This window comes from Flavobacterium sp. 1355 (assembly GCF_017833415.1).
GTDB lineage: Bacteria > Bacteroidota > Bacteroidia > Flavobacteriales > Flavobacteriaceae > Flavobacterium.
The window spans coordinates 1-57,671 of sequence record NZ_JAFICC010000005.1 but is presented as its reverse complement, the minus strand read 5'-3'; the positions used below and the strand labels follow the sequence as shown (position 1 = coordinate 57,671).

The window sequence follows — 57,671 nt, the reverse complement described above, 5'->3', positions numbered from 1 at the left end:
TATTCATAAAGAAAAACGGGTCTGACAAAAAATGCGGCACCAAAACGATGTTGATATTGTAAACCAGCTCTGTATGAGCTTAAAGGCTGAGTTAAACTAGTATAGAGATAGAGATATGGGACATTTCCATATTGCAGCTCCAGCCTTAAGATGCTTTCTTTTTCATCATTTGCTTTCTGGAAGCTCAATACATGGGAAAATAATGCGTTCCCAGTATCATAATAAGGCCTGTATGCTACCGTATAAGCACCGTTATGATAGCCCAGCTGGCCGGTTAGCAAAGTCACATCCTCTGTTGCAAAATGCATAAACCGAATCCCCAGGGAGTAATCAAACATTTTATGCTGAACAAAATAATATTCGGCACCGGCCTTCACCACAGGAAATACAGTTTCTCCTGTTGAAACACCTCCATTTACATACAAATAGTTTTTTTTCGAAAAGGTTTGGTAATAATCTGCCTCAAATAACATTTGAGTATCGCCATTTACATGCCCAGCATTGGCACGACCGACCAGTGCTGACTTTGCAAACTTATGAGAGTATTCGACATATCCGTAATGCAATGGAGATTGTCCGGGATCAGATGTTGAGATATTTAGATAGGAAGCAGCTACTGCATTTTTTGCTTTTCTACCAATAAGTATGCGCACTGCTCTAAACGCCTGGGTACTGTTATCTGTAATCGAAAATTTTTCTATAATAGCCAATGCTTCTTCGTCGCGATCCAATTTTTCAAGAACCGTTACCTTAATCCTGATAACATCAACAGAATTGGGTGCTATCGCCAAGTATTTATCGCAATACTTAATACATTTCTCGAATTGTTCTGACCAGAAGCAGGTATTAATAATGGCTAATAAAGCATCCGGATTTGGGTTGATCCGGTCAGCCATAGGGGATAGTATCTTTATCGAGGTATTGTAATCTTTTTTCCAGCTGTAAATACGTCCTGCATAAATTCTTACTTCTTCGTTTTCAGGAAATTTTAAACTCAAAGGTTCAATCAACGACAATGCCGTATCGAAATTGCCTTTCTCAACTTCACCTTTTGCGCGAGCCATAATGGCATCCATGTTAATGTCCTGTGCCAGTATAACAGGCGAAATAAACAACAGGAAAATTATATAATACAGAAACTTCATTAAGCGCGTGTTTTTAGTAATTTATTAATTCTCACTAAAAGCACTGCAGGACTGACAGGTTTGGCAATAAATTCGTTTGCACCGATATCAAATGAGTCCAGTTCGGTTTGTTCTATACCTGAAGAAGTAAATATAATTATCGGAATATCAGATTTCAAACTTTCTCTCACATACTGAGTAATTTCCATTCCGCTTATGCCTGGCATGTTAATATCGGTCAGAATCAAGTCATAATTATTTATTTCAATTGCGTCTAACGCTTCTTTTCCATCAGAAAACTGATCAACTGTAAATCCTTTTGACTCCAGATAAAAGGATAATGATTTACGCAGAATATCATTATCTTCAGATAAAATAATTCTCATATACTATTGATTTTACGGCAAACTATCTTATGAATGCCGGATATAACGTAAAGCTAGCGTATATTTCTCTTTTATCATAACTCATTTATAATTTTAACTACTTCGCTAATTCCACAATTCAGGATATTCATTTGATCTGCAGCTTGGCTTGTAAACGCTCCCAGTATTGCTTCTTCTTCGATAATAGCCAGGCAATTACTAAGATCCGTTAGCATAAACATGTCTAGACTAGACTTCATATTATGCGCCATTTTTCTCACTCTCTCAGCATCGTTATCCTTAAATGCTGCTTCCAGCTGCGTAACTTCAGCAGGAATTTTTTCTATAAAAAGCAAGATCATCTCTTTTTTGAATTCCGGATTACCGCATGCCATTTCATCTACATAAGAAAAGTCTATTCTTCTCTTTTTTACAGTGTTAAGATCCTTGTTCATTACCGTTCTAATAGCTTCCAAGAGCGCGGCCTGCTTAAATGGTTTTGGTACATAAGCATCCATACCTGCATCATAACAACGCTCCTGTTCGCCCACAAGAGAATGCGCGGTCATTGCAATAATAGGAATCGGTAATTGCAATTCATTCCTGATAAATTCAGTAGTCTGATAACCATCCTTAACTGGCATTTGGAGATCCATTAATACAAGATCATATTCATTTTTTGACAAAAGATCTATTCCTTCCTGACCATTTTCTGCAATGTCTAATTGAAAACCAAAATTTTGTATAACGCTTTTTACCAATTTCTGATTTAGAATATTGTCTTCACAGACCAGTATTTTAAGCTTGCCTAGCTTATCTTCTAAAAATGGCTGAGTTATAGTTTCCGTATGCTCTGCCTTTTTATAATTGAGAATAAAGAAAAATTCTGATCCTCTGTTTGGTTTACTTTTTACCTGAATTTCAGCGCCGTGTAATTCAACTAATTGCTTCACAATATTAAGCCCAAGTCCCGTGCCTCCAAATCTTCTGGTGGTACTTTCTTCCGCTTGTTTGAATCGTTCAAAAATAGTCGAAAGTTTATCTTGCGGTATACCGATGCCTGTGTCTTTAACTGAAAATTTAAGCGAATAATCATTTTGAGTTTCAGCAAGTAATTTTACTGAAACCGTTACCTCACCTTCTTCTGTAAATTTAAGCGCATTGCCGGTAAGGTTAACCAATATTTGATTTAGTCTTCCCTGATCACCAACTACAATTTCAGGCATACTCGCATCCAAAAAAAGATTGAATTCAATTCCGTGATGTACCTTTATTTTTAATAAATCATAAATATGTTTGAGTGCCTTTTTTAAATTGAACGGCTGTGCTTCTATGATCAAATTACCGGATTCGATTTTTGAAAGATCTAAAATATCATTAATTATCAAAAGGAGATTTTCTCCCGCAATCTGTACACTGTCAATGTAGTCCTTCTGAACATCATTTAGCTTTGTTTGCGCCAGAAGATCTGTAAAACCTATTATAGCGTTTAACGGTGTTCTTATTTCATGACTCATATTGGCCAAAAAACTGTCTTTTGCTAATACGGCACGTTCGGCGATTTTTTTCTGCGTGGCCAGCTGCGAATTTTTTGTCCCTAATTCCAGTTGATTTATGACGTGTTTTGCTATTATTGAAAGTGCATTACGCTGGTTTTCGTTTAATTCTTTACTAACATGGTCTACGGCACAAATGGTTCCTATATTAAAACCGTCGGGTGTTGTTAGTGGAACTCCGGCGTAGAATCTTACCTTGAAGCCACCAACAACATTGGGATCATTCTTAAAACGTTCGTTTACATGAGTATCGGGTATTTCAACCATTTTCGAATCCATAATGGTATACCTGCAAAAGGTAATTTCCCTGGGCACCTCAGATACTCCTATCCCTATTTCTGATTTAAACCACTGACGGGTTTCATCTATGAAGGAAATATGAGCGATGGGCACACCACATATGTACGAAACAAGTTTTGTTGCGTCATCAAAAGCATGTTCCGGTAAGGTGTCCAAAATATTATAGCGCTTTAACGCTGCCAGGCGTCCCAGTTCGTTGTGTGGTATAGGTTCTTCGGTGTTATTCATTGCATTTATAAGTAAAGTATAAATGTAAATAATTATTTCTGCTTTTTTTTATTGAGTTTGAAAATATGTAGATTTTTACCCGCTGATTATTTTTGCGGGTTTGAGCTATCCAATTGGCAAGCATAAATACCTTCTCCCCTATTGGTATTTACTGAATTTCTTATTGGAGCGGCCGTTTCCATTTCAATAACCACTTATAGCACCCATAAAACTTTGTATAATTTCACCTTGTATCTCCACGATATCCTATTGTTAATTTCCTAATGTATTAAGTAGTCCTCGTCCATGCCTGTACAGAAAAGTATCTTTATTCAAAGTCATTGGGTAGCTTACTTTTCAAATAATCCCTGAATATCAATTCAATAATTTCTGTAAATTAAGAAAAAACTTAAAATAAAACAAAACATTACACTATCATAATGTAAATTTTATCCTATATTTAGCAAATTATTTCATCTTTATACAAACCTTATGCTATGAAAAATTTTCTTTTTTTATTTGCAGTGTTACTCTGTCTGGGTTCCTGTGATAAAGATGATAAAGTACAAACACCCCTGGAGCAATTACCGGCCTTGACAGCAACAGGTGCTAATACTGCAGGATGCCTGGTCAATGGTGAGGCATTTTTACCCAAAGGAACTGTCGTCAACAGATTGTTTTGCCAGTACACTGATCAAAAGCATTTTAGTATTGCAATTAGTCAAAAAATTAATGACCAAATCCGAACCGTTAACGTTGCCAGTTTAGATCAAATACTGGAAGTAAATTCAGTGTATGAGCTCAAGGAGTATGGAGATGCTTCCCAATATGGAGAATACATTGTGATCGATCCGGATTTTAGCCATGTAGATTACAGCACCAATTCAACAGTAACCGGAGAGCTTAAAATCACGAACCATAATGCTCAAAAAGGTACTATAAGCGGCACGTTCTGGTTTGATGCTGTAAATAATTACGGAGATAAAGTCCAGGTTCGTGATGGGCGTTTTGATATGAAATACTAAACAATCAGTCTATGAAAAAAATTCTACCTATTTTAACTGCTCTCTTATTTTATTGTGCTGCCACCGCACAGGATGAAGTTAATACTTCATTTGCCGACCAGATGAATACTGTATTTGGTTCGTTGGATCTTTCTAAGGTGCCACACGGCATTTTGCTTGATTATGGCATGGAATTCACAAATGTTCCTGCCTATAACGGTACCATAACCGATAGTACCTATTCCGACAAAACAACATTACAACAGATTTACAATACTTTAATATCCAGCAGGGTCCAGGCAAGTACCACTGTCTGGCTGACACCTGCTCAGTATGCTGATCAATGGAATACTCAGAAGGCTTCGGGAGTAGTTACCATTAGTGGTCTTTTCTTTAAGTACGCACAGTTTTCGGCCACTGCTGTTACGGCAGGCAAACTGACGGTGACCAATAATAAATTTTATGATAAAACGACCAACGGCGTCTGGCAGAATCCCTATCAGGAATTCAAAACATTTGCTATGGCTCCGGCTTTGAGGCAGTCTGATCAAAAGGTGCTGCAGGTCAGAATTCCGTCTGGCATATTCCTGTCAAACAGTGCGAGTTCCGTTGCAAGTATCCAGATTGATTTCAATAATGGATCGGGGTGGGTAACTATTCCGTTTAATCAGAATGTAAGTGTTTCTTATACCACTGAAGGGACTAAGACATGGAAATATAAATTAAACCTGACTGATGGCACATCGCTGTACAATCAGTCCTTAATAAAAATAGGAAGAGATCAAAGCTTTGGTGAGGTTATCTGGCCTCCACCTAAGCCGGTTTGTGAACTGTGCAGGGTAGTTCCTTCGGAATCGCCTATCAGCATCACCGCCACAATTCCTTATTTAGGAAAGTCCGGATCAGCAAAGATTACAATTGATTATGCCGGTGATCCCTCACAGGGAATAAAAAGACCGCTTATTATTGCCGAAGGTTTTGACCTGGGCGTTATATTAGAGCCTGAAAAACAATACGGAAATTACAGTTACGGCGATTTTATGACCTCTGTTTTAGCATCAAACAGCACAGAATTACGACGATTGATCTACAATGGTAACAAACAATACGATATCATTTACGTGGACTGGGACAACGGGGTGGATTATCTGCAGAGAAATGCCTATGCATTGGAGCAGGTAATCAATTATGTGAATACTGTAAAGACTTCCAATGCTAAGAATGTGGTATTAGGCCAAAGTATGGGAGGTGTAATAGCCCGGTATGCTCTTGCCGATATGGAACAAAGAGGTATAGATCATCAGACAAGCCTGTTCATATCACATGATGCGCCGCAGCAGGGTGCCAACATTCCGGTATCGCTGCAATTTATGTTCCGACATATTACCAAACAGTTTGTACAGGTGGGGAACACAACATGGGGCAATGTAGTGACCATTCCTCTTGCCGATAATAAGTACAATGTTACAAATTCGCTGTCTATACTCGATGCGCCGGCTTCAAAACAATTAATTGCGAATTTCGTAAATTCCGGTTATGGAATTGACAATACAGCCCATATTGATTTTTACAATGAATTAAAAGCGAAAGGTCTGGCCAATAGCGGAGGTTACCCTATGCAATGCCGTAATATTGCCATCAGTAACGGCAGCGAATGCGGCACACCTCAAAATTTTAATCCCGGTGATGATCTGGTGAACGTTAATTATAATAAAAGCCTGAATTTCTTAGAAGATTTGGCGAGCTTGATTGTAAATCCGCTCGGAGGGTCCCTGGCAGGAGAATTTGTAAACCGAAACTTTTACGGTGTGGCGATTTTAGGCCTGCATCCCGGCCACTCGACATACAACGTTAACTTTCAGGCAAAATCGCTGTATGCTTCCGGTGGAAATCAGATTTACAAAGGGCGAATTTCATATACAAAAAAAATTTTCTGGCTTATCAAAATTACAATTGACCTGACGAACGTTGGAAAAAACCAACCTTCCAATATGTTGCCCTTTGATACATTTGGAGGCGGTTATTATAATGCCGAAGATCTCATAGCCCCTTCCACTACGCCGGGCCTTACTGTTATGATAAAGGATCATTTCAACTTTATTCCAACGGTCAGCGCTCTGGATATCGGAAAAAGAAATGTAACATTAGCAGCTGCAGATTATGTCAGCTCTTATATAGGTGCAGTACCGCCTGTCGCACCTAAAAACAGTCCCTTTACAAACTTTACTGCAGATATTAATGAGTCAGACCGCACTGCACATAACAAAGCTCATATTTCATTTGATAAAAGAAATGGAGACTGGCTCTCATCAGAGCTTGATGCACTGATCAATACGTCCCTGATACCACTTCGGTCAAATTGTTCTTTTATATGCGCTGATGCGCAGATTACCGGAGAGAATTCGTTTTGCAGTACGGCGGTTTACAGCGTTCCTCATTCAGCCCAAAGCTACAACTGGTCTGTAACTCAGGGTGCTTCTCTGGTGGCCCTTACCGGAAATGGAACAAACACAGTAACACTTCGGTTATTGGCCCCGAAAGCCAGCCAACAGATTGTACTGAGCCTTACTGTCGCAAGTCCAAACTGCGGTTCCAGGACTTTAACCAAAACAATCACCGTGGGGAATATTCCTCCTACATCCTCTATTGAAGGTCCGTATGAAATCTGCGAAAACCAGACTATCACCTATACCGTACCGGGAACCTGCCCTGATGTGCCTGCCATTGAGTGGTCCGTTACCCCCAACTTAACCATATTGTCAGTCTCAGGATACTCGGTAACCGTGAGGGAAAATACCGGAACAGCGGGAAGCGCAAAACTCACCGCCACTTTTCCCAGCGATGGCTCCACAATGACAAGAAACATTGAGATTGGGGACGATAAGCCTTTTATTGCAAATAAAACTGTTTTCCAGTATCCTACAGATGTGTATAATAATTTTCAACATAATGGTAAACTGATTTTCAATATGGAGGTATTTCCAAAAAACCCAGACAGTGAGTATACTTTTACAAACTTTAAAGTCAATGGTATTCCCGTAACAATCAGTACCCAGAGAAGAACCAGCTCTACCTATACCTTTTGGGTGCCGATGTATTTGGCAGATGAAGTAAACTGCCCCATGCTGGAATATACATTAACCTGTACCTCGCGATGCAATGTAAGCCGCTCCGTTCAGAGCAAAGTTCCAATTAGCTGCGCCGGTTTTTTCGATCCCGGTCCACTTGAGCCATTAGATCCTTTTGAACCCCTGCAGAACAGAACTTCAAATGAAAAGCTTAGTTACAAAATATATCCTAACCCCAGCAGTCAGACACTCAATATCAGTCTTGCGGATGAAAGTTACAGACCAGTTGCCAGCAGCACTATCAGCGCCGAATTGTATACCATCACAGGAGACCTGAAATCCACAGTAACAATTAAAAACCATACTGCTCAGCTTGATATTTCCATTTTACCCCTTGGCGTGTATGTCCTTCGAATAAATATTGACGGCCGTATTGAGAGCCATCAGGTACTTATACAATAAAATCCTAATTACAGTATTCCTAAAATGGTTTTGAGTATCTCAAAACCATTTTTTTTAATGCTGCGTTAGTGAATAACGGAATGGTTTTAAGCAAAGATCGAAACAAACTCTAAACTTTAATTAAAAAAATGAATAAAAATAAAAGCAAATAGCACTATTTGCTTTTAAACCAAAATGGAAGTTGGTGGAATGTCATAAAAAAAGAGCAAATATTACTATTTGCCCTTACTGCTCTATCTTTAAAAACACCAAAATTGTAGCATAAAATTCAGGTTTTTTTAAAAGTTTTTTTTGCATAGTCTGCAGAAGGCATGTAAACGTGCGATGATTGAGAATTATAGTTAATAAATGCAAACAACACATTATCAAAGATATAAAAAAAATAACACCAAAAATTAATTTACATTAGATTTTTTAATTGAACTGCGATCGGTTTGGGAATCTAAATATATTAAATTAAGATCAGCAAGAAATATAAGGGTCTCAAGTACTTTTGACTGACGTACGATTAATTCTGATCTGTTAACAATACCTTCTGTGCCAGCAGGAAATACGATCTGGGTAAGCTCTTCTAAACTGAAACTTTGGGAATCTTTTGCGGCAAGGGTGCTCAGTATTTTTAATTTTAAATCAACTGTTATTTCTGGCATATAAAAATTTTAACTGAAAGATATTACAATTATTATTTTTGACACAGAAAAATTTCATCTATTTTTTAAGTGCATTATTATTATTGAAAGTTCCCTAGAATCTGAAGAAAAATAGAACGATATTGGAAAACCTTTTTATATTACTTTATATGATTTTAATAAAATTTTTACAATAGAAAGAAAATACTTCCCGATGGACTGAAGTGGATAACTTTTTGCCACAAAAAGCCAAGACAGCCAGAAAGCTTTAAATCAAAATACAATTAGATTGAACATATAAAACAATAATTTCAAAGCCACAAAATGCATTAGTTAAAAAAACTAATAATTACTAAAAAGGCAGTTATTTTTATCAAAAATTACAATACCTTTGCTTTAGCTACCAAAATGAATTATAAAACAAAGAAATACAACTTGTAAACACCTAATAAACAGATATTTAAATGATTTGTAAATTCAAAAAATTGACGTTTTTATTTCGTGGCAACATCGTGGCACAATAGGTTTTAAAAAATTAAAAACGCAGGTTATATGCGGGTTCCGGGCTTAAAGTTCGAATCCTGCTCTCCCCACCAAAAAGGTAAAAGAAATAAAGGTCACTTTTTCAATCTTTTCAAAAACGCATAAAATGGTAAAACCTGCAAATCTTAGGATTTGCAGGTTTTTGCTTTTAAGGCATTTTTCAATTTATAAAAAACGCCCAAACTTACATTGGCAGAATCGATGCATAAACGCCCAATTCCAAATTATCTGGTTTTCTGTTTATCATTTCTGTAAAGGCTATAAATAACCAGGCCAGATATAATTTCAATGCAGCCCCCAGCTAATGCAGAGAGAAAACTCCCAGCCTGGATCCTGAAAAGAACATAGGCTGCTATCGCAAGCACAGCTCCAAATATCCAGTAAAGGCGAAGACCATAGATACTTGCAAAAGTTAGGTACCGCCCGCCAATTATCATCAGCATCCCCTGAAAAAACCATTGTGGATTAATTATCGACAGCCCGTAAGCCAGCACCACACACATAATCATCCATATCGTACCTTCCATGGCCAGTTTTCCAAGAGGGTTATCCTTGTGATGGCTTGCTTTAATCCCTATTAGTTTGCCAATTAAGGCGGCTGCCGGAAAGATGAGCATTCCTCCAATAATTAAGGCCCATATGCCTTTTTGTGATGAATCGTAATACACCATGAAGCTGGAAAGCACCCAAACCATACCAGAGACAAAAACACCGACAGAACCGTAGCCGTAGCCCTCTCTCATATCTTTCTGGGCATCGGGCATATTGCCAAAATTTAAATCTTTATCTGTCATAATTACATTGGATGATTCACTTTTTACCTGCGCGCTTATTTGGCCCGGATTTATGAAAGTTAGGTTTTACCAAGCGAATGTAAGGAATATATATACTACAAATCCTTTATTTTTTTTAGTAAAATGAGACCTTATTATGACCTCTGTTATTTTTTAGCACGATTCATACACTGATAATCAATAAATATGAAAAAGTTCATACGGATTTCAGGGATTGAAAAAAAGTAATATTATCCCATTTTTAATAAAGGAACCGCGCATGAGAAGTTTGTTGAACAATATACCTGCAAAGACTTTCTTAAACCTGACTTCTCCATAGTTCCTGATATAGATATCAGTAGGATCAAAATATTAAAAATTAATAAATCCAAAAAAGCATCTAATCGCAGGAGAACTCAAAACTACTTCTTTTTAGATGATCAGGGAGGTCCCGCAGCAGTTCTAGCCCCGATTGCTTCGCCAGTTCGCTGACGCTCGGGTGGTACATATAGCGGGAAGAGGTCATAAAAACAATATTAAACCTAAAAAACTGAGTGATCAGCATCGTCTATTGTATACAATATCATTTATCCGTCTCATTACCTAATAGCTATTTTATAAATGCAAATCATTATTCTGTAAAAAAAAGTATTACTATCCTTTTTACATTTGACAAAGAGCAAAGAACAACGCAAACCAGCACGGTTATACTGGCAAACATGCTCAGGACATTACTTTAAAGAAAAACGAAAGTAAAAATTTAATTTAAAAAAATAAATGATGAATTCAGCTACACCGGAAAATTACACTCAGGATGACAAGAATTTTCAAAATGCAAACACAGACCCACAAAACAGCGATCCAGACAGCAACCCATATGATTCAGAGAATCTTGACAATGAATCGGACAGTGAATCGAAAGATATAACCGAGAAGGATATTGAAGAGGATCTTATACATAATGATCCATCTGAAGGGTTTGAAACTGATATTGATACTCACAAGAGCGATGAGGATCAAAGTGCCCCCTTTGAAACCATTGAACCAGATCAGGACAATCCTGTTAACAGGGAATTCGAAATTGGGGAACTTGGCAATGAGGAGCTTAAAAAAGATGAACTCACCAGGGATGAGACAGGTCATGGTGCATCCCGCAATACTAAACCTTCACAGCGAAAATTTTAATGTGCTTAGATTGAGGTAATGTAATAGGATTAACCAAGCCAAGGTGAGCACATAATGCCAATAAATTTCTTAACCATGCAGAATATTAGGGTTCATGGAAGTATTTTCTTCCTTCTAAAAAAATTTGTCACAAAAGAATTATCTGCTTATTCATGGGATATCCTGAATGAGCAGGCGGGCACAAGTTCGTTATCTTTTTCCATTACTGAGAATTATCCAATAGAAACAATGAATTTGTTATTGGAAAATGCATCAGAGATGACAGGATTATCAAAGCATCTGCTTATGGAGCAATTTGGCAGCTATTTAGTTAATGATCTTTTCGCACTATATAAAGATTATATCAGGCCTGAATGGAGAACTTTTGAAATAATTTTGCACACCGAATCCGTTATGCATGGTGCGGTTCGCAAATTAAACAGCACTGCAAATCCACCCATTTTAAATGTTTTTCAGGTAAATGAAAAGTTGCTTATTATCGATTATTTTTCTAAACGAAAAATGGCCTCCCTTGCCATTGGAATTATCAGGGGCATTTCAGAATATTACGGAGAAGCTGATAAAATTAAAATTACACCTATGACAAATTCGGATGATGAAAGGGTACAAATCCGCCTTGCTTTTTTGTAAATACACATCCAAATCGGCTTATCGGCTCCCATGTATAAGCGCATAAATCTTGTCGAAAGTTTTTCCAGGCTTCGCAATTTCGTCCCGAAACTTCTATTTGGATTATAATCCAAAAGTATATTCAAAGATCATCAATGTAGCATTTGCTGATTTCAGTTATAATTGCTACTTAAAAGAGAGCCAACGAGAGTAATAACAAATAGATTACCACTATCACATTCGTCATAAATCCAAATAACGGTTTTTGGCTAATTAAAAAAAGAATATCCTGTTTTATTGCTACTGAAACCGAAGAAGTTAAATAATAAATTTGTTTTCAGTTTTTTATGCAGTGTTCAAATTCTAACTGCTAAGAGGGATATTGTATTTAAACAATTTAAGTTATAGAGACAAAACGGGTTATCAAAATAACCCGCCTATTATTTAAACTGCCTAATTTAAATAATTAATAAAAAAACGCTAGGTAATCAACACTGTTCTGTATTTGTTGATGTTTTTCAAAACAATACCTGTTCCTCTTACCACAGCCCGTAAAGGATCTTCTGCTATATAAACCGGAAGATCTGTTTTCATTGATATTCTTTTATCAAGGCCACGCAGCATTGCTCCCCCTCCTGCCAGGTACAGACCTGTATTGTAAATATCTGCAGCTAATTCTGGTGGTGTTAAGGAAAGCGTTACCATGATTGCGTCTTCAATTCTTAATATGGATTTATCCAAAGCCCTTGCGATCTCTCTGAAAGTAATTTGGACTTCTTTCGGTTTTCCGGTAAGCAAATCCCTTCCACGTACCAATAAGTCATTAGGTGGAAATTCCAGTTCTTCCATGGCAGCACCTACATCTATTTTAATCTGTTCGGCGGTAGCTTCACCAATATATAAATTATGATGTGTTCGCATATAATACAAGATGTCATTGGTAAAAACATCTCCGGCAATTTTTATAGATTTATCACAAATTATTCCACCCAAAGCAATTACCGCAATTTCTGTCGTTCCACCTCCAATGTCAACAATAATATGTCCTTGCGGCTGCATCACATCTAAACCAATTCCAATTGCTGCTGCCATAGGTTCGTGAACTAAAAACACTTCTTTTCCATTTACTCTTTCACAGGATTCTTTTACCGCTCTCATTTCTACTTCGGTGATACCACTCGGAATACAGACTACCATTCGCAGTGCGGGTGTGAAAAAATTCTTCTTTAACTCAGGTATGTTTTTTATAAACCAGCTAATCATTTTCTCTGATGCATCAAAATCTGCAATTACCCCATCTTTAAGAGGCCGGATAGTCCTAATATTCTCGTGTGTCTTCCCTTGCATTAGACTAGCTTCTTTACCTACGGCAATAATTTTCCCATTTCTAATATCCCTGGCCACAATAGACGGACTGTCTACGACAATTTTTCCATCGTAAATGATCAAAGTATTAGCTGTTCCTAAATCCATAGCTATTTCCACTGTCATAAAATCAAATAACCCCATAATATAGTTTTGTTTCTATAACCAACGCTTTAGTTCCTTCTTTATTCTCTGTCACGAGGACTCCTGTATATATTTAACTTAGATTTTAGATAAAAGTTCGATACTTAAAATAATTTCTTGTTAAAATAAGTTCGCGCTGCTTTTTACTTATAAAAAAAATAAAAGCCTTCACAATTGTGAAGGCTTTCAAAAAAATAAACAAACTGAAACACAAATTCAAAGTGATCCTAAACACAAAATCACTCTAATTATCTTTTTAGCTTTTTTAATACTTTCTCCGGATAGTCTGTAATAATTCCGTCAACCTGCAATGCAAGGATCCGATCAATATCGGCATCTTCATTCACAGTCCATGGAATAATTTTCATTTTCAAAGTGCGAAGCGCATCGACCTGTTTTTTGTCCAAAAGTTTATAGTTTGGGCTATAAATTTGGGGTACGAAGTCAAGCTTTGCGAGGTTTTCTGTCAAATTGCCTTCACCTACAAGAAAAGCTATGGTGGTTTTAGAATATTTTTTATGCAGCACATTTAAAAGCTCAGGATCAAAAGACTGTATATTCATCCTTTTTTCAATTCTCTTATCCTGAATTATTTTCATAACCATTGCAGAAAACACGTCGGGCTGTGGCTGCCGGATACCATAATCTGCCTTTTCTGATTTGATTTCTATATTGTACCTAACAGTTTTTAAATTATTTATTTTGATGTATTGTTCCACACTATCAATTACCTCTGAAAGCAATGGTTTATACGTTTTTATTTTTTGTTGACTTGGAAAACCAGCATTTCCTCGCGAACCGCTGTCAAATTTTTTAATGCTGTCGTACGTCATTTCGTATAGATTATAGCTGTGTTCTTTTTCTTTTGAAATAGGATTTCCATCATAATCTGACATATATTGAGCGGACATAAAAGTCTCATGCGAAACCACAACCTTTTGATCTTTGGAAATCACCACATCAAGCTCGATGACAGCAACTCCTTTTTTTACGGCACTCAAAAAAGCCGGAATGGTATTCTCCGGAAAATTACCACGATCACCGCGATGTCCCTGCACCTCAACAAGATGTTTTTGTGGGGTCGTGCTTTTGGTTGCACATTGACAGGCCATTAGCACTACAGCACCAAGGAACAGGGCTTTTATTGTTTTTATCATTTGATTCTGAATTATTTTACTTTGTCTATTCGGTAATTGCTGTTGGCGGTGTGGGTTTTACCAAACATATCAGTAGCTTTTATTTCAATAGTGTGTTGTCCCAAAGCAAGATCAGACGGAATATTTCCTCTCCATACATGCGTACTTTTTTCAGGATCAGAGGAGCGTTTTCCTGGCATTAGTACTTCTGAAAGTTCCCACTCGTAAACCAATTCTACATACGACGGATCTTCTGCCTGAACATAATCCATTTCTTTCCATTCTCCCTGATCCACCCGGTACACGACTTTATCTTTTTTACTTCCCATGAAAAAATTCACAAACACGCCCGATTTGGTACGTTTGCCTTTGGCCACCACTTTTGGAGTGAACACCTTCATTTGATAATCCTGAGGTTTTCCAGCTGTTTTATAATCTACCGTATATTGGTTTCCTTTAAAATTAATAAACGCATATCCTTTTGGTGTTCCGTCTCTCATTACTGAAATCGGAATTCCTTTCTCATCCAGTTTTCCGGAGTACCAGTCGCCTGAAGTTGTTCCGATATTATAATGATGATGCGGTTTCTCTTGTAACCAGCCATCCTTTTGGTCTAAAAAATCCTGACGCTGCATATGGGTGTGCGCCGAAAGTGATAAGGTGTTTGGAAAATCCTTCAGCAATTCAAATAACTTTTGACGGTCACTATCCCTGAAAGAATCATCTTTAGGATCCGGTTCACTAATCGGAATATGAAAAGCCATTACAATCAGGTTATCTTTAGGTACGGTTTTAAGATCATTTTCGATGAATTGCATTTGTTCCGGAGTAAATCCGCCCCAGTACCCCTCATTATCCCTTGGATCTGGATATAATACATCATCAAGAATTATAAAATGGACTTTGCCATAATTGAAAGCGTAATTTGCAGGGCCAAAATGCGCTTCGTAAGTTTCGTCAGCCAGATTATCAGCTTTGGCATCAAAATTCAGGTCGTGGTTTCCTAAAAGATTGTACCACGGAATCCCGATTTTTTTGACTGCCTGAATATACGGATTGAATAAACTAAGGTCATTCCCAACCAAATCTCCCATACTTAATCCAAACGGAATATTCTTAATCCCTTCAACCTCAGAAACAATTCCTCTGGTAAAATAATCAACCTCTTCCAGATTATAAGGCTGAGGATCTCCAAAAATAAGTGCTGTAAAATCAGCGGTCTCTTTTTGTGTAATCAATCCAAAATCAACCGATTCCGGAAGCTTTCCTGTTGGAGCTACCCCTTCAAACTTACTTTTAGGTGACCCTTCTGGTTTGTAATTGTAAAAAAACTGTGGAAGATTGTCCTTGTTAACCACTATTTTATAGCCCGATGGTTTGATTACAGCGATAATGGCGTCGTTTTTTACAGGAAGTACATAGTTTCCTTTTTTATCCGTTAACACTACTTCCTGTCCATTGGTTACTGCAACATTTGCAATCCCTTTTTCGTTTTTATCCTTTTTTCCGTTTTGATTTAAATCTTCAAATACGATTCCTTTTGCATGTGTTTGTGCGCTTAAAACTCCGCAAAACAAAAGTGCGCCTGTTATAATTATCTTTTTCATTTTTGTTTTTTTTATTTGTCCCACCAAACTTTAGTATTGATATTATCTCCGCCAACCATTTCAATTGCTTCCATATAGTGTTCGGTATTTTTTATCTGTTGATTGTCAGGATAAGTAAATCTTGAAGGCATGATTCCTCCATTAAGCATTGCCGTTGTAGTAGGCAAAACCGGAAGTCCTGTTCTGCGGTATTCAAACCACTGTTGATAATCGGTAAAATATAATGCATAATATTTTTGAAGCATGATTCGCTCTAATGTACCATTGTACTGCGCCTGTACATTATCAAAATAATTTGCCGGTGCAACGGCTTTCACCTGCTCAATGGCCGACTTAACTCCTTTTACATAATGTCCGGCAGCATCGGCAACATAACCTCGCTGTGCCATTTCTGCTTTGATAAATTCTACTTCAGCATAAGTCAAGATAAAAATCTGCATTGGGTTTTGTGCCTGTATACTTAAAAGTGTTGACGCATTGTACTTAAACTGTGAATCTGAGCCCGCATAGGCACTTGTAATTCCTTTATAACCAATCGGCGCATTGGTACCAAGAGCTGTAGCGCCTGTAGCAATTACTGCTCTTCTGGGATCTTCAAGAACATTCAGGTTATCGATAAAAAACGACGCCATTTTTATATTAAGGTTAAAATCCTGAGGTCTTCCCCATGGAGACATGTTCGGAGAAACACCTGTTACTTTTAAAATCGCGCCCTCAGCCGTAGCTGTAAAGACCGGATAAATTTCCGGGTGCTCAATCATATACGTCAGTTTTTCAAAAGCTTTCGTTTCGGTACGGTTTGAAACTCTTAATAACAATCGCATTCTTAATGAATTGGTGAATTTCTTCCAGCTCGCCACTTTATTCTGAAACAAAATATCTTCTGCATAAATCATGGGTTTACTCACATCATACAGCGTGTTGGCTCTTTCCAAATCTGCAAGCAGGGTTTCATAAATGAATTCCTGTTTGTCATATCTCGGGTACAGGATTCCATCTTCGCCACGCGTAGCCTCTGTCATTGGAACAGGACCGAAAAGATCCGTGAGATTAGCGTACACCAAAGCATTTAGTGTAAGCGCTATTGCCTCATAATTACCATCTTTGGCTTTAACCGAAGCCATACGCATCTCCCTGATATTATTAAGCCATTTGTAATAATTATTCCATGCTGAATTTCCAATGTTATTGCTGACATCATAACGATGTAATCCGCCGGTAATACTCGGAAAATTTAGCGATACCTGCATTAAATTGAAGGTAACATCAACGCTTTGCAGAGCATTTTGAGAAGCAATTCCGTAAATTATCGGATTCAGTAATGTCCCCGGACTTACCTCCGTTATCAAATTAGGATTTTCATTAAGCTCTTCAAAACCTTCTGTACACGAAATACTCAGACCTGTAAGCAATAGTAGTATTGCTGTTATTTTTATTTTTTTCATTGTCTTATTATAAAGTCAAACTTAAATTAAAACCATAAGTAGCTGGTGAAGGCATTTGTCCTGTCTCTACACCAGGCAAAATAGTATCTCCGTTTAATGCCGCCGTTTCGGGATCATAGATTGGAAAATCTGAAATCACAGCTAAATCTCTTGCGAAAACAGAAAACTGAACCGATTGCAGGCCTGTATTTTTAAGCCATTTTTTCGGCATGGCATATTGAAGGCTAATTTCACGCAGTTTCGCATAAGAAGCATCAAAAGAATTCGATTCAATATTGGCTCTCCTGTAGTAACGAACATACCAGTCTGCCGTAGCCACTTTCTTTGTGTTTGGCGAATAAGTTCCATCTGCATTCTGAATCACACCGTCTCCAATGATGAAGCCTTCTGCTCTTCCTATTTCAGTAGAATTCAATTTACCCTGCTCCGCAAGTTTGTGGTGCGTCATTGAATACAGCATCCCGCCATATTGCCCGTCAATCGTTACATTCATGGTGAAGTTTCCAATATTAAAAGTATTGGTTAAACCCGCTTTCCAATCCGGACTAGCATCTCCAATATATTGTATTTGCTCCGGATAAGCCGGAAGTCCTGCATTGTCATAAACAATCTGTCCGTCTGGTGATCTTACGAAACCAAAACCATAAATGGCACTTGTAGTCCCTCCTACTTTTGCAATGATCGAAGCTGTTCCTCCTGAACCAATAATCTGCTGTCCGTCGATTCCTTCTGCCAGTTCCATTACTTTATTCCAATTGCGAGACCAGTTTACGCTGGCATTCCATTTGAAATTTTTATGGTCTATAAATTTCCCACCAAGCACAAGCTCGATACCACGATTCCTCACTTCGCCTCCGTTTAATACAGCGCCGCTATAACCCGTTGAAAAATCCATCGGAATATCAATAATTTGATTTTTTGTGCTGCTCTCATAAACCGTTGCGTCAAGGGTCAGGCGATTCTGAAGCATTCTGATTTCGAAACCTGTTTCAAAACTGGTGGTAATTTCCGGTTTAAAATGATCATTATATAAAACGGTTAAAGTCTGGGCCGAACTTGGAAATGCACTTTGCCCATAATACTTTTGCGTTTTATAAGGTTCGGTATCATTACCAACCTGCGCATACGAAAATCTATATTTTAAATAATCAATCGCTTTTGGCATAGCCGCCATTTCTGAAATGATTAAACTGGTATTGACAGACGGATAAAAAAATGAATTGTTTTCTACCGGCAATGTACTGGTCCAGTCATTTCTTCCTGTAACATCTACAAAAAGTATTTCGCCATAAGAAAAGGAAACTAATCCATAAAGACTGTTCATTTTTTTATAAGCATCACCTAAAGTTAAAATCGGTGCGCTTGATCCGTTTGAAAGTTTATAAACTCCAGGAACTACTAAACCTGTTACTTCGGCCTCTGTTCTTCTGTATTTATAACTCATGGCATTTCCTCCGGCTGAAGCTGCCAGAGCGAATTTGCTTCCGAAATTCTTTTTATACGAAAGTAAAAAGTCCGTATTCATTTCCTGTTTGTATACATCCTGTCTTTCATAAAAACCTTTTGCATATCGGTTGATACTATAAGGTCTTTTTTGTTCTCTCGTCTGATTGTAGGTATTCAAAGCTGAACGAACCATTAAATCCAGATTGGATGATAATTTGATATTGGCAAAAATATTCCCCACGATCTGATCACTGTTTAGCGTATTGGTAGCTTCATAAGCGATCAAATAAGGATTGTCAATAAAAGAACTGAAAGGATGCAACTGCTGAATTTGTTCTTTTCCCTTCTCCCAAATCGGACGATACCAATCCAGGTCAATGTTGGGTTGTTGGAAAATCATGAAATAAGCAATAGAACCATTGTTATATCCTGTAGAAGGCAGATTATCACTATTTCTTGTATTATAGTTTACCGTAGTTCCCAATTTGATTTTATCCGACACCTGATAATTGGCATTGATAGCAGCTGTTACCCTGTCAAAACCCGTGTTAGGCATAATCCATTCGTTTTTCTGACGGCCTAATGAAAGACGCATCGATCCTTTATCATCGCCTCCCTGTATAGAAATGTTGTTATTTAAAGTTATTCCGGTATTCCAGAAATCCTTCCGATTGTCCTTATAAGCTACCCACGGAACCCTGTCTGCTGATTGCCCTTCGACTGAAGGATCATATTGATAGAAATTTTGTCCGGTGAAAGCAGGTCCCCAAGCACTGCTGGTTCCACTGGTACTTGTTCCGTCGACAGAATTGCCATAAGAATAATACTGGTTTCCCTGGGCATCACGCGAATTTCCTGTTCCCTGCCCGTACCTGTATTGATAATCCGGCCATCGCTGAACTTTATCAAAAGCAGCACTGGTACTATATGAAATTCCAAGCCCTTTGTTTTTCTTACCTGATTTTGTGGTCAGGATCAATGCACCATTGGCAGCACGGCTTCCGTAAAGCGCCGTTGCACCGGCACCTTTCAGTACTGTTACACTTTCAATATCATCAAGGTTAAGATCAGAGATTCCGTTACCATAATCAATTGGCGAATCTTCTCCCATATAGGCGCTCGATGAACCAGAAGTTGTCATTTCTGCATTTACCGGTACTCCGTCTACCACTATAAGTGCATAATTTCCTTTTGGGCTTAGCGATCTGTTTCCTCTCAAGGTAATCTGCTGTGAGTTAATGGGTCCTGAACCTGCAGAAGTGATGCTCAATCCTGCCACTTTTCCTTTTAAGGCAGACGACCAGTTATTCGATCTGGCCTGAGACAGACTTTCTGATTTGATCGTTTGTTGCGAAAATCCAAGACGTTTTTCTTCTCTTTTTATTCCTAAAGCCGTTACCACAACCTCATTTAACTCACTTGTACTCACTTTCATGGTAATGGTAAGGAAAGAATTACTCACTGTAACATCTTGTGAAAGATATCCCAGATAAGAAACCGTAAGAACGGCTGAGGAACCTGACACTGCAAAGTTGAAATTTCCTTCCATGTCCGTCAAAGTACTGGTGTTTGTGCCTTTTTCAAGAACAGTAGCGCCCGGAATTGGAAAACCGCTTTCATCAAGAACTTTACCGCGTACGTTCATTTGCACGCGCGCGTTTTTGGTTACAATAATAGTATTGTTAATTTTTTTGAAAGAAAATCCGGTTCTTTCTGAGATTTTTAAAAGGATGTTATCAAGGCTTTCCTTTTCAGCAAAAATCGTGATGCGCTGAGAAGTTCCCGATATTTTTTCATCAAAAACAAAAGTGAATGCTGTTTTTTGTTCAATCACTTTAAAAAATTCTGTAATTGTGGCATCCTTCAGATTTAAGCTGATTTGGCTTTCTTTTTTCGAATTTGTAATGGCAAATGCCGGAAGGGTCAAAAAGATTGTTATCAGTATATAAAGATTTTTCATCTTCATATAGTTATTGAAAAAAAATTGTAGTTTCGTGTTCATTACTATTGGGCTATAAATTTCTATTTGTAGTCTTTTTTTTAATGCCCGTTTCCGTTGCACCGGAAGCGGGTTTATTGTTTACTCTTGAGATGTCTTTCTTCTTATAACAATTTGGTTTTGGGTTATGTAAATTATTTTTAGCTGTTTCAAAAAGGCAATACTTTCCAGTACATTTTCTAATTTTTCATCTTTAAACTTTCCGGAAATAGTCAATTTTTTGATTTCCTGATCTTCAAATGTGATGTCGACATTGTACCAGTTCTCAATAATTTTTGCGGTTTCAGAAAGCGTTGTATTTTTAAGAATAATGGTATTGCTGGCCCAGGCTATTCCATCTGAACTATCATCTGCTGAGATATGAAAATTAGCATTGCGCTTTAGATCAGCTTGTTGGTTTTTAACAATAACCACTTTGTTTCCTGAAGCAGAACTGACTTCAACTTTTCCGGTAAGGACACTTACTTTGGTCGATCTGTGTTTATAGGAGTTGATATCAAATGAAGTACCCAGTACTCTGACTTTTACATCATGCGTTTGTACTATAAAAGGTCTTTTAATATCTCGAAAAACCTTAAAATACGCCTCTCCGCTAAGTTTTATATTTCGGGTGTCCCCAAATTTTTCCGGATAGGTAATACTACTGTTGGAGTTCAGGACTACCACACTTCCATCCTGCAGCAAAACTTCTTTCTTTTCTCCTTTATGGGCAATCTGAATGATCTCTTTTGGCGTCAGGGTAAATTTGATAACTGAAAAAGAAACTGCCAATGCAACAATCAAAATCGCGGCGATTCTTAGGGCTTTATTAAATCTGAATTTTGCAGATTGTTTTTTGGTTTGTAATTCATGGACTATTTTTCCAAGAATAATATCTCCTTTTACATCAGGCAATTGCTGCAAACCGATTGTTGAATTATCCTGCATCTTATCAAAAAAGGCTTCAACTGCCGTTTTTTCTTCCGGTGTGCAAGTACCGTCTGTGTATTTTTTTGCCAGTAGCAAAAGGGTTTCTTTTTTCAAAATGAGTGCTTTTATAGATAAGTCACCAATTTTGATTAAGACAAGTAGTCGAAAAAGCAGGCTTAACGTTTTCTTAAAACAGTACTTTTTTAGTTAACATAAAGAAGAGTTGTCCAGTAAAAAAGCAGGGCATAATGATGTCCTTTATCACGTAATTGTTTTAAGGCATTACTGATATGTTTTTCAACGGTATGAATTGAAAGATTTAATTTTTCTGCAATTTCAGCATTCGAAAATTGCTCCATTCGGCTTAGTAAAAAAACTTCCCGGCACTTTGGTGTCAATTGACTGATTTGGTTCATGATACCTTTCTCGAATTCAATGTATTCGATATGATCCACCGTATGGTTCGGCTCCGAAATGGTTTCCAGCACTTCGATATGCTCGCGGTCAAATTTTAAGCTTCTGATGTGATTGGCAATTTTGTATTTTACAGCCCTGAAAAGGTAGGCTTCGAGATTGAGAATGACTGTATTTCCTGAGTTCTTCCACAGACTGATAAAAATTTCCTGAACGATGTCTTCACAGATTTCTTCGTCCTTATAAATCTTAAAAGCATAAGTATACAACTTCTTCCAATATCGATCGAAAATAATTGCAAATGCATCATGGTTTTCCTTAAAAATCAATTTCTGGAGTTCCTCATCAGACATTTGCAAAAAATAATTTTTCATATTGCTTTAAAAACACAAATGAAAACTAACACACAAAGAATACCTAAAAAGTAGATTTATCTTTATGTTAAATTAATGGATTACAAAAATTCAAATTAGATCTCCCTTATCTTTAAACAATAATTCTACTATTAAGTTAGCATTACTTCTACAGGTGACCCTGACGGCGCCATATTATAGATAACCTTGCCTATACATTGCCACAAGTATTTTGAAAAATAGAATCGCGGAAAAAACAAGGCCTGCCGAATTTAGGTTCGAAACTTTATAAAATTTACCTGTATGGAATAATACAAATCCAAAAACGTTAAAAAAATATTTTTCGGTTTTATTCATAAAAAATGATCATTAACTTAGTTAATTATTCAAGTTAACTAAAATTATTTATGGAAAGTATTGTAATAATAAATGCCCGACAAAATAATCTTAAAAACATATCATTAAATATTCCTAAACACAAAATTACCGTTTTTACTGGTGTATCAGGTTCTGGAAAATCCTCTCTTGTTTTTGAAACCATAGGAGCCGAAGCCCAACGACAGATTAATGAAACACAAAATAGTTTTATACGTAATAGATTGCAGCATTTTGGGATTCCTGATGTCGATAAAATAGAAAATCTGAATGTTCCAATTATCATCAACCAAAAAAGATTGGGCGGAAATGCTCGATCTACAATGGGTACAGCAACGGATATATATGCATCATTACGGCTACTTTTTTCGCGCATTGGCGAACCATTTGTTGGATATTCGAATGTGTTTTCATTCAATAATCCACAAGGAATGTGCCCAAATTGTGAAGGATTGGGTTTTATACAAAGTGTAAATATTAATGTGCTGATAGATAAAAATAAATCATTAAATGAAGGTGCTATAAAATTCCCAACCTTTCAGCCAGGTGGCTGGCGCTTAACAAGGTATACCCTATCAGGTTATTTTGATAATGATAAAAAACTGAAAGATTACACTAATCAGGAATGGGAAACATTACTTTATGCAACAGAACACAAACCTAAAAAACCAAGTAAGGAATGGGGGAAAACTGTAAACTACGAAGGCGTGGTTCCCAGAATTGAAAAAGCATTTTTAAAAAAGGATTCAAAAGAAAATCTGACACGGAAAAAAGATCTTCAGGAGATTATCAGAACCAAAGAATGTCCGGTGTGTAATGGTAAAAGATTAAATAATAAAATTCTGTCGTGCAAAATAAATGATAAGAATATTGCTGACTGCACAGCGCTTTCAGTGGATGAACTTCTTGATTTTATTTGCCGGATAAAAACTAAATCTTATGAAGTTATATTAAATGAACTTACAAAAAAATTAGAAAACATCATAAACATTGGGTTGCAGTATTTAACCCTAGACAGGCGAACAGACACACTTTCGGGAGGAGAGTCACAACGAATAAAAATGGTTAGAAACCTGGGCAACAGTTTGGTCGATTTACTTTACGTGTTTGATGAGCCAAGTATTGGACTTCATCCAAAAGATTTACAAAATATTTCTTCGATAATTCAGCAAATCAGGGATAAAGGAAACACTGTTTTAATTGTAGAGCATGATCCTGATTTGATTAAGATTGCAGATTGGATAATTGATATGGGGCCCGGATCGGGAAAAAATGGCGGAGAAATCATTTTTGAAGGCACTTTTGAAGATCTCAAAAAATCAGAAGGGAAAACAGGATTGTATTTTGCCAGAATACCTGTTATGAACAATAACCCAAAAATTGCCCAGGGATATTTGGAAATTAAGAATGCTACTATGCATAATCTTAATGATGTTAGTGTTAAAATTCCAAAACATGTAATGACAGTAGTAACAGGAATTGCAGGTTCGGGGAAAAGTACACTAATCGGTAAAGTGATTCCTGATTTATATAAAAATGTAACCGTAATAGACCAATCTTTATTTACAGCAAGTTTCAGATCAAATTTACTGACTTATCTGGGTCTGTCTGACACAGTAAGAAAATTGTTTGCAAAAGCTAATAACGTTTCAGATAAATTATTTAGCAGTAATAGTGAAGGTGGCTGCAAAAACTGTAAAGGATCCGGAATTGAGAGAATTGATTTAGCTTTTATGGATGATATAGAGCAAATTTGCGAAGTTTGTAATGGCTCTGGATTTGAACCAAAAGTGTTGCAATATTCTTATAATAAAAAAAATATTGTCGATGTAATGAATATGACTATTACAGAAGCTTATCTCTTTTTTAATGATAAATCATTCACCGAACATTTCGATGTTTTAATCGAACTTGGCTTAGACTATTTAACCTTAGGCCAACGATTGAGCAGCTTTTCGGGTGGTGAAAGGCAACGTTTAAAACTAACGAAAGAGTTAAATAATGCAAATAAAGTTCTTATTTTAGACGAACCAACTACCGGATTGCATCCAAGTGATACACAGAAACTACTTTTATTTTGCGATAAATTACTGCAAAAAAACAACACCTTAATTATTGTAGAACATAATCTGGATGTTATTGCTCAGGCAGATTGGATTATTGACATTGGACCTGGTGCAGGAAAATATGGAGGGAATATTATTTTTGAAGGAACAGTTGAAGAACTCCTTAAAAATAAAAAATCCTTTACTGCAAAATACATTAAAAAACATTTGAGATTATAAAAAGGACATTTTACCTGTTTATTTGAGACATTAATAAATCCATTCCCCTTTTCTTGAATAAAAGGTCACTTTTTCAATCTTTTCAAAAACCCATAATGGTAAAAAAAGTTAAGGCGGATTTAAGTATGAAGAGGAAGTGAAAAGGACAAAGATTAACGAAATCTATCATAGTTTCAAAAGCAAAAGGCATACTAAATGCTATGTTTTTTTGTATTTAAAAAGACCAAACAATTAAAGTAAGCACACAATTTTCTGTAATTTGTCTTTTTCTAAAACTCTTTAGCAACTTAAAATCCTTACATTTACCCGCTGGCTAATCAAATTTCGCTGTATAATTAATCAATTTAGCAGTGTCAGGTCAATTAATTTTAAGCAGTCAAGATGGAAAAACATACTGTAACAGTAGCATCGTTACCTTTAGATGGTCATACACTATCGAATATTCAAATTAAGAAAGCCAATTTGTTACCAGATCTGCAATCGCGGCTGGATTCTATGGAAATGAAAGAAAAACCGCTAATGGATTCTGCCATTCCTTACAGGGACCTTACAGATACAGCGAGTAAAAAAGAAAGTATTGCCAGAATAATCGATAAACTGGACGTTGAAACGAGTCTTAGATATCAAAGAACTGTAGAAGACACTTATTGCAATGTATACTCTTATGATTATTGCTATTTCGCTAAAGTATATGTCCCAACCGTTTGGTGGACTCCCGAATCCCTGGAAAAAATTATACAGGGACAAGATGTAGACGCTGTTTTTGGACAAACCGTAGACCGCATCTATTCTAGTGCCATACACGACTGGTTTTTAGAATGGGGACAAAATTTTGGATGGGAAAGAATGTTTACAGCTGAAGAAATCCAGCAGAAGGTTAATGCCCATGGCGGAATTGGAATAATCTGCGCCAAGAGAAGAGAAAAAGGTCTCTCCGGACACATTGTTCCCGTGGTTCCTGAAACAGAACTGCATAAAGCGTACCGCGAAAATGGCGTTGTTGTATATCCGCTGCAGTCACAGGCAGGAAAACTGAATTACAATTACTTTTCGGAGGTGAGAAAAGACTGGTGGAATGATGATTTGTATTCCTCTTATGTATTTTATTATCACGAATAAAAAACGCAATTCGCTATATCGTTAAACATTTAAAAAAATATTGATTATCAACGAGATAACTACTTGTAAATACGATAATAAAAAACTACTTTTGCAACTTAGAAAAAACAAGAGCAGCAAAAGTTGTGATTTAGCCGTTCCCTTGCTTAAATTATTGATACAAAGCGATTAATACACTGGTAATTTTATAATCCTATTACAAAAATTTACTCCTTTATTTGATCTTTCCTTCGATAAAAGTGCGAAATATCTAAAATACAAATTCCTATATTTTAAAAGTAAACAAAAAACTTTTTATAATGGAGGCAATAATGTGCTTAATCCGTTATAGGTTTCCTGTCACTTATATACACGGATTTGTACCTTCAAATGAAATAATGCTTTAAAAATTATAATTAACCTTAAGAAAGAAAGTAAGTATAAATGAAAGACAATCAGACAAAAAAATATTATTGGGGAATAGGACTGGAAAACGAAACCTACATGCAGTTTGAAGAACCTCTAATAGTTTCTGGTGAATTTATACAAGAAAAAATTGGTTTTGAGAAATATAGTATTGATTATAGAAAATGCTATAAACCCGAAAGCCTGGCTCCTATGCTGAAAAAAGCTTTTAATCTGACTGAAAGCTATAAAGTAAGCCGAATGATGAACAGTCATTCGCTGGAAAAGCTCGATATCAATTATCAGCACAAGACATTATCGCCAGTAAAAACATTAATTGATACGCAAGCTGGTGAGACGATCGCAGAACCGATTGAAAATCCGGAATATCTAGGCAAATCGATTATGGAACTTTTCCTTGAAGACCAGCCATACAACATTCAGAGTATGATTACCCAGAGAAACAAAACGATGGGATCTGTGCATTTTGACGGTGATTCCATTGAATTTGTAACCAAATATTTTGAAAACAGAACAATTACTGATTCCTGCAAAGAATTGAAAGCGACCAAAAAACTGTTTTTGGATAAAATCAACGAATCGTCTGTGGTAAACGGGAAATTAAATTTTCCGGATTACAACAACGGCCTTAATATGTTTATGACCAATCAGGAAAACCTGGTTTTGTTCAATAACGGAACTTACCATTTTCATATTACCTTACCGACATTAACAGAAGACAGCAGAATTGTGGATTACAATGATTTTGAAAAAACACATAGCAACGCTATTTACTTATTACAGTGGTTTGAGCCTTTTTTCATATCCACGCTCGGAAGCCCTGATATTATGGGCGTGATCAGTGATAAATACAGTTTAGACAAAAAATTTACTTTGGGCTCCATGCGAAATGCCATGTCCCGTTACATAGGTGTTGGAACTTATAACAAATCAATGCCAAAAGGTAAAATTCTAACCTATAAGGTAGACAATTTTAGAAAACTGCTGAAATTTGCAAAAGAAGAAAACATCTGGTGGCGCGATCAGATTGAAGCCGACATGGAATATGAAATGCTTTCGGAAGTGGGGCTTGATTTTAATCAGGAAAAAATGTACCAGAGCGGTTTCGAATTCAGAAGCTTTGACGAATTTCCGGCGGAGTATTTAAATGATGTTCTTTTTTCTATTATTCTAATTTGCGAACATTCCCTGAACCTGCCTGATGTGCAATGGGGACATGATAGCAAAGTCTGGAATAACCTGGTCTTTAAAACCTTAAAAATGGGTTATGCCACTGAAATCAATGAAGAAGAAAAGACAGAGCTTTTAAATTTACTGCAGCTGTTAAATCCTTCAGATTCTAATTACGGTACTCTAAAATCAGAATTTGAAGCCATCATCATGCTGGATGAATTTTTCTTTAAAATTTTGGCTGTTTTACATGACAAATACAAGGACAACAACATTTGCCTGGATGCAATGTACGGACAAAAAACAAGTACCGCTCCAAAATGGGATAACTTTAATAAATACCAGACTGAAAGGCATTTAAAGCAAATTGGTTCGTTCTGCGATAATTAAAAAAAGTATATTCTAAATACAAATGGTTGCAAATTCTGGTAAAAGTGACCAACTCAAATGTCGTGTATATAAAGAATATCTAATATAAATTTAAGCTGTAAAAATTGTTTTTAAAAAGCCCTCGGTATCTTCTATTTTTACAGGTAAAGTGTTTATTTAAAAAAAATGCTGAACTTTTGAATTTTCAGCATTTTCCGTTAACCAAAACAAACAAAATATGAAGTCTTTATATTGACATCATAGAGCCAGAATAATTTCTTTCAACTGTATATCTGTTGTAAAAAATCATTGACCTGCGAAGGCTTTCTTCCCAGAATTTTTTCCATGTGCGGGCTTTCGCTTTCCAGTTCTCCAATTCGAGCTGCCTGCGCAAAGCCCGCGAGCATTTTTATCAGCATTCTTGGTGCACCTTTCTTTACGGCTGCATTTATGAATGCTTTTGGATCGGGACTCAGATAGGTAATATTGTGTCCTTTTATTTCAGAAATTTTCTGGGCAATTTCTGTGAAGGAAATACTGCTGCCCGATATCTCATAAACCTTATTTTTATGACCCTGCGATGTCAAAATAACCGCTGCGGTTTCTGCCATCTCGCTTCGGAGCGTGAAAGCAATTTTACCCTGCCCTGCCGGCAGGAAAATACCGTCTTCTACAACTTTTTCACCTAGAAATTCAGGAAGCATATCCATATACAAAGCATTTCTTATAATTGTAAAATTCATACCGCTGTTCATAATAGCTATTTCTGTCGCCAAATGTGATTTTATAATAAAATAAATAGGCGAATCCCGATCGTCACTTTTGTGCTGCTGACTGGTATAGTAAATATGCTTTACCCCGGCATTCTTGGCTGCTTTGACAACCAGCTTGTGCTGTGTGGCACGGTTCCTTAAGTCACTTCCGGAAACAAAAAGAAGTTTGTCTATACCTGCAAATGCTGTGAGCAAAGAATCATAATCTTCATAATCTCCAAAAACAACATTAATGCCTAAAGATTGCAATTCTGATGCCTTGGTTTTGTTCCTTACCATTGCATAAATGTTTCTTTTCTCTAATCCATTATGGAGTAAGGCTTTCACCACCCCTTTTCCAAAATGTCCGTTTGCACCGGTTACCAATATCTTGTCCATTTTTAAACTGAATTTGTAAAAGTTAAAATGCGATAAAAACTGCATTTTACCGCATTTGAAATAACTTAAATTACTTAACGATATAGTTTTTTATATCCATTTCTGCCAGCCTGAAATAGCCAAAAGCGTAGTTCTTGCTGTCGGTCTGATTGACAATATTACCACGAACTGCACTTGGTACGGTTGGAAAAGGGCTGCCATCATTACCAGAAGCCACAATTAATTTGAACATGTAATTGTAATAGCTTTTTGAAATCCCATACAGTCTTATGTCTATCTGGTCCCCAGGTTTTAAATCTTCAGAAGAATAGGACTCCTGCATTACGTTACCATTAGTATGCTCATCATCTTCTACTTCAAGCTCGGGAAAAGGTGTGTATGGCTGGGTAATACTGTTTAGATAAGCATTTGCCTGACCTGCATCATCGTGATAGTAAAATGTTATTTCAATTTCATCACCGGTATCACCTCCCTTGTCGTTCTGCTCAATATTATCTTCAAGTTCAGGCACAGCTGTCAATGTTTCCGAAGCAGTATAGGTCTGCCCATTCAAAACAATTTTTAAGTTATAGGTCTGGCCTATAACAGGAAGGAAATTACTGCAGACATATTGTCCTGTTCCGGGAGTTTCTACAAATTCAAAGACCGTATTTGATGCGTTTGTTACAGTAACTACCGCTCCGGAAACGGTCGGGAATTCTGCACTGTAATATCCTGTTGTAGTCGACAAGACAATCTTTTGTTCATTGCCCGGCGTATTTTTTACCCAGTCTATAGACGCATCGATAACCAGTCTTGGTGCTGCTGTATCGAGATCCACATTAATAACGTCTTCACATCCTGTCAAAAGCAGTCCTGCGGATAGTATGAGAATTTTTTGTAATAGTTTCATTTTATATCTTTTTAAAAGTCTGTTATTTATTTTTTAAAATTTGAAGTTGTAGCTTACACTCGGAACAATACCAAAAATGGATATTCTTCTTGTCTCGCTTGCTCCTGTATCTTCATTTTGTCTGAAACTGTAAGATGCTGCATTGCTTCTGCTGTAAAGATTGTAGATACTGAAATTCCATTCACCCTGCCATCCGTTTTTCTTGTCGGGTTTAGGAGTATAGGTTGCAGATACATCTAAATGGTGGTATGCAGATAAGGAATCGTCATTTCTTGTTCCGTAACTCGAAACAGTAATACCCTGATATTGGTATTTTCCATTAGGAAACGTTGCTGCTTTTCCGCTCTGGAAAGTAAAAATACCTCCAAATGTCCATTTGGGATTGAAAGCATAGGCACCGGTAACAGATAAATTATGAAGTTTGTCATAATTTGCCCTGTACCATTTCCCGTCATTTATGCCCGGCTCATCTGCACTCCTGCCTGGTGTTCTTTGTTCTGCTTTAGAAATAGTATAGGAAACCCAGCCCGTCAGCTTTCCTGTATTTTTTTTGAACATCATTTCCAAGCCATACGATCTTGCCTCTCCGTTTAAAAGCACTCTTTCTACAGCATCAATTCCAAGTAAATCTGCGCCGTCAATATAATCTGCCTTGTTTTTTACTTTTTTATAGAAAGTTTCAGCTTCCAGGGAATATTTATCGTCTTTAAAATTGTGAAAGTACCCCAATGCTACCTGGTCTAAAATTTCTGGCTTAAGGTATTGGTCACTAGGCGCCCAGATATCAAGCGGAGTTGCAGAAGCAGTATTTGAAATTAAATGCACATATTGGCTCATTCTATTGTAGCTGGCCTTGATGGATTGGTCATTGTTTAGCGAATAAGCAACGGCTAGTCTTGGCTCCAGATTGTCAAAACTTGCTATCTTTTTGTTTTTCTTATTGTTTATTGTTCCTGTTGGATCAGCCTCTTCGTAGATCTGGAACTGCTGATTGAAAACAACCGGCTGATTATTGGCATAGGTGTACACTTCCTGAGGGCCTAATCTTTGAAAATTACTGTAGCGAAGTCCATAATTCAGTGATAATTTTTCAGAAAGGTTTTGTTCGGCACTGATGTATACCGCATTCTCAAAAGCATATTTTTTGGCCAGCTGGTCCGGATTGATAGCTGAAGTATCTCCATACGGCCTGATTGTTCCAGGATTAAAGCTGTAGTAAATTGAATTTAGGCCATAATTTAAAGTCAGGTTGTTTGAAAAATAATGTTTAAAGTCATATTTAAAATTATAATTTTTCACATCTGATTTCCAGTTAAGCCCCACGGTTTTTACTTTAATCTGATAGTCGTAATCACTGTAAATGGCAGATGCATTAGAGAAAATCTTATCTGAAAATATATGGTTCCACCTTACGTTAAAAAGTTTATTACCGTAGGTGTTTATAAAACTGTTATTAAAATCAATGTTATCGTTACCAAAGTATCCTGATACAAAAACATTATTTCTATCATTGAATTTGTAATTGAACTTGGTGTTCAAATCGTAGAAAAAGGCGGAACTTGGTTCATCTGCCAGTTTCATAAAAAGATGTGCGTAAGATCCTCTCCCCGCAACCACAAAAGAACTTTTTTCTTTAACGATAGGGCCTTCAACAAGCAGTCGGCTTGAGACTAATCCAATACCCCCGTTGACATGAAACTCTTTATTGTTTCCTTCTTTTTGATAAATATCCAGAACTGAGGATATACGTCCTCCAAAATTAGCGGGAATACCGCCTTTGTAAAGCTTTAAATCTTTGATTACATCGGAGTTAAAAACAGAAAAGAATCCGAATAAATGCGAGGTATTGTAAACAACGGCTTCATCAAGCAGCACCAGATTTCCATCGACAGAACCTCCCCTGACATTAAAGCCGGACGCGCCTTCCTGCGCATTCGTAACCCCGGGAAGCTGTAATATAGATTTCAAGACATCCACTTCGCCCAAAACGGCCGGCATCTTTTTTATCGTGGCGATAGAGAGTTTATTGGTACTCATTTCAGGCTTTCGGATGTTTGCTTTTGTTGTATTGCTTTTAATTACAACTTCATCCAGTGTTTTACTAACTTCTGTCATCCCAAAGTTCATTTTTGTGTTTTCGGTCAGCGTAATAGTTTCTTCGATATTATTAAAACCCATGTAACTTATGATAATATTGTAAGTACCTTTTGGCAGCGTCATGGTATAAAATCCGTAAGAATTAGTTGTAATGCCTACTTTAGCTTCCGGAACGTAAATGTTTACACCAATTAATGTTTCGTTACTGGATTCATTGGCTATTGTGCCGCTAAGAGTAATTTTTTCCTGCGAATATGTATTTACTACAAAGGCAAAAAAGAGTAATAGAAAGGGTTGGATTCTGCTTTTCATTTATTAAAATTTAGGATTAAATGTTACATTTCCCAGCTAAAGTATATTTTTGCTGAACCTGCTTATTTTATATATACAAAATGCGTTACTTTATATATTAAAGCAGCTTTTTCATATAGTAAAAAAAATGCACACTAAGATTTCAGCGAAAGAAGCGCGATTTTTTAGGCAAAAATTTCTAATTGAACTATCCTTTTTTTTGACTTTATATTATTATTTAGGCTCATAGAAAAGGTTTACTATCTTTAAATCTTATTTTGGTATATAAAAAATGTGCTTTTGTATAGTAAAATTTTGTATTCTCTGCATATTGCTACATTTGCTTGAAATCTAAAATAGGCTCATGAATAAAACTTTACACAGAAAAACTACGGATACCAATTGGATGCTTCAGTTTTTCATTTCAGAAAAATTTCGGTTTCATCGTCATTTGCTGCTAATAGCATTTAGTATTGTTGTTTTGTACTACAGTCCGCCCGACTATGTACAACCTTTCGAGACCTATAATCGAATAGTTGTTTTTTTTCAGATAATTTTATTGGTCTACAGTAATATGTATTTTTTTGTACCTAAATTTTTATTGAGAAAAAAATACCTTAATTATAGTCTTTCAGTGCTTTCAGGCATAATCCTCGCGTATATCATACATCAGATCGCTTCTTATTATTTCAAACCTGATCTACTGCCCTACCAGGATGACGATATTAACTTTTTTACCTATTCCTTTATGATCATGGTGCTTATTATAGCATCGGCAGCAATTAAATTATTCCAGCAATGGATATCTGACGCCCAGCTGATTCATGATCTGGAACTGGCAAAAGCTGGTGCCGAACTCGAACAGCTCAAAAATCAGATCAATCCGCATTTCCTTTTTAATATGCTCAATAATGCCAATGTCTTAATTGAAGATGATCCTAAAAAAGCTTCGCAGGTTTTGGTAAAGCTGAGCGACCTGCTTCGCTATCAGCTTTATGACAGCTCCAGAGATAAAGTTTTATTAACCTCAGAAATCCATTTTTTAGAAGATTTTTTAAACCTGGAAAAAGTCAGAAGGGATAATTTTAATTTTTTAATATCCAAAGAAGGCGAATTGAGCGGTGTCCAGGTTCCTCCCTTGTTATTTATTTCATTTGTAGAAAATGCCGTAAAGCATAATAATGACTCTGCGAAATCATCCTACGTAAATTTATTCTTCGATGTTCGCCGTACTGAACTTTTTTTCAAATGTATAAACTCAAAACCCGCTGTAAAAGCAATTAGTAAACCAGGTGGATTAGGTATGGCCAATATTCAAAGAAGATTGGAACTCCTGTTCCCTTCGACACATGATTTGAAAATAGAAGACAATTTGGAAAACTACTGTGTTACCTTAACCTTAAAATTATAAAATGAACTGTATAATAGTAGACGATGAGCCTTTGGCAAGAAAAGCAATCCAAAAACTGGTTTATCAGACAGAAAATCTGGAATCTATAGCTTCATTTAACGGAGCAGATGCTACAAGGGAATTTCTTGCAAAAAACACAGTTGATTTAATATTTCTTGACATTCAAATGCCCGGAGTGAACGGAATTGAATTTGCCAGGACTATTCCAAAAAACACTTTAGTGGTATTTACCACCGCTTTTCATGAATTTGCTTCTGAGAGTTATGAAGTAGACGCTATTGACTATTTGATTAAACCTGTAAAATTAGAACGCTTTCAAAAAGCAGTCGAAAAAGCACAGACCTATTGCAAATTATTCCATACTGATCATGTAGACAGTAATATAGAAAATATAACCGACGATTATATTTTCGTAAGGGCAGACCGCAGAATGTTTAAAGTGCATTTTAGTGACATTCTTTTTATCGAAGGTTTAAAAGATTACGTGGTTCTTTATTTGGAAAATCAGAAAGTGATTACCCTGATGAATATCAAGACTATTCATGACCTGCTTCCAAAAAGTTTCTTTGTCAGAGTCAGCAAATCTTATATAATCAATGTAAATAAAATAGATTCTGTAGATAACAATACGGTATATATTATAAAAAATGAAATACCAATCGGAAATATTTACAGGGATTTCTTTTTTAATGAATTTGTAACAAGGAAAATTTTGAACAAATAATATTTTTTCCCTTGTAACTAGCGCATTTATTTTTATAAAAAGAAATGAAGCTATACCTTTTCTAATACAAGATTTTGACTTTTTTTCTTCTGTTCAAAGTGTTTGCGCAATTAACCCACCCAAATCATAGCAATCCTGTAAAAAATCCCGCTTCATCATATAACAGAATTATGATCTTATGGGGTAATTTTAGATGAACCTTTAATTTAAACATCATGGATGATAAAGCAAAAACAGGAAAAGCAGATGATACGCGAATTAACGTCAGCGAATCATATGAGGTACAGTACTGGTCTGAGAAGTTCAATGTGCCACAGGAGACATTAAAAGATGCTGTGAGGGTCGCAGGATCCCAGGTAGAAGAAGTCAGAAAATACCTGGCAGAAAATAATTAATATCATGCCCTGGTATAACGGGGATTATCCCCCATCTTACAAGAACCAGCCCGCCGGGTTAAGGGAAAAGGCAGTAGAAATAGCCAATGCCCTGCTTACGGACGGTGTGGAAGAAGGAATCGCTATAGCTACCGGACTCAAACAGGCCCGTGAGTTACTCGAAAACCATAAAGAGAAAACCGAAAAAACTAAAAATCATCAATCCAATAAAAACAGGTCGTGAGTAAAAAACCACTGGTTCAATGGGGATGATTTTATCGGTATCTTCTTTTTCCTAACTACTTAACAAAAAGCGACTTTCAATGAAATGTCGCTTTTTGTCATTTTTGTGCAAGCTGTTATTTCAATATCAATGTAAAAATATTTAATGATTCTAACTGTTGAAAACGATAAAATTACGGATGATTCCATTAGGATCACCATGCAAATTAGATAAGAATTGTGCCTTATAATATAAAAAATATTGAACCTATATCTTTAATTTTAAAAGGTTTAGCATTTAAAAGAAAAAACAGGCAGAAGCTTACCTACCAGAAAGCTTCCCTTATAAAGGCATGTACTCTTGAATTAAAATTAAAGACCAGATGAAAACAAAGAAAGAAACATCCGGAAAAAATGCATTGAAAATCACTGCATTGTTAAAAAATGGCAGGCGAGCCAAAATGCCTGGCGGTATAAAACCAATGCTGGCTACGCTGGTCAATGAGCCATTTGATGATCCCGACTGGACCTACGAGGTCAAATGGGACGGCTACCGGGCACTGGCTTACATTAATAAAGGATCCGTTTCCATTTCTTCACGCAACAACAAATCCTTTGCAGAGAAATATTATCCGCTTACCGCTGCCCTTTCCCAATGGACATTTGATGCGGTTCTGGATGGTGAAATTGTAGTGATCGGCAAAGACGGCAAAGCCGACTTCAGTGCTCTTCAGAACTGGCGAAGCGAAGCAGACGGCAATCTGGTATATTATGTTTTTGACCTTCTGTGGTACAATGGCAAGGACATTATGGGAATTCCTCTTTGCGACAGGCAGACCATTTTGAAAGAAATACTGCCGGCAGGTGATGACACCATCCGCCTGAGCCAGGTGTTCACCTCTGGCGGGCTTGATTTTTTTGCAGCAGCAAAAAAAATGGGCCTTGAAGGCATTATAGCCAAAAAGACATCCTCTGTCTACAGCCCGGACAGCCGGAACAGGGAATGGCTAAAAATAAAAGTAAATAAGCGCCAGGAAGTAGTCATTGGCGGGTTTACAAAAAATGAAGGCTCTTCCAAGCAGTTCAGCTCCCTGCTTTTGGGAGTGTATGAAAACGGCAGTCTGGAATATGTCGGTAAGGTTGGTACCGGATTTAGCGATAAACTCCAAAAGGAAATGATCGGGCAGTTTTTGCCACTCATTACAGATAAAATTCCGTTTGCCTCAGAGCCCGACATCAACAAACCCTCAAGATTCCGTCCCAATCCGCCCCATGCCAAGGCAACCTGGCTGAAGCCTTCCTTAGTTTGCGAGGTGAGTTTTGCCGAAGTGACCTCCGACGGCGTGTTCCGCCATCCTTCTTTTGAAGGGATGCGCTCGGATAAGAAAGCCTCCGAGGTTGTGCGCGAAACAGCTGCGCCTACAGCAGCAGTGCTTTCCGATGCAGAACATGATTCAGACCATGCTACAAACAATCTGGTATCTGCGCCTTTAAACAGCGGCAGAAAAACATTATTGAATCCCACAGAGGAATCACAGGTGAAAAAAATCAAAGGGCACAGTTTGAAATTCAGCAACCTGAGCAAGATCTACTGGCCGGAAGACGGTTATACCAAACGCGATATGTTCAATTACTATTATCAGGTGGCGGAATATATCCTACCGTATCTCAAAGACCGGCCTTTATCACTCAATCGCTTTCCCGGCGGCATCCACGGCCCAAGCTTTTATCAGAAAGATGTGAAGGGAAAAGCCCCGGACTGGGCCAAAACGTTTCCTTATACCACAAGTGACGGGGAGGACAAGGAATTTCTGGTCGGAGGCGATGAGGCCACGCTTCTTTATATGGCCTCTTTGGGCTGTATTGAGATGAACCCCTGGTTTAGCAGGATACAGCATCCCGACAATCCCGATTATTGCGTGATTGACCTTGATCCCGACCAAAATACCTTTGACCAGGTCATCCAGGCGGCACAGCAAGTCAAAAAAGTACTGGATGGCATGGAAGTACCCGGATTTGTTAAAACATCGGGATCTACCGGTATCCACATATATATTCCCCTTGGTGCTGCCTATTCCTATGACCAGTCCCAGATGTTCGGAAAACTAATTGTTTCCATAGTACACCAGCAACTGCCGGAGTTTACCAGTATGGAGCGCCAGATCAAAAACCGCAATGGCAAAATGTACCTGGACTTCCTGCAGAACCGTCCCGGTGCCACCATAGCCTGTCCTTATTCACTGCGTCCAAAAATTGGTGCTACCGTATCTATGCCCCTTCATTGGGAAGAGGTAAAAAAAGGACTTGCCATGAAGGATTTTACCCTATCGAATGCCATGGCCAGGATTAAAAGCGAGGGAGACCTTTTTAAAGGCGCCCTGCAGAAAGGGATCGATATGGCCAGTGCACTCAGCAAAGCCCAAAGCCTCTTTTTCTAACCAGTATTTTGGAACTTCCCACTCAATTAAACAGTTGATACATTAACTCAAATACAATACCCATGACTGCAACTTACTTTCTAACTGGCTCTTATAAGGATATAGACAACGATTTCGAAATCATTATTACTATCCCGTCGCATAAAGATCCAAACGAGGTTCAGCAACAGGACCTGTTCACTATGGTACTTACCGACATCACTTCCGAAAACAGACTCTTATGGCAGACCACCCGGCCTTCCTTTTTATTGTGCCTGAATGATCTTGGTGACTTTTTGAGCGATAACCATATTACCCTGTACAGCAAGATACTAACCTCTCCCCAGCGTGATCATGTCGTGGATAAGGAACTTGAAGGCTTTATCCTCAACAGGCTTGAGTATTAGAAAAAAAATAAAATTGGCATTTAGAAAGCATAGTTTAAAAAAGAAGTACATCAGAGAAAAAGGATTACTCGATAATGATTCAATTGTGTTCACACTGCAGGCATAATTTAATCACATTGCATAAGGATGTCAAGTATTATAAGCGTAATTAAATGTATATTTACATCACCAATTTGTACCATTTTTTACCTGTTATCCAACCAATACCACTACATGAATTTTATTACTCTAAAGCTTTCCAAAGTACTTTCTGTCTTATTGTTTTTCATTTTCTCATTGCACTGTACGGCACAGCATTCCAAAGAGGAATTACTTACTCTAACTAGTAAAAAGGATCTGCCTTTAGAACAAAAGGTGGAGTATCTGTGCGAACTGAGCTGTCATTTTAAAAAAACTGACACAATCAAAGCATATCAGTATGCCCAGTCAGCACTTGCATCAGCACGAAATGAAGAAGCTCTTGATCAACAGGCTATTGCGTATGAGGCGCTGGCAGATATTGCGAGGTATCAGGACAATGTACCCTTGCAGGTAAAATATGCAGATTCCAGCTATCTGCTGGCCGTTCGTTCGCGGGATCCTAAGGCTATTGCATACGCCGATTATGCCATTGCCTACAGACACGAGGCCGTTGGAATTACAGATAAATATATCTACCATATGCTTAAATCGCTGGCTTATTTTGAAAAGCAAAAAATTAGATACGACAAACTGGTAAACGGATATGAAAATCTCGGAGCCAGTTTCAGCGACAATAATGATTTGAAATTCAGCCGGAAATACAATAAAAAAGCATTGGAATTAAGTTATAAAAGCCGCAATGCGCTTAACATTGCCAATGCTTCGACCAGCTGGGCACTATTTCTTGTAAGGAGCGCAGAGCAAAAATCTCCTGCAGACCCGAAGCTTTTAAAAATTGCTGAGTCTTATTATTTAAAAGCTATTTACTTGTTTGAGAAAGAGCAGAAAAAAGGTACACTCAATGCCTCTTACGGCAGGACCTGCCTGAATTTGTCAAGCCTTTACCTATATCATTTTTTTGAATCGCAACCGGACAAAACCTTATTCTATCTGAACAAAGCAAAACAGGTATGCCTGAAGATCAACGTTCCTGTACAGCTTATGGTGATGTACGGACAGCAGGCACAGTTCTATACCAATCTAAGTGACATACCAAATATTGAAAAAGTATTGCAGAACATTGAGCTGATCATCGCAAAAAACCCGACTGTTAACTCCCGATACCGTGCCCTTCTCTATAAAAACTACATGGATCTTGCCGAGCTTAAAAATGATTTTAGTGCCTATAGAAAATATTTTGAACAGTATGACAAAGCAGTCCGGGTTGTGATTGAAAAGGAAAACCGGGCCAAAGAGTACAATGCGTCGGTGCGATTTGAAACAGAAAAAAAATCACAGCAAATTGCAATGCTGCAGGAAAACCTTTCATCACGCAAAAAAATCAACTACCTTTTTACTGCACTTTTAATTTTTGTATTTTTTACCTTTTTATTTATGCTGCGTTCCTACCACTACCGCCAGAAATCTTATATAAAAAATAACCTGCTGCTTCAAAAAGCAAATGAAGAGGCCATACTTTTATCTAAAATTAAGGAGGAAGAAACGGTTATTGCCGTATTGGAATCGGAGCTCATGGAGAAAGAACTTCGCATCGCTCTTCAGGAGAAAAAATGGAACGAAGAGCAAAATAATAAGCTGCAACAGAAATTAATGACCAATAATCTGCAGCTGGACAAGAAAAATGAAATTTTAAAAGACATTAAAACTAAATTATCTGAGATGAAAGCAGAAAAATCTGCTGATATTAATACGCTTTCCAGAACAATAGATAGAAGCATGGAAGTAGACGAGGAATTTGAATTACTAAAAACAGGCCTCGAGAATACAAATCCGGTCTTTTTTTCAACGTTAAAAGAAAAAGCATCCGGCACTCTTACCAAACTTGATTATAAATATTGCGGTTATATCAAATTAGGATTAAGCACTAAAGAGATTGCCAATCTAATGAATATTGAGCCACAAAGTATGCGAATGGCTCGATATCGCATCAAACAGAAATTAAATCTGGACCGTGAAACAGATTTGGATTCTTATATTACATCTTTAGAATAATGGCAGGCTCTACCCTTTAAATACAAGACATTGCGCGTTCTTGTAGATAGAAAATAGATACCCAAAAAAAGTTATGTAGATAGTTTGTATATGCCCATATTGTTTTTGACAACTCAAATAGATGTAGTTTTGGATTGAATTTAAAACTAAATCAATGAACAAGAAAACATTATCGATCCTCTCGTACATTACAATAATCGGATGGATTATCGCTTATGTAAATTACAACAAATTAACTGTCAAAGATTCTTTAACCCGATTCCATCTTAAACAGGGATTAGGAATTGCAATCTTAGGTATACTATTTTCAGTTGCTTTAACTGTTATTGCTGTTATTGTACCTACTCTTGCCAGTATATTAAGTTTATTAAATCTTGGTATTTTGGTGTTATGGATTATGGGAATCATTAATGCTAACAATGAGCAGGAAGTTCCTGTACCTGTAGTAGGAAAATTATTTACTGATAAATTTGATTTCATTAAATAAAATTATTTAGCCAGTACGAACCGAAACAGTTCATACTGGCTTTCTGTCATTCAACCACAAACCGTTACTTATGAAAACAAGTTGCTTACCTGTAATCTTGCTTCTCATCTCTAATCTGATAAACAGTCAGGTTATAGATAATAAAATACAGGGGTACTATCAAGCCGGCTCTGATTCTAATATGTATTCGTTTTTTGAGTTTGATGGCGATGGTAAAGTAAATATCGCCGGCTTGGGGACCGGTGATTATTTTACCAAAGGAGACTCTCTTATTATCTATCCGGATAAAAGCATTTTTAAATTTAAAATAAAAGGAAAGACGCTGTTAGGAGTTTCGGACTGGGTTGGAAATAAAATCTGGGTCAGAAAAGATACTATAACTACAGACAATAGAAAAGATGCCGCCGTGTCTCAAAATAAAGCCGCTTTATTATATGAATATTATAAGCTGACCGGCACTTCTAAAACACTTGATTTTATGCTGGCTGAGAAAATTCAAAACTCTCATGCTGAGAAAATCAGCGTGCTGTGCAATAAAGGACTTGGAAAAGCCTGCCTGGATTATTTCGGAATACTTTTAATTCAGGATCAGGGATTGGAATCTCTCTTGAAACCTGAAAAAAATAAAAAGGCAAAATCTGCTAATAAACAGCTCATTGCTTTGGGAAATAAAATTATTGCACAAGGCGAACTGGAAGGCTACACTGTATTGGGTTCTTATTATTACATTCTGGGAGACCAAAAGAAGGCAGAAGAGCTGTGGAATACGGGAGCAGATAAGGGCAGCCAGAAATCGGCAATGGCCTTGTTTCAACTGGAAACAGGTCAATAAAAATAAACATGATACAATTTATACTACGCCTCATGCTGTTTATGAGCCAGTTTGTTTATAACCTATTATACTAATAGCTGATTACAGCTATTTAATAATTTACTATACAATTACCATCAAAATGAAAACAAAAACACTCCTTCTCGCCGCTTTGGTGTTTCTTATCTTTCAATCCTGTAAAATGGAAAATACGCCCGAGGAGTATTTCGATATTACCACACTGAACACGAACATTTTCTTTGAGTTTGGCTCCGGTGACTTCAAAAGAATGCAACAGGATAAAAATGGAGGCCAACTCATGGCTTTTGATGATAAAAACACTTTTTTTGCCAAATCATATGAGGATCATATTCTTCGATTTAAAATTCCATATCTGCAACAAGCTATAGATAAAATTAAAGATTTAAAACCCACAGATGAAACGGCTCCTATGATTAACGCCTCGCTGGATCTGTTTAATTTCGTAAAAAAGAAATACCAAACCGACTATATTAAAACAGCTCGCCTGCTGGACCAGAAAGTTTCGCAGGAAGAAATTGACAAAGCTATTTTAAAAATAGATACCGATAACGCACGTGAATTTAACCGCAGGTATAAAAAATTATGGGATCTGGCACTTCCATACGCTGCAAAACATGGAATCAAGGTCAAAAATTTTTAAACCGCCCCACTATTTTTTCTTTTAGAATATCAGAGCTAGTTTACAATAAAAGACAAAAACGGCTTTGAAAAAGGTTAATTACCATTGGCAGAATTTGAAGCACGAATTCTAAAAAATCTTTAAGATTACAATAGTTTATCAAAACGAATTGGTAAATTATTTATGCGTTTCCAGTGGGATTCCCCACGATTCCGATTTTTCCGATGTGTTTTACGCCAAGATCATTGACAAAATAATCTTGTTCCTCTACAAAAATCACATCTAATTCATGAATATCAGCATGAACCGGAATATGAATTCGGCTAAATTGAAAATTAAATACTTCCTGAATAAATCTTGTAGATACAAAATAGTTTTTTTCAAACTTAGCAACATTACTTTTGAACAGAATTTTCTATACCAAAAAAGCTGCAAAGGATTTTGAACAAATCCTTTAAAAACCATCTACCTCTTATCCTACTTTGCTATAAATAAGCACTTTATAGGTAAATTTTGTAAACTCAGATTAAAATTTTGTAAAGCAAATTTTGTTGTCCATACTAAATTTATACTAAAGCAAAACTGGATCCTAAATCTGCAAATTTGCTGCATTCATGATTACAACAATTATTTACAGTCAGAATATCTAAGACAAATTGCATCTTAAATACCGGATGGCAGGATTCGATAAAAGAATTAAACTTTTTAATAAAGAATATCATGTTACAAAATAAAAATTACGCACTAATTACAGGAGCTACTGAGGGAATCGGTTACGAGCTTGCTAAGCTATTTGCAAGGGATGGTTATAACCTTGTTATTGTAGCAAGACATACTGATGAATTGAAAAATAAAGCTGCCGAATTCAGCAAGCAAGGTGTTGAGGTCATTGCCATTGCAAAAGACCTATTCAAAAGAGAGGAAGCCTTTGCTCTATGTGAGGAAGTCCAAGCAAGAAACATACAGATTGATGTACTTGTAAATAATGCCGGACAAGGAGTTTACGGACTTTTTAAGGACACTGAAGTGGAACGAGAACTGGAAATCGTTGACTTGAACATTGCCTCTACTATAATATTAACAAAACATTTTGTAAAGGAAATGATTGCTCGCAATTATGGTAAAATATTGAATCTTGCTTCAATAGCAAGTAAGACGCCAGGGCCATGGCAGTCGGTTTACCATGGTACCAAAGCCTTTGTTTACTCTTTTTCAGAAGCTATTCGATACGAATTAAAAGAAAATAATATCACTGTTACCGCACTTTTACCGGGTGCGACCGATACCGACTTCTTTAATAAGGCTGATATGCAGCAAAGCGCAATAGTGCAGGACAAATCTTCACTGGCTGATCCGGCCGATGTGGCAAAAGATGGGTATGAGGCATTAATGTCCGGCAAAGATAAAATTATTTCCGGCCTTAAGAATAAAGCCATGATCGGTATGAGCAATATTTTGCCCGATACCGCAGTTGCCGCAATGATGGACAAGCAGCAGAGACCCGCTGATGGACAGTCTAATTCTAATGATTGATAAACCTAAGATTAAAGCAGAAATTACCTATTCTAAGTCGTATTATCTAAAAATGCTTTTAATATTATTGTATCAACTATTTTGATGATACGACTAGATATGTCATTCCCTTTTTAGTTTCAAATACTGCAGCATAACCTATAGATGATTTCTGGCTTTTGATATTTAATTTTTCAATTACAAATGGATCTGCAGACCTTACAGAGCATGAACCACCATTGTTGGATATAATTGTTGCCTGGGTCATTTTACCATCATTCCACTTTATCGCTACAGTAAAATTACCTTTTGCCGTAATACCTTTTATTTCGCCGTCTGTCCAGGCATCAGGAAGAGCGGGCAGCAGGTGAATTTCTTTATTTTGACTTTGCATTAACATCTCAATAACGCCTGCAGTTCCGGCAAAATTTCCGTCTATCTGAAAAGGCGGATGAGCATCAAAAAGATTCGGATAACAACCTCCATGTCTGCTGTACTTCGGATCATTATCTTTTGTTAACCTCAATTGGTTTTTGAATAATTTATAAGCATGATTTCCATCTAAAAGTCTTGCCCACATATTTACTTTCCACGCCAAACTCCAGCCAGTACCATCATCACCGCGAAGTTCTAATGTTTTCTTTGCAGCTTCAGCTAATTCCGGAGTTTTTAGCGGCGAAATTAAATTAGCAGGATGTAAAGCATATAAATGAGAAGTATGTCTGTGATGCGGATCTTCATCTTCAAAATCTTTGTACCATTCCTGAAGCTGTCCTTTGCTTCCAATTTGAAAAGGAAGTAATTTGTCTGCGGCCTGGCTTACCGTTTGTCTGAATTCTAAATCAGTATTAAGCACTTTAGAGGCTTCGATGGTATTTTCAAATAAATCTTTTATAATTCCAATATCCATCGTCGAAGCAGTCGTGACAACACCTCCTTTTTTTCCATCATAAAAATATTTGTTCTCCGGTGATGTCGAAGGCATAGTTACCAGATAACCATTTTTGTCTTTTTGCAGCCAGTCTAAACTAAATTCTGCCGCACCTTTTATTATTGGATATACTTTTTTAAGATAGGCCGTATCGCCTGTATATTGGTAATGTTCCCATAAATGTCTGCTTAACCAGTTGGCACCCATGTACCAATTGGCCCACATTGGATCTCCTTTTCCAAAATCACCTACAGGATTTGTTGTTGCCCATATATCCGAGTTATGATGCAGTACCCATCCGTTGGCATGATAATAACTTTTTGCGGTTTCGGCTCCGGTTACAGAAACGTTTTTGATAAATTCGTCAAGCGGAAAAAACAATTCAGATAAACTTCCTGATTCTACCGGCCAGTAATTCATCTGTAAATTAATGTTTGTGGTGTAATTACTGCTCCAGGGCGCACGGAGTTTATTGTTCCAAATGCCTTGTAAGTTGGCTGGCGTATTGTGTGTGCGTGATGACGAAATTAATAAATAACGTCCGTATTGAAAAAATAAAGCTTCAAGCCCCGCATCTTTTTCTCCTTTCGCATATTGTTCTAATCTTGTATCTGTAGGCAGATTAGATTTATTGGTTTCTTTTTGATTAAGTTGTAATGAAACTCTATTAAAGAAATTTTGAAAATCTGCAATATGTTCTTTTAATAAACTATCGTATTTTTTAGCAACAACTTTTTTAATTGGACTTTCTGCCAATTTATGTTCGTCTTTTCCCTGACTGTCCGGGCATTTATCAAATCCGTTAAAACTGGTTGCTGCTGAAACGAAAAGCAGTATTTCAGATGCATTTTTAATAACCAGTTTGTTTCCATCAGAACTTACTTCTCCGTCTTTTATAACTGGCTTAATAATTAATTCAAAACGCATTCCTCTACAGCCGGTTACATCATCGTAAATAACAGGTTCTTTATTGTAATCAATATAATTTGGGTCTGAATGAGATGGTGCTTTTCCTTTTAAAACCAAAGATTGATTGTTTATTGATTTTTGATTTCTTAAAAGACTGGAAGCATCAATTGTTACTGAAAGTTTTTTCAACTGATCTGCCGAAAGTTTAATTACAATACATTGTGCCGGTGCCGAAGCAAATATTTCTCTTTTATAATTTACTCCGCTAACGCTGAAATTTGTAACAGCCAATCCGGTTTGCAAATCAAGACTTCTATTGTAAAGATCAGGCTTTTGTCCGCCAAAATCTTGTGTTAAGATAAGATCTCCCAGCGGCATAAAACTTTCGCTGTAAGCACCCTGCATGTTTTTAGTCAAACCATAGGCTTTTTCAAAATCTTCATTCGTAAGTGCTTCTCTAATTAGAGCCAGATTTTTAAAAGCATCCGGATTCACATTTTTCTGTACTGGTCCACCGCTCCACAAAGTCGCTTCATTCAGCTGAATTAATTCAGCATCTACTCTTCCAAAAACCATTGCGCCAAGTGTACCATTCCCTATAGGTAAAGCTTCTGTCCATTCAACAGCGGGCTGGTTGTATTGCAATTTTAAATCCTGTGAATAGGAAGAAAATCCTGCCATTACTAATAGGAAAAAAAAGCTTTTTTTAAGAGAATTGTAGAGCATCTTTTTTAATTTTAGATTGAAAATTATTTTCTAAGCCAATGAAATTATTAAATAATCTTCAGTTTTAAAACGGTTACCGAATAAGCCGGAAGATTTAATTGCTGATTTCCTTTTGTTATTTTATACTCAGTTTGTTTCGGAGTTATCTTTTTGGGATCTGCAAAAGTATTTTCATCTTGTGTATTTGAGCTTGCAAGTCTAGTAATCGTGCCTTTTGATCCTAATTTTGCTCCTTTTAAATCAATGCTAATATCTTGTGCTGTTGTAGCTGTATTTACCAATTTCACAATTATTTCATTGCTATTCACATCTTTTACTGCAGAAGCATATAAACTATTTTGTCCCGTTAAAGCTTTTCCATCTTTGGTAATACTTAACAAATCTGTTCCTTTATTAGTTGAAAATAACTGCTGAACATAATAATTGGCTGAACCGTAAGATTCAAGATTATTAAACCAAATCATATCAGGAGTCCATTGCCAGGCATCTTCGTGCGCCATTAAAGGTGCGTAAGAAGTCAAATGAACTACTTCTGCATTTCTTTCTAACCCAGTCATAAAAGCGGCTTCAGAAAAAGCACATTCCCAATTATTTCTGTTATTCGGATTGGCGCCCGAAACACTTTGTGCGGCATATTCTCCTGCAAATATTTTTGGGCCTTTTCTGTCGTAGTTATCATAACGTCCTGCGTTTTCTCTAAACCATTTTGGGTTTTCGTAATAATGTTCGTCTACCAATTCTGCATTTAGTTTTTTAAGTTCTTGCATAGCAAAATCAAAATGTTCGCCTGCAGGAGAAGGCCCGCTTCCGGAAACAATTATGATATTTGGATATTTTGCTTTAATTGCTTTTTCAAAAACTTTATATCTGTCAATATAATCTGGTCCCCATTGTTCGTTTCCAACTCCAATATATTTTAGATTAAATGGTTTTGGATGTCCCATATCGGAACGTATTTTCCCCCAAGTGGTCGTAACGGCACCATTGGCAAATTCAATTAAATCTAAAGCATCCTGTACATAAGGATCGAGTTCGTTTATGGGGGCCAATTCGCCTGTATTGTACTGGCAGGCCATTCCGCAGCTTAAAATTGGAAGCGGTTCTGCTCCAATATCTTCTGAGAGCTGGAAATACTCAAAAAATCCCAATCCAAAACTTTGAAAATAATCTGGAGTTTGTTTATGGTTGAATTCTACATTCCAACGGTTCATCTTTGTTTCTCTATCGTCTACATTTCCAACTGATTTTTTCCATTGATAACGATCAGACAATGTTCTTCCTTCAACAATACAACCTCCGGGAAAACGTAAAAATCCAGGTTTCATATCATATAAAAGTTGTACCAAATCTTTACGAAGTCCGTTTTTTCTGTTCTTCCAGGTATCTTCCGGAAACAGTGAAATCATATCTAAATCTATTGTTCCTGTTCCTTCAAAAGTTATTTTGAGCTTTGCTTTTGCTTCCGTTTGAGTCGCTGTAATTTGCGATGTATAATTCGTCCATTGATCTGATTTTGGAACAATGCTCGTTTCTCCAATCACTTTTTGGTCTTTATTAATAAGCTGAATTATAATCTTTTGGATTGCTAAATTGTGATTGGCTGCTTTTAACGAAAGGTTATATTTTGCCTCCTTTTTGACTCCCATTCCCCTGAAGCCTTCATTTATTAAAGCGTAACCCTTAGCATTATTGATTTCTACTCTGCAAAAAACAGTATTATATGTCTCGGTTTTGATAGGCGCTGCACTCCCCGATTCCTTATTCAAAGAAGATCTTTTTGTATTGGGCTGTTCCCATCCCATCAAAGGTTTATCAAATTCAAAAGACCTGTTTTTAATCAATTCGGCATATAATCCTCCATCTGCAGCAAAATTGATATCTTCAAAAAACAAACCGAACATGGTTGGCTGGATTTTAGTAATGGTTTTTGAGGCATCAACTTCTAAAATTGTTTTTTGAGCATTTACATAAAAACTGCTTAAAAGCATACAAATGGTAAATGTTCTAAGGATATTATTTTTCATAGTTTTTGGAATGGAAGGAATTATTTTTTTACTGCCTCTAATTTAGCAGGAAAAGCTGATTGTCCGTCTAAATTTGTTACAATTAAATCATCTACATTTTTACTTTCGATCGCGTATTTAAAATATTCCGGTTTATTTTTTCCCCATTGTACGGTACAATTCTGCACTTTGATACGTTCTGCCGAATCAAAATAGAACCCCGAAGTACTTCCTTTTACAAAACCTTCTACATTAGAGGGGCGTCTGTCATACACTCCTCCAGGAAAAGAAGTTGTTTTATCAATAAAAACACTCACATTATCAAAAACAATATTCTTGATTTTATCTTTTGATTCTCCACTTACAAACACACCGTTCTCTCCTGTACATTGAATATTAGAAAAATAGATATTTTTTATTTCGCCTACTTTTCCTTCTGTTGCTCCTTTTGGAAAACGCCAGTTGGCATCTTTATGATTTCCTTTTGCTCTGCTAAAAGCTGTTACATAAATGGGCTCTGCTTTTCCCCACCAGGTATCCGTAGTCAATTTACCTTCAATAATAATATTAGAGAAAATAACATCGCTTACTGTTCCTTCATCTCGATTTTGAATTCCCAACGCGCGATTGCTGTTTTTAATGATACAATTATTGAAAACCACTTGTCTAATCGCATCCATGTTTTCTGAACCAATTTTGATGGCGCAGCTGCTGCTCGTCATTGTACAATTGGTCACCGTAATGTTTTCACAGGCTCCAAATTCTTCAAATTCTCTTCTGTTTTTCAAACAAATACAATCATCGCCGCTTTCAATATAACAATCGCTGATTCTCACATTTTTCGAATGATCCAAATCGATACCGTCACTATTACGCACTTTTAAGCTGTTCAACAAAGTAATACCGCTAATAACAACATCATTACAGCCAACCAAATGAATAGTCCAATATGCCGAATTTCCGATATGAACATCTTTGATTCTGATATTTTTTCCACCAATAATGGTCAACACATGCGGTCTTGGATCTAAAACATTAAAAGGTTTTAAAACATAAGAATCTTCCAGTTCTTCTCCCATAAAAGAAATTCCGTTTCCATCTATTTTTCCGTTTCCGCTAATGGTAAAATCCTCTACATTTTCTCCTCCAATCCAAATTGTCCCTTCGCCCGGATTGGTTCTGAAAGCGCTTTTTGTGTATAATTTTTCATCCGGACTTGCCAATAATTTCGCTCCGGCTTCGATATGCAGCTCTACTTTTGATTTTACATCAATTGGTCCGGCTAAAAAGGTAAACGGTGCGGGGATTAAAACTCTTCCGCCCGTTTTAGTGCAGGCGTCAATTGCTTTTTGAATGGCTGCGGCATCATTGGTTTTTCCGTCTCCTTTGGCCCCGTATTTTTTAACGTCGTAAATATTCTGTGCCGTAACGGTTAAGGATATGCAAAAAATTAGGATCGCGATTATAGATTTCTTTTTCATTACTTTTTGTTTTTTATGCCACAAAGACACTAAGTCGCTAAGCTTTTTTCTCTACAGTTTCTTTCAATAAACTTTGCGCCTTCAATTCTTTGCAAGCAATTTTCAATTTATTCTTTTTAAATAAACTTTGAGCCTTTGTGTCTTTGTGGCAAAATAAAAATTACCAAAAAACGGTATATAAAGCCACTAATATTCCGCAGATAATAAATGATCCTACAATAAACTCTGAAGAAACTTTAAACATCGAATTATCGACTTCTATTTTATGTATTTCAGCCTCTTCTTCAGAAACTGGTTTTGCCAGACTAAGACCAACCATTATAAACACAATTAAAAAGAAAACAATAGTCATTCGGTCTAAGAAAGGATAATCAGGAAAAGCACCATCTGTCCACATCGGCAGGAATTTCAATATAGCAGCAAGCGGCACTGTTAACAATGCACCTGCAAGTCCGGCTAATGGTGTTGTTTTTTTCCAGAACATTCCCAGTAAGAAAACCGCTAAAACGCCAGGTGAAAAGAAGCCCACATATTCTTGTATAAACTGATAGGCCTGATCTAACGATTTTAATGCCGGCGCTACAATAGCAGCAATTATCATACAAACAACCACGCACCATCTTCCGGTACGTACCAGTTTTTTTTCTGATGCCTGCGAATTGAAATATTTTTTATAAATATCTAAAGAAAAAATAGTCGAAATACTATTGGCTTTTCCTGCTAAGGAAGCTACGATTGCCGCAGTCAAAGCGGCTAAAGCTACACCTTTTAATCCTGCAGGAAGTAAATTCATTAAAGTTGGATAAGCCTGATCTGGTTTTAAAACTCCTGTAGCATCTACCATTTCCTGTTGAAACATTCCGTTTGAATGCATCACGAACATCGCGATTCCTGGTAAAACAGCAATAATTGGAACTAATAATTTTAGAAAAGCAGCAAATAAAATTCCTTTACGGGCTGTTTTTAAATCGGCTCCTAAAGCTCGTTGCACAATATATTGATTGCATCCCCAATACGCCAGATTATTGATTAACATACCTCCGATCAAAACAGACATTCCCGGCAGTTCAGTATAATGCGGATTTGACTTCTCTAATATCATGTGTAAATGCCCGGGCGCTTCATCTGCAATAATTGCGAGTCCTTTTAGAATATCTTTTCCAAAACCAAACTGATCTGAAAGTAAAGTCAATGCCAAATAAGTTGTTACTAATCCGCCTAGAATTAAGACTATAACCTGAAACATATCGGTGTATCCGATTACTTTCATTCCGCCTAAAGTAACAATAACCGAAAATAAACTTAGCGCAATAACGCAAAACTGAAAGCTTACGGGGGCAATTGACGAAATAGCCAAAGCACCTAAATAAATGATAGAAGTAAGATTTACAAACACATAGATTAAAAGCCAGATAATGGCCATAATAGTACTTACTGTTCCGCTGTATCTTTTGGCCAGAAACTGCGGCATGGTAAATATCTTATTTTTAAGATAAATGGGTAAAATAAACATCGCCACGATAATTAATGTGGCGGCAGACATCCATTCGTAAGAAGCAATGGCCAATCCGATGGCGAAACCAGAACCGCTCATACCAATAAAATGTTCTGCTGAAATATTAGAAGCGATCAGCGATGCTCCAATTGCCCACCAGGTAAGTGATCCTTCAGCCAAAAAATATTCATTGGAACTTGTTGCTGCGGTTTTCTTGCTTCTGTAAATATACATTCCATAAGCCGTAACTATGACAAAGTAAATAAAGAAAACAATGTAATCTGCGGTTTGTAATACATTCATAATAGTGTGGTTATTGTTTGGTTAGATAGTAAAATGTATTTTAAAACTTCATTTCTCTTAAATTTTCAGAAACCATTTTCTTTTATATAGAAAGTAAAGTAAAATAAGCTGTACAAAGGTTACAGACAATGCTGCAAAAAAAGGCTGCCATACAAGCGGCGTAAAATTTATAAGTCCGCCAAAAACATAATTTGCTGTGTGTTTAAAATCTACTAAACCTTCGGCAGCGATGTAAATTAAAATAGAATTTGAACCGATTAAGATTAAAGGAAATGCCCATTTATGGAATCCGAAAAAATCAATTATCAAATAAAAAAAGACAAAAAACAAAATACTAAATCCTCCAACAAAACATACAAATGAACTCGTCCATAAATGTTTATTGATTGGGAAATTAATATCCCATATCAAACCTGCAATAATCAGAACAACTGCTGTAAGAGTCATTAAAAGCAATTTTACTTTTATAGAAAAAGAATATTTTGCTTTTAAAAATGTTCCTGTAAAAACACCTAATAATGCTGTAGCAATAGCAGGTATAGTTGAAAATATTCCTTCCGGATCATAAACAGTACTGTGCAGCCTGCCTGGTAAAAACAGACGGTCAATATAGCCTTCGAGTGATCCTTCTTTGGTCAAAACTCCTGCACCAAACTCCGGAACAGGAATCCATTTCATTGCGGCATAATAGCCAATCAAAATACCGAAGAACCAGATTAATTGTTTTTTAATGTTAAAATTTAAATAGATGATTCCGGCAAAAAACCAAGCCAGTCCAATTCTTCCTAAAACACTTGCAAAACGGGTATGATCAAAACCATCGAATCGCAATATTCCATTTACCACAAAACCTAAAACCAGTAAAATACAGGTTCTCCTGAGCATTGATAAGTATATTTTTCGCTTTTCGTTACCTGGTAATTCCTGCGGCGTTTTTACACCGGCAAGCTGCATTTTCTTTTCAAAAGAATAGGGCATTGAAACTCCTGCCACAAACAAAAAAACAGGAAAAATCATATCATAAAATGTAATCCCATTCCATTCTGCATGATGCAATTGCGATGACATCCAGATAAAAACGGGAATTGGCGCTGCTTTTGCCAGAGCGTGAATGATATGTTCTCCGCTCATAATCCAAAACATAACAAATCCGCGAAGCGCATCTAAAGAAATTAATCTTTCTTTTGTAGTGTTACTCATTTTTTAAAGTATTCAGTGGTCAGTTGATAGTGTTCAGTTTTTGGTCTCAGTATTTGGTATTCAGTCTCAGTGGTCAGTTGATAGTATTCAATCTCAGTATTTCAGTGGAAACTGGGACTGAATACTGAGACTGTAAACTGAATATTTTAAAAAATTGGTTTTATAACAAATCCGTAGCTGTATTCACTTTGGGTCAATACATACTGCTCATGCGGAGGTAATCCCCAGCTGTTGTCTCCTCCTAATCCGCGCTGTGCTAGATCAACACAAACTACAACTTCACTGCGTGGCGTAATATCGCTGGAGTGAATATTTTTCTTAGAAATTCCTCCGTCAAAATCACTCGGATAATTATTTAAAGCACTCATACATAAAGGCTGCAGACCTTTTATTTGCAGGCCATTTCCGTTATTGCCTGTCAACTTAAACCAGCGTATATCGGTCTTGTATCCATTTTCCTGTGGGCGTGTATAAGGCACATATTGGTCTGCAACTTTACTGTAATAAATTCCTTTGAATGAACTGGTTTTTCTATCTGAATAATTTTCTAACGGTCCTCTTCCGTAATAATCCAGATTTTCTAATGTGTTTTTTAAGGTGAAAATCATTCCGAAACGCGGCAGTTCCGGCAGCGGATTATTGCCTTTTTTATAAGATGCTTTTATTTCTAAAGCACCGTCATTTCCTAATGAATATTTAATTGTATAATCAGAAGCAACATCATTCAGTTTTAATTTTGCAACAATATATTGCTGCCCGTTTTCCTCCGTCTGCTGAATATTTTCTAAAGTGGTATTTTTACCAGCCGTTCTCCATACATTGGTTCTGATCTGCATTTTATTCCCCATATCATTATCGGTTGGTGCTCTCCAGAAATTTGGTTCAGGAAATTGTTTAAAGTACTCCTCTCCTTTTAAACTATAGAAAGAAATTAATCCCGTTTTTTTGCTGATTTTGACAACAACATTGTCTGAAGTCAAAACAAACTGATCTTTTTCGTCCTGGATTTTGGCTGCATTTGCCTTTTCTGATTTTGTAAAATAGTTGGCGTCTTCGATTACAAACTGCTCTTTGGCAATTTCAAAATGCTGAGGCAGTAATTCAGAACCCGTTTTGGTGTATGCAAAAACATTCAGTAAATATTCTGTTCCTTCTTTTGACTGTAATTTTGGAAGTTCAATCTTAAATTGTTTTTTTGTTTTTGGATTTAAATCAACATCTATTCTACCTTCTTTAATTACTTTTCCGTTTTCTAAAACTTCGTATTTAAAGTTGTATTTATTTAGATTTGTAAACCCAAAATCGTTTATAATTTCGATTACTCCGTTTTTGATGTCTACAGCATTAAATAAAATATCCTGATAGACTTTCTTTACTTCAAATGCTCCGGGATGTGGACTTCTGTCTGCATAAACCAATCCGTTATGGCAGAAATTTTCATCATTTGTATAGTTCTGACTTCCCAAATCGCCGCCGTAAGCCCAATATTTTCTGCCAACTTCATCTGTTGCTTCAAATCCCTGATCTACCCAATCCCAGATAAAACCACCCTGCATATTTTTGCTTCCGCGAATGATATCCCAGTATTCCTGAAAATTACCGCTGCTGTTTCCCATGGCATGCGAGTACTCACACATGATGTACGGACGGGTAACCTCTTTACGCGCCGCATATTCTTTCATGTAAGCAATTGTTGGGTACATTGGGCATACAATATCTGTGTTTTCGTTTTCTTTGGCCTGTTCAAACTGAACCAATCTTGTATTATCTCTTTTTTTGATCCATTTGTAGGCTTCATGAAATACAGGTCCATTGGCACTTTCATTGCCTAACGACCAAATAATTACCGATGGCATATTTTTATCTCTTTCTACCAAGCTGTAAATTCGGTCTAAATGTGCTTCTCTCCATTCCGGAAGAAAACCCGGATTAGTTTTTGGATTCATCCACATAACAGGCTGTCCCTCGACTCCCATTCCGTGACTTTCGATATTGGCTTCATCTACCAGAAACAAACCGTATTTGTTACATAGTTTTACCCATAAAATATTGTTTGGATAATGACTGCAGCGTACTGAATTAATGTTTAGCTGCTTCATCATTTTGATGTCTTTCATCATCGTAACTTCGTCCTGATAATGTCCCGTTTCCGGATTATGTTCGTGAATATTGACACCATGAACCATTAATCGAACTCCGTTTACCAGTAATTGTCCACCTTTTAATTCTACTTTTCTGAATCCGATTTGAGATGAAACGGTTTCTACAATATCTCCTTTTGCATTTTTTAAGGTTAAAAGCAAAGTGTATAAATTTGGCGTTTCACTGCTCCATAATTTAGGATTGGAAACATTCTGAGAAAAATTTAAAATCTGAATTTTCGATGCTTCAAAGTTGACATTCAATTCTTTGGTAAATACATTTTTTCCTGAAGCATCAACCAGTTTCGCAGTCAATTTTTGATTGTTAACAGCAGTTGTATTAAGGTTTTTTAAACTTACTTCTACATTTAAACTTCCGTTTTTATATTTTGCATCTAAATCTGGTTTGGCAAAAAAATCTGAAATACGAACATTATCAGTGCTATACAAATAAACATTTCTGTCGATTCCCGAAAGTCTCCAAAAATCCTGATCTTCCAGATACGAACCATCACTCCATCTGTAAACTTCTACAGCCAAATCATTTTTTCCGGGTTTTAAGTACTTCGAAATATCAAATTCTGCAGGACTTTTGGTGTTTTCGGTATATCCTACTTTTTCACCATTCACCCAAATATACATGGCTGCTGTTCCAGCTTCAAAATGAAGAAAAACATGTCGGTTTTTCCAATTTTCAGGTAAAACAAAATCTTTTTTATAAGACCCGACAGGATTATCCCAATGATTGATAAAAGGAGGATTTTTCTCAAAAGGATATGTTATATTAGTATAAATTGGAATACCATAACCATTCAGTTCCCAATTCGACGGCACTTGCAATTCTTTCCAATGCAGCGTACTGAAATCTGTTTTATAAAAATCCTTCGGCCGCTGATCTGGTGTTGGCGACCACGAAAATTTCCATTGACCGTTTAAAGAAAAATACCACGGAGAATTTTCATATTTATCGCTTATTGCAGAAGTTTCATCTGCATAAGGAAGAAAGGCAGCACGGGCTGGTTCTCTGTTAATTTGAAATACTTGAGGATTTTCCCAATCGTTGCGACCTTGTTCCTGAGCTGAAACAAAAGTTACGCAAAGTACGAACAGGGTTAATAAAAATATTTTGGTTTTGATTTTATGCATTATTTTGGTTTTAGATAGCTTTCAAATGAAATTTTTGATATTTCTAGAACTTCAATTTCTCAGGCAAATATTTAGCAACTAATTCTTTATAATAAGGAAGTAATGCTTTTACATCTGGTTTAACCGGGGCTTTAGTGTATAAATCATACGGATTGAACTTTCTTACCCAATCAAACATTTCTATGTCTTTTTCATTCATTAGATGAGCATAAGCATTCTCTTTATGCTGTGAATAAAAGGAATGATAACGAATCATGTATAAAGCAGGATCAGGAAGATAATCTTTCATAATCTGATACAGATATTCGTCATGACCCCAGCTCATTTTTACTTTCTCCAATCCGCAGTTTTGGGTATAGACACCCAATTTGGTATTGAATCTTTCGTCTGTATAATCGGGATTTTCTTTAAAAAAATCGGAGTAAACAATCTTATCCGAATAAGCACATCCAACCGGAAATGTATCACCTACAACTGCCCACTGCGGTTCTCCGAACAAACATAAAATTTTACCCAAATCATGAATAAAACCTGTAAGTACAAACCAATCCGGGTGACCGTCTGCTCTAATGGCTTCAGAAGTCTGCAAAAGGTGTTGTGTTTGGTCTAAGTCAATATCTGGATCGCTGTCATCTACAAGTGTGTTTAAAAACTCAACAGCTTCCCAGATTGACATTTCTTTTTTATTAAATTGTAGAAATTCTGCTTCTTTATTACAAACAAAATCATAAGTCTGATAGGTATGGTTTATTCTATAAAATTCCTTAACCGTTTCTACTCTTTCCGAATCGACATAATTCCTGAATTCTTCTTTTTGTTTTTCCGGTGTACTTTCAGAAGGATCAGGATATCGCAATAACAAATCATCTTCCCATTCATCTAAATTATTCAACGGATTATCTGTGTCTATATGCTTTTTCATAATGCTAAAAAGTTTAAAAGTTATAAGACAAAAATAGAATTACCTATACCGTTCAAAATGGATTAATACATCAAAAACATGGATTATTCTTATTATTGTAGGATTTTATAGGTTATTAATTAAAAATCATGCATTGCCGTTCTTATTTGTTATTTCGATGTAAGGAGAAATCACACTAGAATTTCCGTATAATAAATTACAAATCTTTATCGATTTTCGTGTGTGATCCTTCCTCCGTCAGGATGACAAAAATGCACATACCACACTTTGACAAAGCTTAAACACAATCTTGTCATCCTGACAGAGGAAGGATCTCCATAAGTAGCTCGACAAAGATTGATTCTTTTCTTTGCGGAGCTTCTAGTGTGATCCTTCCTCCGTCAGGATGACAAAAATGCACATACCACACTTTGACAAAGCTTAAACACAATCTTGTCATCCTGACAGAGGAAGGATCT

Annotated in this window: 39 protein-coding genes (1 of these 39 running past the window's edge); 17 read left to right on the top strand and 22 right to left on the bottom strand. The window is 36.6% G+C overall.

What is annotated here, in order from left to right; all coding sequences use genetic code 11:
* The 3 genes from JOD96_RS07525 to JOD96_RS07515 form a co-directional block, all read right to left on the bottom strand.
* A protein-coding gene (locus tag JOD96_RS07525) for a YaiO family outer membrane beta-barrel protein (RefSeq protein ID WP_209563667.1) crosses the window boundary here: on the bottom strand, positions 1–1,145 show its 5' portion. Its footprint begins 70 nt before the window's first position; 1,145 of the gene's 1,215 nt are visible here — the first part of the coding sequence; the start codon lies at positions 1,143–1,145; its stop codon lies off the left edge, out of view.
* Positions 1,145–1,510 (bottom strand): response regulator transcription factor, encoded by a 366-nt coding sequence (locus JOD96_RS07520; protein WP_209563666.1) that lies wholly within the window; start codon positions 1,508–1,510, stop codon positions 1,145–1,147. The genes JOD96_RS07525 and JOD96_RS07520 overlap by 1 nt, the downstream gene beginning before the upstream one ends.
* Positions 1,511–1,584: 74 nt before the next feature.
* Positions 1,585–3,573 carry an ATP-binding protein gene (locus tag JOD96_RS07515; protein WP_209563665.1) on the bottom strand — a complete coding sequence of 663 codons (1,989 nt, stop codon included), beginning with the start codon at positions 3,571–3,573 and terminating at the stop codon, positions 1,585–1,587.
* A gap of 476 nt (positions 3,574–4,049) precedes the next feature.
* Between JOD96_RS07515 and JOD96_RS07510 the strand changes: the two genes are divergently transcribed.
* Both JOD96_RS07510 and JOD96_RS07505 read left to right on the top strand, forming a co-directional pair.
* A complete protein-coding gene (locus JOD96_RS07510; RefSeq protein WP_209563664.1) occupies positions 4,050–4,577 on the top strand; it encodes a DUF6252 family protein in 528 nt (175 codons plus the stop codon).
* An 11-nt stretch (positions 4,578–4,588) separates the two neighbouring features.
* Positions 4,589–8,086 (top strand): T9SS type A sorting domain-containing protein, encoded by a 3,498-nt coding sequence (locus tag JOD96_RS07505; RefSeq protein ID WP_209563663.1) that lies wholly within the window; start codon positions 4,589–4,591, stop codon positions 8,084–8,086.
* Positions 8,087–8,481: 395 nt separating this feature from the next.
* On the opposite strand, the gene JOD96_RS07500 is transcribed toward JOD96_RS07505, so the two are convergent.
* Together JOD96_RS07500 and JOD96_RS07495 are read right to left on the bottom strand one after the other, a co-directional pair.
* Positions 8,482–8,736 (bottom strand): hypothetical protein, encoded by a 255-nt coding sequence (locus JOD96_RS07500; protein WP_209563662.1) that lies wholly within the window; start codon positions 8,734–8,736, stop codon positions 8,482–8,484.
* 746 nt (positions 8,737–9,482) lie between these two features.
* Positions 9,483–10,052 carry a DUF7010 family protein gene (locus tag JOD96_RS07495; RefSeq protein ID WP_209563661.1) on the bottom strand — a complete coding sequence of 190 codons (570 nt, stop codon included), beginning with the start codon at positions 10,050–10,052 and terminating at the stop codon, positions 9,483–9,485.
* Between the two features lie 756 nt (positions 10,053–10,808).
* On the opposite strand from JOD96_RS07495, the gene JOD96_RS07490 reads away from it, so the two are divergent.
* Entirely contained in the window at positions 10,809–11,216 is a 408-nt protein-coding gene (locus tag JOD96_RS07490) for a hypothetical protein (RefSeq protein WP_209563660.1), read from the top strand.
* Positions 11,217–11,291: 75 nt separating this feature from the next.
* Entirely contained in the window at positions 11,292–11,846 is a 555-nt protein-coding gene (locus JOD96_RS07485) for a heme NO-binding domain-containing protein (protein ID WP_209563659.1), read from the top strand.
* A gap of 459 nt (positions 11,847–12,305) precedes the next feature.
* Here JOD96_RS07485 and JOD96_RS07480 read toward each other — a convergent pair whose 3' ends face one another.
* The 7 genes from JOD96_RS07480 to JOD96_RS07450 form a co-directional block, all read right to left on the bottom strand.
* Positions 12,306–13,334 (bottom strand): rod shape-determining protein, encoded by a 1,029-nt coding sequence (locus JOD96_RS07480; RefSeq protein ID WP_209563658.1) that lies wholly within the window; start codon positions 13,332–13,334, stop codon positions 12,306–12,308.
* A gap of 248 nt (positions 13,335–13,582) precedes the next feature.
* The gene (locus JOD96_RS07475) at positions 13,583–14,491 is read right to left on the bottom strand and encodes a glycerophosphodiester phosphodiesterase family protein (protein WP_245188366.1); all 909 of its coding nucleotides are present in this window, start codon (positions 14,489–14,491) and stop codon (positions 13,583–13,585) included.
* 11 nt (positions 14,492–14,502) lie between these two features.
* Entirely contained in the window at positions 14,503–16,077 is a 1,575-nt protein-coding gene (locus JOD96_RS07470) for a calcineurin-like phosphoesterase C-terminal domain-containing protein (protein ID WP_209563657.1), read from the bottom strand.
* Between the two features lie 11 nt (positions 16,078–16,088).
* Complete coding sequence (locus JOD96_RS07465; RefSeq protein ID WP_209563656.1) at positions 16,089–17,522, bottom strand: SusD/RagB family nutrient-binding outer membrane lipoprotein; 1,434 nt, start codon at positions 17,520–17,522, stop codon at positions 16,089–16,091.
* A gap of 7 nt (positions 17,523–17,529) precedes the next feature.
* A complete protein-coding gene (locus tag JOD96_RS07460) occupies positions 17,530–20,928 on the bottom strand; it encodes a SusC/RagA family TonB-linked outer membrane protein (RefSeq protein WP_245188365.1) in 3,399 nt (1,132 codons plus the stop codon).
* Between the two features lie 120 nt (positions 20,929–21,048).
* Positions 21,049–21,990, bottom strand: a complete 942-nt coding sequence (locus JOD96_RS07455; RefSeq protein ID WP_209563654.1) for a FecR family protein — start codon at positions 21,988–21,990, stop codon at positions 21,049–21,051.
* 89 nt (positions 21,991–22,079) lie between these two features.
* Positions 22,080–22,664, bottom strand: a complete 585-nt coding sequence (locus JOD96_RS07450) for an RNA polymerase sigma factor (RefSeq protein WP_209563653.1) — start codon at positions 22,662–22,664, stop codon at positions 22,080–22,082.
* Between the two features lie 386 nt (positions 22,665–23,050).
* Here JOD96_RS07450 and JOD96_RS07445 point away from each other — a divergent pair, with 386 nt between their 5' ends.
* The 3 genes from JOD96_RS07445 (at position 23,051) to JOD96_RS07435 (ending at position 28,387) form a co-directional block, all read left to right on the top strand.
* Entirely contained in the window at positions 23,051–25,303 is a 2,253-nt protein-coding gene (locus JOD96_RS07445; protein WP_209563652.1) for an ATP-binding cassette domain-containing protein, read from the top strand.
* Positions 25,304–25,684: 381 nt separating this feature from the next.
* The gene (locus JOD96_RS07440; RefSeq protein WP_209563651.1) at positions 25,685–26,422 is read left to right on the top strand and encodes a hypothetical protein; all 738 of its coding nucleotides are present in this window, start codon (positions 25,685–25,687) and stop codon (positions 26,420–26,422) included.
* A 423-nt stretch (positions 26,423–26,845) separates the two neighbouring features.
* The gene (locus JOD96_RS07435; protein ID WP_209563650.1) at positions 26,846–28,387 is read left to right on the top strand and encodes a hypothetical protein; all 1,542 of its coding nucleotides are present in this window, start codon (positions 26,846–26,848) and stop codon (positions 28,385–28,387) included.
* Positions 28,388–28,647: 260 nt separating this feature from the next.
* Here JOD96_RS07435 and JOD96_RS07430 read toward each other — a convergent pair whose 3' ends face one another.
* The 3 genes from JOD96_RS07430 to JOD96_RS07420 all read right to left on the bottom strand — a co-directional run bounded on the left by JOD96_RS07430 (position 28,648) and on the right by JOD96_RS07420 (position 32,818).
* The gene (locus JOD96_RS07430) at positions 28,648–29,517 is read right to left on the bottom strand and encodes an SDR family oxidoreductase (protein ID WP_209563649.1); all 870 of its coding nucleotides are present in this window, start codon (positions 29,515–29,517) and stop codon (positions 28,648–28,650) included.
* A 70-nt stretch (positions 29,518–29,587) separates the two neighbouring features.
* On the bottom strand, positions 29,588–30,409 hold the full coding sequence (locus tag JOD96_RS07425; RefSeq protein ID WP_209563648.1) for a DUF4249 domain-containing protein: 822 nt from the start codon (positions 30,407–30,409) through the stop codon (positions 29,588–29,590).
* A 33-nt stretch (positions 30,410–30,442) separates the two neighbouring features.
* Positions 30,443–32,818, bottom strand: coding sequence for a TonB-dependent receptor (locus JOD96_RS07420; RefSeq protein WP_209563647.1), 2,376 nt, complete (start codon positions 32,816–32,818; stop codon positions 30,443–30,445).
* 343 nt (positions 32,819–33,161) lie between these two features.
* Here JOD96_RS07420 and JOD96_RS07415 point away from each other — a divergent pair, with 343 nt between their 5' ends.
* From JOD96_RS07415 to JOD96_RS07370, 10 genes are all read left to right on the top strand, one after another.
* Positions 33,162–34,208: a sensor histidine kinase gene (locus tag JOD96_RS07415; RefSeq protein WP_209563646.1), complete on the top strand. Its 1,047-nt coding sequence runs from the start codon at positions 33,162–33,164 to the stop codon at positions 34,206–34,208.
* Between the two features lies 1 nt (position 34,209).
* Positions 34,210–34,932, top strand: coding sequence for a LytR/AlgR family response regulator transcription factor (locus JOD96_RS07410; protein WP_209563645.1), 723 nt, complete (start codon positions 34,210–34,212; stop codon positions 34,930–34,932).
* Between the two features lie 215 nt (positions 34,933–35,147).
* Positions 35,148–35,327 (top strand): DUF3606 domain-containing protein, encoded by a 180-nt coding sequence (locus tag JOD96_RS07405; protein WP_245188364.1) that lies wholly within the window; start codon positions 35,148–35,150, stop codon positions 35,325–35,327.
* 584 nt (positions 35,328–35,911) lie between these two features.
* Complete coding sequence (ligD, locus tag JOD96_RS07400) at positions 35,912–37,966, top strand: DNA ligase D (RefSeq protein WP_209563644.1); 2,055 nt, start codon at positions 35,912–35,914, stop codon at positions 37,964–37,966.
* A gap of 62 nt (positions 37,967–38,028) precedes the next feature.
* Complete coding sequence (locus tag JOD96_RS07395) at positions 38,029–38,352, top strand: hypothetical protein (RefSeq protein WP_209563643.1); 324 nt, start codon at positions 38,029–38,031, stop codon at positions 38,350–38,352.
* A gap of 213 nt (positions 38,353–38,565) precedes the next feature.
* Positions 38,566–40,485 (top strand): hypothetical protein, encoded by a 1,920-nt coding sequence (locus JOD96_RS07390; RefSeq protein ID WP_209563642.1) that lies wholly within the window; start codon positions 38,566–38,568, stop codon positions 40,483–40,485.
* A 154-nt stretch (positions 40,486–40,639) separates the two neighbouring features.
* Complete coding sequence (locus JOD96_RS07385) at positions 40,640–40,972, top strand: DUF4870 domain-containing protein (protein WP_209563641.1); 333 nt, start codon at positions 40,640–40,642, stop codon at positions 40,970–40,972.
* A 70-nt stretch (positions 40,973–41,042) separates the two neighbouring features.
* Positions 41,043–41,804, top strand: coding sequence for a hypothetical protein (locus JOD96_RS07380; RefSeq protein WP_209563640.1), 762 nt, complete (start codon positions 41,043–41,045; stop codon positions 41,802–41,804).
* Between the two features lie 121 nt (positions 41,805–41,925).
* On the top strand, positions 41,926–42,465 hold the full coding sequence (locus JOD96_RS07375) for a hypothetical protein (RefSeq protein WP_209563639.1): 540 nt from the start codon (positions 41,926–41,928) through the stop codon (positions 42,463–42,465).
* A gap of 699 nt (positions 42,466–43,164) precedes the next feature.
* Positions 43,165–43,977: an SDR family NAD(P)-dependent oxidoreductase gene (locus tag JOD96_RS07370; RefSeq protein WP_209563638.1), complete on the top strand. Its 813-nt coding sequence runs from the start codon at positions 43,165–43,167 to the stop codon at positions 43,975–43,977.
* Between the two features lie 76 nt (positions 43,978–44,053).
* Here the strand turns inward: JOD96_RS07370 and JOD96_RS07365 are convergent, their stop codons facing one another.
* The 7 genes from JOD96_RS07365 to JOD96_RS07335 form a co-directional block, all read right to left on the bottom strand.
* Positions 44,054–46,522: a glycosyl hydrolase family 95 catalytic domain-containing protein gene (locus tag JOD96_RS07365; protein WP_209563637.1), complete on the bottom strand. Its 2,469-nt coding sequence runs from the start codon at positions 46,520–46,522 to the stop codon at positions 44,054–44,056.
* A gap of 47 nt (positions 46,523–46,569) precedes the next feature.
* The gene (locus tag JOD96_RS07360) at positions 46,570–48,546 is read right to left on the bottom strand and encodes an alpha-L-arabinofuranosidase C-terminal domain-containing protein (RefSeq protein WP_209563636.1); all 1,977 of its coding nucleotides are present in this window, start codon (positions 48,544–48,546) and stop codon (positions 46,570–46,572) included.
* Positions 48,547–48,566: 20 nt separating this feature from the next.
* A complete protein-coding gene (locus JOD96_RS07355; protein WP_209563635.1) occupies positions 48,567–50,006 on the bottom strand; it encodes a glycoside hydrolase family 28 protein in 1,440 nt (479 codons plus the stop codon).
* 160 nt (positions 50,007–50,166) lie between these two features.
* Positions 50,167–51,804: a sodium/sugar symporter gene (locus tag JOD96_RS07350; RefSeq protein ID WP_209563634.1), complete on the bottom strand. Its 1,638-nt coding sequence runs from the start codon at positions 51,802–51,804 to the stop codon at positions 50,167–50,169.
* Positions 51,805–51,861: 57 nt separating this feature from the next.
* Positions 51,862–53,004: an acyltransferase family protein gene (locus tag JOD96_RS07345; RefSeq protein WP_209563633.1), complete on the bottom strand. Its 1,143-nt coding sequence runs from the start codon at positions 53,002–53,004 to the stop codon at positions 51,862–51,864.
* 146 nt (positions 53,005–53,150) lie between these two features.
* Entirely contained in the window at positions 53,151–56,291 is a 3,141-nt protein-coding gene (locus tag JOD96_RS07340; RefSeq protein ID WP_209563632.1) for a glycoside hydrolase family 2 TIM barrel-domain containing protein, read from the bottom strand.
* Positions 56,292–56,334: 43 nt separating this feature from the next.
* Positions 56,335–57,213, bottom strand: coding sequence for an inositol oxygenase family protein (locus JOD96_RS07335; RefSeq protein ID WP_209563631.1), 879 nt, complete (start codon positions 57,211–57,213; stop codon positions 56,335–56,337).
* Between the last annotated feature and the right edge of the window lie 458 nt (positions 57,214–57,671).

Bases quoted from the DNA above. Each gene is read 5' to 3' on its own strand.
- JOD96_RS07520 (WP_209563666.1), bottom strand. From the start codon at position 1,510: ATGAGAATTATTTTATCTGAAGATAATGATATTCTGCGTAAATCATTA.
- JOD96_RS07515 (WP_209563665.1), bottom strand. From the start codon at position 3,573: ATGAATAACACCGAAGAACCTATACCACACAACGAACTGGGACGCCTG.
- JOD96_RS07510 (WP_209563664.1), top strand. From the start codon at position 4,050: ATGAAAAATTTTCTTTTTTTATTTGCAGTGTTACTCTGTCTGGGTTCC.
- JOD96_RS07505 (WP_209563663.1), top strand. From the start codon at position 4,589: ATGAAAAAAATTCTACCTATTTTAACTGCTCTCTTATTTTATTGTGCT.
- JOD96_RS07500 (WP_209563662.1), bottom strand. From the start codon at position 8,736: ATGCCAGAAATAACAGTTGATTTAAAATTAAAAATACTGAGCACCCTT.
- JOD96_RS07495 (WP_209563661.1), bottom strand. From the start codon at position 10,052: ATGACAGATAAAGATTTAAATTTTGGCAATATGCCCGATGCCCAGAAA.
- JOD96_RS07490 (WP_209563660.1), top strand. From the start codon at position 10,809: ATGATGAATTCAGCTACACCGGAAAATTACACTCAGGATGACAAGAAT.
- JOD96_RS07485 (WP_209563659.1), top strand. From the start codon at position 11,292: ATGCAGAATATTAGGGTTCATGGAAGTATTTTCTTCCTTCTAAAAAAA.
- JOD96_RS07480 (WP_209563658.1), bottom strand. From the start codon at position 13,334: ATGGGGTTATTTGATTTTATGACAGTGGAAATAGCTATGGATTTAGGA.
- JOD96_RS07475 (WP_245188366.1), bottom strand. From the start codon at position 14,491: ATGATAAAAACAATAAAAGCCCTGTTCCTTGGTGCTGTAGTGCTAATG.
- JOD96_RS07470 (WP_209563657.1), bottom strand. From the start codon at position 16,077: ATGAAAAAGATAATTATAACAGGCGCACTTTTGTTTTGCGGAGTTTTA.
- JOD96_RS07465 (WP_209563656.1), bottom strand. From the start codon at position 17,522: ATGAAAAAAATAAAAATAACAGCAATACTACTATTGCTTACAGGTCTG.
- JOD96_RS07460 (WP_245188365.1), bottom strand. From the start codon at position 20,928: ATGAAAAATCTTTATATACTGATAACAATCTTTTTGACCCTTCCGGCA.
- JOD96_RS07450 (WP_209563653.1), bottom strand. From the start codon at position 22,664: ATGAAAAATTATTTTTTGCAAATGTCTGATGAGGAACTCCAGAAATTG.
- JOD96_RS07445 (WP_209563652.1), top strand. From the start codon at position 23,051: ATGGAAAGTATTGTAATAATAAATGCCCGACAAAATAATCTTAAAAAC.
- JOD96_RS07440 (WP_209563651.1), top strand. From the start codon at position 25,685: ATGGAAAAACATACTGTAACAGTAGCATCGTTACCTTTAGATGGTCAT.
- JOD96_RS07435 (WP_209563650.1), top strand. From the start codon at position 26,846: ATGAAAGACAATCAGACAAAAAAATATTATTGGGGAATAGGACTGGAA.
- JOD96_RS07430 (WP_209563649.1), bottom strand. From the start codon at position 29,517: ATGGACAAGATATTGGTAACCGGTGCAAACGGACATTTTGGAAAAGGG.
- JOD96_RS07425 (WP_209563648.1), bottom strand. From the start codon at position 30,409: ATGAAACTATTACAAAAAATTCTCATACTATCCGCAGGACTGCTTTTG.
- JOD96_RS07420 (WP_209563647.1), bottom strand. From the start codon at position 32,818: ATGAAAAGCAGAATCCAACCCTTTCTATTACTCTTTTTTGCCTTTGTA.
- JOD96_RS07415 (WP_209563646.1), top strand. From the start codon at position 33,162: ATGAATAAAACTTTACACAGAAAAACTACGGATACCAATTGGATGCTT.
- JOD96_RS07410 (WP_209563645.1), top strand. From the start codon at position 34,210: ATGAACTGTATAATAGTAGACGATGAGCCTTTGGCAAGAAAAGCAATC.
- JOD96_RS07405 (WP_245188364.1), top strand. From the start codon at position 35,148: ATGGATGATAAAGCAAAAACAGGAAAAGCAGATGATACGCGAATTAAC.
- ligD (WP_209563644.1), top strand. From the start codon at position 35,912: ATGAAAACAAAGAAAGAAACATCCGGAAAAAATGCATTGAAAATCACT.
- JOD96_RS07395 (WP_209563643.1), top strand. From the start codon at position 38,029: ATGACTGCAACTTACTTTCTAACTGGCTCTTATAAGGATATAGACAAC.
- JOD96_RS07390 (WP_209563642.1), top strand. From the start codon at position 38,566: ATGAATTTTATTACTCTAAAGCTTTCCAAAGTACTTTCTGTCTTATTG.
- JOD96_RS07385 (WP_209563641.1), top strand. From the start codon at position 40,640: ATGAACAAGAAAACATTATCGATCCTCTCGTACATTACAATAATCGGA.
- JOD96_RS07380 (WP_209563640.1), top strand. From the start codon at position 41,043: ATGAAAACAAGTTGCTTACCTGTAATCTTGCTTCTCATCTCTAATCTG.
- JOD96_RS07375 (WP_209563639.1), top strand. From the start codon at position 41,926: ATGAAAACAAAAACACTCCTTCTCGCCGCTTTGGTGTTTCTTATCTTT.
- JOD96_RS07370 (WP_209563638.1), top strand. From the start codon at position 43,165: ATGTTACAAAATAAAAATTACGCACTAATTACAGGAGCTACTGAGGGA.
- JOD96_RS07365 (WP_209563637.1), bottom strand. From the start codon at position 46,522: ATGCTCTACAATTCTCTTAAAAAAAGCTTTTTTTTCCTATTAGTAATG.
- JOD96_RS07360 (WP_209563636.1), bottom strand. From the start codon at position 48,546: ATGAAAAATAATATCCTTAGAACATTTACCATTTGTATGCTTTTAAGC.
- JOD96_RS07355 (WP_209563635.1), bottom strand. From the start codon at position 50,006: ATGAAAAAGAAATCTATAATCGCGATCCTAATTTTTTGCATATCCTTA.
- JOD96_RS07350 (WP_209563634.1), bottom strand. From the start codon at position 51,804: ATGAATGTATTACAAACCGCAGATTACATTGTTTTCTTTATTTACTTT.
- JOD96_RS07345 (WP_209563633.1), bottom strand. From the start codon at position 53,004: ATGAGTAACACTACAAAAGAAAGATTAATTTCTTTAGATGCGCTTCGC.
- JOD96_RS07340 (WP_209563632.1), bottom strand. From the start codon at position 56,291: ATGCATAAAATCAAAACCAAAATATTTTTATTAACCCTGTTCGTACTT.
- JOD96_RS07335 (WP_209563631.1), bottom strand. From the start codon at position 57,213: ATGAAAAAGCATATAGACACAGATAATCCGTTGAATAATTTAGATGAA.